The sequence below is a fragment of the Chitiniphilus shinanonensis DSM 23277 genome (genome assembly GCF_000374805.1).
Classification (GTDB): Bacteria; Pseudomonadota; Gammaproteobacteria; order Burkholderiales; family Chitinibacteraceae; genus Chitiniphilus; species Chitiniphilus shinanonensis.
Genome location: NZ_KB895352.1, coordinates 1 through 53,693, shown reverse-complemented (window position 1 = coordinate 53,693; position 53,693 = coordinate 1). Strand labels below are relative to the sequence as shown.

The following is a 53,693-nucleotide window of genomic DNA, read 5'->3' as shown; positions in this document are numbered from 1 at the left end:
GCCACCGGCGCCGCGATGCTGGGCGCGTTCTTCATCGTCACCGACCCCGTCACCGCGCCGACCACGCCGTGGGGGCGGCTGCTGTACGCGGCGCTGGCCGGCGTGCTCACCTACCTGATCCGCGTGTTCGGCAGCTACCCGGACGGCGTGGCGTTCGCCGTGCTGATCATGAACATCGCCACGCCGCTGATCGACCAGTTGACCCAGCCGGCGGTGTTCGGTCGCAAGCGGGGGAAGGCGGCATGAGGCGCGCGGCGGCCAACGGCGTGCGCGGCGCGCTGACCCTGCTGGCGTTCGCGCTGGTATTCACCGCGCTGATGTCGCTCACCTGGTGGATGACGCGCGACATCGTGGCGCGCAACGAACAGGCGTCGCGCGTGGCATTGCTGGCGCAGGTGCTGCCCGCGTTCGACAACGACCTGCTGGCCGACGCCATCGAGCTGCCGCCGGCGCAGGCCGCGGCGCTGGGCGGCGGGCGCGCCTATCCGGCGCGGCAGCGGGGGCGGGTGGTGGCGTTCGCGGTCGAGACCAGCGCGCCCGACGGCTACAGCGGCGAGATCAAGCTGCTGGTCGGCGTGGCGCGCGACGGCCGGGTGCAGGGCGTGCGGGTGATCGCGCACAAGGAGACGCCCGGCCTGGGCGACTACATCGACGCGGCCAAGTCCGCCTGGAGCGCGCAGTTCGCCGGCAAGTCGCTGGACAACCCGCCGCCCGGCGCCTGGGCGGTGAAGAAGGACGGCGGCGCCTTCGACTACATGGCCGGCGCCACCGTCAGCCCGCGCGCCGTGGTCAAGGCGGTAAAGCGCGCGCTGGAGCAGGTGCGCGCCCATCAGGCGCAATGGGCGGCTGACAAGGAGCAGCAATGATGGACCGACACGCGGCACGCGAGATCGCGGCCAACGGGCTGTGGCGGCAGAACGCCGGACTGGTGCAGATCCTGGGCCTGTGCCCGGTGCTGGTCATCTCCAGCAACATCGTCAACGGCGTGTCGCTGGGGCTGGCCACCAGCCTGGTGATGCTGGTGTCGGGCGCGGCGGTGGCCGCGCTACGCCAGTTCGTGCCCAACGAGCTGCGCAGCCCCATCTTCATCCTGATCATCGCCGCGCTGGTGACGGTGGTGGATCTGCTGCTCAACGCCTACGTGCACGGGCTGTATCTGGTGCTGGGCATCTTCATCCCGCTGATCACCACCAACTGCATCGTGCTGGCGCGCGCCGAAGCGTTCGCCTCGCGCAACGGCGTGGCGCAGTCGGCGCTGGACGGGCTGACCATGGGCCTGGGCCTGACGGGGGTGCTGGCGGTGCTGGGCGGGCTGCGCGAGCTGGTCGGGCACGGCACGCTGTTGTCCGGCATCGACCTGGTGTTCGGCCCCGCCGCCCGTGGCTGGGTGATCCACGTGATCCCAGCCGACGCGCATTACCAGTTCCTGCTGGCGATCCTGCCGCCGGGCGCCTTCTTCGGCCTGGCCTTCCTCATCGCCGGCAAGAGCGCGCTGGACCGCCGCGCGGCACGACGCGCCGCGGGTTCAGAGGTCATGGCGGGAACCATGAATTCTGTGAGCAGGTAAACTTCTGCGTTAATAACCTGCGTGGACAGTCGTCCTGGCGAGCGAAGCGAGGCTCCCTCGCGGCGGCGAGGGCGGGGGGAGCGGAATCGAGCAAGGATGAGCCGTGGCTTGCGGATCGCTTATATCGTGCACCCGGCTTTGCCGGGTGCTTGATGCGGCAGGATCTTCCAAATGAAAAAGGCAGTTTCCAAATAGGCTCATGAATAAAGACACCCGCCGCATCTTCTACCAGCGCCTGGCCGAACTGGACCCCAAGCCGACCACCGAGCTGGAATACACCACCCCGTTCGAGCTGCTGACCGCCGTGCTGCTGTCGGCGCAGGCCACTGACGTGGGCGTCAACAAGGCCACCCGCAAGCTGTTCCCGGTGGCCAACACCCCGGCGCAGATCCTGGCGCTGGGCCAGGAAGGGCTGGAGTCGTATATCGCCACCATCGGGCTCTATCGCAGCAAGGCCAAACACCTACTGGAAACCTGTCGCATCCTGATCGAGCGCCACGGCGGCGAGGTGCCGCGCGACCGCGATTCGCTCGAAGCGCTGCCCGGCGTGGGACGCAAGACCGCCAACGTGGTGATGAACACCGCCTTCGGCGAGCCGACCATCGCGGTCGACACGCATATCTTTCGCGTCGCCAACCGCACCGGCCTCGCGCCGGGCAAGGACGTGCGCGCGGTCGAGGACAGACTGCTCAAGGTGACGCCGCCCGAGTTCCGCCACGATGCGCACCACTGGCTGATCCTGCATGGGCGTTACGTCTGCAAGGCGCGCCGCCCGGAGTGCTGGCGCTGCGCGGTGGCCGACGTATGCGACTACCGGCCCAAGGAAATGACGCCGCCCAAGGGCAGGTAGGCGGCCCGCCGGGATCGCGGGCACTATCGGACGGCCTGCCGTTCCTACCGGCACGGCTCTCAGCAGGAGTTTTTCATGTTATTGCGCAAGATCGACTGGCAGCGGGACCACGCCGCCTTGCTGGATTTCGACGCCGGCTACAGCACCGAGCGCATCTACCGGGTGGATAGCGACGGCCTGGGCTTCGCCCTGCGCGAACAGGCGCTGAGCCAGCCGTTCCGCAAGTGCTACGACCTGGAGGAACTGGCCGACGACGTGGTCGACGCCGATTGCGCGTGGCTGGTGGAATCGCCCGCCGGCGGCATCGACGGCTTCGTCACCGCGCATTACGAAGCCTGGAACCGCAGCATGGAACTGACCGGACTGTTCGTGCGCCCCGCCCGGCGTCGGCAGGGGCTGGGCCGGCTGCTGCTGGACAAGGTGGCCGACGTGGCGCTCGGCACGCCGGCGCGGCAGCTGTGGCTGGAAACGCAGAACACCAACCTGCCGGGCATCCGCTTCTACCTGGCGCAAGGCTTCGCGGTGTGCGGGCTGGATACCTCCCTCTACGATCCGAACGAGGTGATGGAGGGCGAGGTGGCGGTGTTCATGGCGCGGCCGCTCGGTTAGGACGGATCGCCCTTCGAGTGCCGCCGCGGAATGAGCGTCGACAGGCGGTTAGAGCGTGGTTTCGGCCATCGCGCAATCGATGCGCTCGATCCGCCCGCCGCTCAGGTGGAAGAACGCGTCCTGCGGCATGTCGCCGCTGAGGATGCCGGCGCGGTCCAGCCCGGCGTAGACCCCGCGCAACAGCCGGCCGAACAGGCCGTGCGACACCACGATCAGCCGCTCGGGCAGGGCGGTGTCGGCAAGGAAGTCGTCGATGCGCGCCAGCACCGCGTCCAGCGATTCGCCATTGGGCGAGCGGAAATGCCAGTCCAGCGCGGTGTCGAGCGACGGGTCGGCGGCCACCAGGTCGGCGCGCAGGCAGGTTTCCCAATCGCCGAATCCCACCTCGATCACCCGTTCGTCGGTGGCGATGGCGCCGGCCGGCAGCCCCAGCGCCTCGGCCACCAGCCGCGCGCTGTGCTGGGCCCGCGGCAGCGGGCTGGCCAGCAGGCGCCAGCCGGCCGCGTCGCCGATGCGGCGGCGCAGCGCCTCGCCCATATTGCGTGCCTGGGCCTGGCCGAGTTCGGTCAACGGCGAATCGCAGCGGCCTTGCAGCCGGCGCAGCGTGTTGTATTCGGTCTGGCCGTGGCGCAGCAGGTAGAACGGGCGGGACATGACGCTTCCTCGGAGAACGGACTGACAAACGGCGAGTATAGCGCCGACGCCCGTTGCGCCGCGCCGACATGCTGCCATTCGGGCCAAGGGGTGCAGTGGGGCGCGTAGCGACCTGATCGGCAAGGTAAAATGGCGCCCGCCCGGCCGGGCTCCCGTCGATCGCTTCCACAGGCCGTCCATGCTCCATACCCTCAATGCCCCGCAACAAGCCGCCGTGCGCTACCTGGACGGCCCGTGCCTCGTGCTGGCCGGCGCCGGCTCGGGCAAGACGCGGGTGATCACGCAGAAGATCGTCTACCTGATCGAGCGCGCCGGCATGGATGCCCGCAACATCGCCGCCATCACCTTCACCAACAAGGCCGCGCGCGAGATGCAGGAGCGCGTCGGCGCGCTGACCGACCCGGCGCGGCTGCGCGGGCTGACCGTGTCCACCTTCCACTCGCTGGGCATGCGCCTGCTGCGCGAAGAGGCGCGGCATCTGGGCTACAAGCCGCAGTTCTCGATCCTGGACGCCGCCGACGCCGGCAAGATCATCTCCGACCTGCTGGCCACCACCGACAAGGCGCTGGTACGCGCCACGGTGTCGCATATCTCGCTGCTGAAGAACGACCGCGTCGCGCCGGAGCAGGCGCTGCTGCGCGCCGACTCCGACGGCGAGCTGCACCTGGCGCGCATCTACCGCGCCTACCAGGACACGCTGCTGGCCTACCAGGCGGTGGATTTCGACGACCTGATCCGCCTGCCGGTGGACCTGTTCGAAAGCAACGAGGAAGTGCTGAAAAAGTGGCAGCAGCGCTTGCGCTACCTGCTGATCGACGAATACCAGGACACCAACACCACCCAGTACCAGATGGTGAAGATGCTGACCGATCTCTCCGGCCAGTTCACTGCCGTAGGCGACGACGACCAGAGCATCTACGCCTGGCGCGGCGCCAACATGGAGAACCTGCGGCTGTTGCAGACCGACTTCCCGAAACTGAAGGTGATCAAGCTGGAGCAGAACTACCGCTCGGTGGCGCGCATCCTCAAGTGCGCCAACGCGGTGATCGCCAACAACCCCAAGCTGTTCGAGAAGACACTGTGGTCCGACCTGGGGGTGGGCGATCCGATTCAAATCATCGAGGCCAAGAACGAGGAGCACGAGGCCGAGCTGATCTGCATGAAGCTCCAGGCGCACAAGTTCGAAGCCGGCACCGGCTTCAAGGACTACGCCATCCTCTACCGCAGCAACTTCCAGGCGCGGGTGATCGAGACGGCGCTGCGCACCCAGCGCATCCCCTACGTGATCTCCGGTGGGCAGAGTTTCTTCGACCGCGCCGAGATCAAGGACCTGCTGGCCTACCTGCGGCTGGTCGCCAACGAGAACGACGACCCGGCGTTCATCCGCGCCGTGACCACGCCCAAGCGCGGCGTCGGCAACGTGACGCTGGAGCGGCTGGGCAGCTATGCCTCGGAGCGGCATGTGTCGCTGTTCGCCGCCGTGTTCGAGGAAGGCTTCATCCACCAGGTGCAGCCGCAGCAGTACGAACCGCTCAAGACCTTCGCCACCTTCATCAACCAGCTGCAATACCGCGCGCGCAGCGAGCCGGCGGGCGCGCTGTTGCAGGATCTGCTCGCCATCATCGACTACGAGACCTGGCTGTACGACAACGACGAGCCGCGCCCGGCCGAGACCAAGTGGAAGAACGTGCAGGACTTCGTCGGCTGGGTGGCCAAGCAGGGCCAGGAAAAGGGCAAGGACCTGATCGAGATCACCCAGACCATCGCCTTGATCACCATGCTGGAAGGGCGCGAGGACGAGGAGGTGGATGCCGTCAAGCTGACCACCCTGCATGCGTCCAAGGGGCTGGAATACCCGCACGTGTTCCTGATCGGCTGCGAGGAGGACATCCTGCCGCACGCCAACTCGATCGAGGGCAACATGGTCGAGGAGGAGCGGCGGCTGATGTACGTCGGCATCACCCGCGCCCAGCGCACGCTGACCATCACCTATTGCGGCAAGCGCCGCCGCGCCGGCGAATGGCAGATCACCCATCCCAGCCGCTTCCTGCACGAGCTGCCGCCCGAGGACATCCGGGTGTCGGGCCGACTGGCTGGCGGCAAATCCGAACCGCTCGTCACCAAACAGGAAGGCCGCGCCATGCTCGCCGGGCTGATGGCCAAGTTGGGGTGATTGCCGGCCCGGGAGCCGGGTTGTAAGCTTACAAGGATCGATTCACCGGGGAATGGGCACCCAACCGGGCGGCAGCGGCCGACCCGAATGTCCGCCCAAACGCGTCTGGAGCGCCAACCCATGCTAGCGCCCTTGCCTGCCAACGAAACCGCGCGCGTCGCCGCCCTGTCGCGGCTGAAGATCCTGCATTCGCCGCCGGACGCGGTGTTCGACGAACTGGTCGGTTATCTGGTCCATGCCCTCAACGCCCACGGCGGCGGCATCTGCCTGGTGGCCAGCGACCGCGCGTGGTTCAAGGCCGCGCAGACGCCGCTGCTGCAATCGGGCGCGCGCGAACTGTCGTTCTGTACCCATCTCATCGCGGCCGAGGAATCGCTGCTGGAGGTGCCGGACACCACGCTCGATCCGCGTTTCGCCCACCATCCGGCCGTACTGGAATCCCATCTGCGCTTCTACGCCGGCGCCGCCATCGTGCTGGAAGGCGGCCTGCGCATCGGCAGCGTGTTCGTGGTCGATACCCGGCCGCGCCGGCTCAGCGGCGAGGAACGGCTGATCCTGCAATCGCTGGCGCAGATCGCCGCCGGCGAGATCTCGCGGCAGTACCCGCCGCTGGGTTAGGGCGGCTCGCCCCGGTGCCGTGACCGAATGCCGACGATCCGCAACCCCAATGAAAAACGCGCTGCCCGACAAGGTGCAGCGCGTTTTGCTGTTGCCGGCGGGGTTCAGGCGGGGACCGGCTCCACCGGGCGGGTCTCGACGAATGCCTGGCGCTCGTTCAGGCGCGCGTACAGCGCCGCCAGATTGGGATAAGTGTCGGCCCACGCGTGCTCGGGGAAGCGGAACTCCAGATAGCCCAGCAGGCAGCCCACGGCGATGTCGGCCAGGCAGTAGCTGTCGCCCATGCACCACTTGCGATCGGCCAGATCGATGCTCAGTTGCTCCAGGCCGCGGTCGATCTTGTCCTGCTGGCGCGCGATCCACTCGCTGGAGCGCTGGCGCGGCGGGCGCTTGCGTTCCTGCACGATGACCGTGGCCGCATCGATGATGCCGTCGGCCAGCGCTTCCCAGCGCTTGGCGCGGATCCCCTGGCGGTGATCGGACGGAATCAGCCGGCCCACCGGCGACACCTGGTCGAGGTAATCGACGATGACGCGCGAATCGTAGACCGGCTTGCCGTCGTCGAGGATCAGCACCGGCACCTTGCCCAGCGGGTTGTACTCGGTGACGATCGTGCCTTCCTCCCAGGGCGACGCGATCATGACCTGGCACTCGATACGCTTCTCGGCCAGAACGATGCTTACTTTTCTTCCGTAAGGACTTGTCAGCGAGGTGATCAGTTTCATGGGAACCTGTCTACGGCGGGTTTTGCTCAATTCTAGAGGGAGGCGGCCTGCGGAGCCAGCGGCGTTGTTCGGGCGCAACAGACGCCCCGGCTCATGATTACGTCATTTTTCTGACCGTTCGCCAATGGATTCTTTTGATAACTTTCCGCTGTCTCCTTTTTTGGTGTAATGGATTTCGGCCCGGGATGCGTGTTACGGCCGAGCTTCGCGCCCGGCGCTAGAAGCGTTTGCGCGCGTTCAGCGTGCCGCGCTGGCTGCTTTCCTCCTCGCCGTCGATGCGGTCGACACGCAGCCCCAGCGACAGGTCGTCCGGCAGCGCCCAGTCCAGCCCCAGGCCGTAGACTTTCTGCGAGCCGGTGGTGGCCGCGCCCTCGACACGACGGACGGCGCCGTCGGGCTGGTCCGCATAGCGCAGCGTCAGGTCGTCGGTATCGCGCAGCCAGTACTGGTATTCCATGCGCAGGCTGGGGGTGAGGCGGCCGGTGTCCAGCAGGATGGGCCGGTCGATGTACATGCCGACGGTGCCGGAGCGCGTCTGCACCGCCTGGCCGCCCACCGCCAGCGCGCCAGGCTGGGCGCCGTCCTCGCGGTAGTCGTCCAGTTGCGAGTGCGTCATGTCGAAGCGGCCGTAGGGGTTCAGGCGCAGCCGGTCCATCCGGTAGTCGTAGCCGAACGCCAGCGACCCGTAGGCCTGGCTGCCGCGCCGCCGAGCCGTGGCGTAGGCGTCGTCCTCGCGCCGCAGCCGGGACGGATCGTTGCGCAGCCAGCCGTAGCCCAGCGCCGCGTCCAGGTAGAACGATGACCACGGGCGGAAGCTGCCGTAGAAGGTGAGCGCCGCGTTGTCCGACTGCTGCGCGCTGTCGTCGCCCACCGCGTTGTCGCCGCGCCCGTAGCCCAGGCTGAGCCCGGCGCTGAACATGGGCGACACCAGGTAGTCCGCGCCCAGGCTCAGCCCGCCGCTGGTGAAATCCACGCCGCTGTCGGTGCCGACGTAGAGCGAGCCGGCGCTCCACAGCGACAGGTCGCCGGGCAGCAGGTCCGACAACCCTTCCACCGCGCGCTGCGACGGCAGCGGCAATGCCTTGCCGTCCAGGTACAGGCCCAGGGAACTGCGCGCACGCGGTGCGTGTTCCTGGTGCAGCTGGGTCAGCCGCGGGTTGACGTTGGCCAGCTGGCTGGTGGCGGCGCGGCGGGCGTAGCCGGTCTGCGCCCAGGCCAGCGCTTCGGCGTCGCTGCCGCTGCCCGGCGCCGCGCGCGGCGCCACGTCCACGGTGAGCGATGCCGGGGTGACGGTGCCGCCGTCGGCGCGCAGCGCGTAGCGGATCACCACCTCGCCGTCGTACCCGCGCGCCGGGGTGAAGCCCAGGCGCAGCACGTCGTCGGCGTGGGTCAGCGTGGCGATCCCCGCCTGTGGCGGCAGCACCGCCACCACGCTGCCGTCGCGGTAGCGGACGCCGTCCTGGTCGAGCGGCAGGTCGAGTTGCAGAGGGGTATCGGCGGCCAGCGCGATCGCGTCGCCGGCACGCGCGGGGGCGGCTGGACCGAAGCACAGCAGGACAAGCAACAGGAACAGGGAACGGGCGACGGCGGGCAAGGCAGCTCCTCGCCGGCTGGCGGCGGCCGTGCGGCCGCGACGCGATGACCGGCATCGACGCCCCCTTGGCCCGGCGCGTGCCGGGCTGCCCCGATTTTCCACGTGGATGGCGGGGCGTGCAAAACAGAGGGACCGCCGTCGCGCCGCCGGGTTGCCGCGTCCATCCGCCCGACCTGGCGGGTGGCGCGATGCGCCCGGCGGCGTGCCGCCTGCGTCCGGCTGGCGATTTGCCTAGTCGGGCGCCGAGGCAGCCGGAGCGTCGTCGTCCTCGAAGCGGTGCCGCAGGTCGTCCGGCAGTTCGCCAGCGGGGTGGTGCCGCCGCAACGCCTGCCAGGCGGCGCGCGCGCCGTCCAGGTCGCCACGGGCCAGCAGCGCGCGCACCCGCGCCAGCGCTTCCGGCAGCGATGCCGGTTCGCTGGCGGCGAACGGCGCCACTTCGTCGGCGTGCGCCTTGGCGGCATGCGATGCGGCTGCCGGTGGCGCGCGCATCGCCTGTGCTTCGCGCTGGCGTTGCAATGGGGCGACGGGCGCCGGTGCGGCCGCCGGGGCTTCGGCGACGGCTTGGGCCGGCGGTGTGTAGTAGAAGTCCATCGATGGCGCCGGTGCGGCGGCCAGGCTGTCCTGTGCGGCCGGTTCCGGCGCGGCAGGCGCCGGAGCTTGGGCGGGAGCTTGCGCGGGCGCTCGGGCGGCAGGCGGTTGCGGCGCTCGTTCGCGCTTGGGGGCGGCTCGCGGTGCGCCGGCGATGGTCTCCTGCTTGGCGGCGGCGTTCGGAATGGCTTCCGCCACGATGGCCGGTTGCTGTTCCGGCTGCGCGGTGGCCGGCGCGGTGTCGGCGGGCGGTTCGCCCTGGATGGCGGTCGGTGCGGGGCGCATGCCTTGCCACAGCTGATAGGCGAAGCCGCCGATCACCAGCGTGGCGCAGACGGCCGCCCAGCCGGGGCCGCCGCCCAGGCGCAGGCGCGCCAGGATGCCGCTACGGCGCGGCTTCACGGCGCGATGCGCGGCGGCGCGGATGGCGGCGTCCAGCCCGGCGGACGGCGCCAGCGGCGGCAACGCGCGGTAGTGCCGGCTGAGCGCTTCGTCGTGCGGCAGATCGTCGTGCTCGCTCACAGCAGTTCTCCCATGCAGGCCTTCAGCTTGGCCAGCGCGTAGCGGACCCGGCTCTTGACGGTTTCCGCGGCGACGCCGGTAAGGCGCGCGATCTCGGCCAGGCCCAGCGCGTGTTCCTCCTTGAGCAGAAAGGCTTCGCGCTGTTCGGGTGGCAGCGTGCCCAGGCAATCGAGCAGCCGCGCGCCGGCCTGGCGGCCGGCGGCGCTGGCCTCGGGGGTCGGGCAACGGTCGGCGATGGCGTCGGCGTCGGTCAGATCGCTGTCCCAGCGGTGGCGCTTTTCCCGGCGGTGCCAGTCGATCAGCCGGCGGTGGGCGGTCTCCAGCAGCCAGGTGCTGAAGCGCGCCCACGGCTGGTAGGCGTGGCGCTGGCGGATCAGCGTGAGCCAGGTTTCCTGGAACAGCTCGTCGCCGGCGGCGACGCTGCCGGTCTCGCGCACCAGGAAGCGGTACAGCCGCACGCGGTGGCGGGCGTACAGCGCGTCGAAGGCGGCGGTGTCGCCGTCGCGCCAGGCCAGCATCAGCGCTTCGTCGCTGTCGGGATCGAGGTCGGTGGGCATGCCGCTACTGTATGCGGTGCCGCCCGCCGCCGCGAGCCGCAGCTCACTCATCGCGCGGCGCGGCCGTGGCCGGGGTCAGCGTGTCGGCCAGCGTGACCAGTTGCTCGAACTGGGCGCGATAGCCGAACGGGTCGGCACCGCGCGCGCCGGCGGCGATGCGACGCACCGCCGCGTAGTCGAGGTCGTCCACGTAGCGCCCGCCGCGCAGCAACTGGCCGAAGCCGGCCACGGCGCTGGCGAAGCGAAAATCGTCGCTGGCGGCGGCGAAGCTGGGCCGTACCTGGCGTTTTTGCAGCGGGATCTCCAGCAAGCGGCTGGCGCCGCCGGCGGGCGGCTGGTAGCGCAGGCGCAGGTGGGCCAGCTCGCCCTTGCTGTTCCCGGCGGCAGCCGGCCTGGCGTAGCGCAGCGGCGCCACCCGCCCGGCGCCGCCGGCCAGGGTCAGCTCGTACAGCGCGGTGACGGTGTGGCCGGCGCCGACGTCCCCGGCGTCCACCTTGTCGTTGTCGAAGTCCTCGCGGCGCAGCGCGCGGTTTTCGTAGCCGATCAGGCGGTACTCGGCGACTTCGGCCGGGTTGAATTCGATCTGGATCTTCACGTCGCGCGCCACCGTCGCCAGGGTGCTGGTCATTTCCTCGACCAGCACTTTGTGGCCTTCGTTGAGGGTGTCGATGTAGTGGTAACTGCCGTTGCCGACGTCGGCCAGCTGCTCCATCAACGCCTCGTGGTAGTTGCCGGTGCCGAAGCCCAGCGTGGTCAGCGACACGCCGCTGGCGCGTTCGCGCGCCACCAGTTGCTTGAGCGTATCCACGTCGGCGACGCCGACGTTGAAGTCGCCGTCGGTGGCGAGCAGCACGCGGTTGATGCCGCCCGCGACATACGCCTGGCGCGCGGTGGCGTAGGCCAGCCGGATGCCCGACTCGCCGGCGGTGCTGCCGCCGGCCTGCAACTGGTCGATGGCGGCCAGCAGCGCGGCGCGGTCGCGGGTAGGGGGCAGCACCACGCCGCTCTGGCCGGCGTAGGTGACCAGCGCCACCGTGTCCTGCGCCCGCAACTGCCGCGCCAGCAGCTTGAGCGATGCCTGCAACAGCGGCAGCTTGTCGCGCGAATGCATCGAGCCGGATACGTCCACCAGGAACACCAGGTTGGCCGGCGGCAGCGCCTGCCGCTGGATCTCCTGCGCCTTGATGCCGATGCGCAGCAGGTGCTTGTCGGTGCCCCACGGCGCCGGGGCGATCTCGGTGTGCACCGCGAACGGCCGGCCGTTGGCGACGGCGGGGTAGTCGTAGGGGAAGTAGTTCACCAGTTCCTCCACCCGCACCGCGTCGGCCGGCGGCAGGCGGCCCTGGTTCAGCAGGCGCCGCACGTTGGCGTAGGCGCCGGTGTCCACGTCGATGGCGAAGGTGGAGACGGGCGCCTCGGCCACCACCTTGACCGCGCTTTCGTCGATGGCGGCGTAGCGCTCGCGCTCCTCGATAACGGGATACGGTTGCGGCGCCGGCATGATCGCCGGGCGGTACAGCATCTGCGCCTCGGCCTGCTTGGCACGGGCAGGTGCCGGCGCGGCGGCCGCGCTGTCCTGGGCGGTGGCGACTTCGGGGGCGGCAAACTCCTGGGCGGCGGCTTCCTGGCGCGGTGCCGGCGCGTCGGCCGGTGCGGCGTTGCGGGCGGTTTCGGTGCTGCCGCAGGCGGCGAGCACCAGGCTGACGGCGATGACGAGCGGACGGGTATTCATGGTCGGGCTCCGGTTGAGGATGACCATGGAACGCAGCCACGTGGAGGATCGGGTTAAGCGTGGAAAAAAAAGTTTCTGCCGGCGTCGCTGCCGTGGCTCCCGGTCACGTGGGAAAAAAAGGGCGCGGCATCATGCCGCGCCCTGCATCGCTACCGGATGACGCTCAGCGATTGCGGATGGCGTTGCGCACGAACTCGCCCGCCGGTTTGAGGTTGCTGGCGCTCCAGTTGCCGCTGGCGCAGGTGTTGCTCTGCCAGACCGCGCCGGAACGGAAGTCGTCCGAGTAGTTCCAGTTGGTCCAGCTGATCTTCTTCTGCGCCAGGAAGTCGAGGTACTTCTGGGTCATGGTGAAGTTGTTGGCGCCGTCGCCGCTGGCGGTCTGCGAGCCCCACTCGGTCACGAACACCGGCAGCTTCTCCGCGCCCTTCTTCAGCTCGTTCAGGTACTGGTCGCCGTGCGACGCCGCGTAGAAGTGGAAGGTGTACATGATGTTGGCGTAGCGCACCGGATCGTTGACGATGTCGTCCACCGAGCGGCCGTCGGACACGCCGAACGAACCCCAGCCGTGGGTGCCGATCAGGATCAGCGAATCCGGGTCGATGGCGCGGATCACCGGGATGATCTGCTCGCCGTATTCGCGGATGCGGGTCCAGCTCACGTTGTTCGGCTCGTTGGCCACGTCGTAGATGATGTTCTTCTGGTTGCCGTACTTCTGCGCGATGTGGGTGAAGAAGGTCTTGGCGCGCGCCAGGTTGTAGTTGGGGTCGCCGGGATCGAGCTGGTGCCAGTCCACCAGCGCGTACATGCCGCGTTCGGTGGCCTCGTCGATCAGCTTGTCCACCTGCGCGGTGAAGCCGGCCGGATTGCTTTCGTAGCCGCCTTCCTGCACGTAGAGCGAGATGCGCAGCACGTCGGCCTTCCAGTCGTTGGCCAGCGCGTCGAGCGAACCTTCGGTCAGGCAACTGCCCCAGCCGTACCACTGGATGCCGTGGGTGCTCATGCCGCGCAGCTGTACCGCCTCGTTGCGCTCGTTGCACAGGTTGAGGTTGTTGGCGCACACCTTGAGCTGGCCGTTGCGCTCGACCGGCGTGCCGCTGGGCGCTGGCGTCGGCACCGGCGTGGGGGCGGGCGTCGGGTTCGGGGTGACCGTCGGGGTCGGCGTCGGATTGGGTGTCGGGGTAGGCACCGGCGTGGTGGCGCCGCAGTTGCCGAGGGATTTCCACACGCCCCATTCGCCGGACTGCGCGGGATTGTCGCCCTGGGTCCACCAGCGGGCTTCGTAATTGACGCCGTTGTGCGTCACACGCTGGCCGCCGGTGTAGACGGCGCCGGCGCTCCACGCCTGGTAGCAGGTGCCGGGCGCGGGGGTCGGCGTGGCGTTGGGCGTCGGCGTGGGCGCGCGGGTCGGGGTCGGTGTCTGGGTGGGCACCGGCGTCGCGGTCGGAGTCGGGACCGGCGTCGGGGTGGGGGTCGGCGTGCCGCTGGCGGGGCCGATGTCCTGCCACAGCGTCGGCGTGGCGGCGGGGTTCCAGTTGGCGCCGGCGAAGGCGGTGTGGGTGACCAGCGCGCGGTAGTCGCGGCCGTTGTAGCTGACCACGGTGCCGGCGCTGTAGGTGGCGCCTTCCTGCCAGGTCGGGGCCGACCAGGCGCCGGGGCTGGCGGCCAGGCCGCCCAGGCCGATCAGCAGGGCGGCGCACAGCTGGCTGGCGCGCACTCGGGGGGATTGCTTCTTCATCGGGGGCTCCTCTCATCCTCTTTTTGGCCCGGCGGCAATAGTTGCCTGCCGGTGGCGCCATCATCGGTAGCGCAGACCGGGCCCCGCAACGGGTATGGCCATACTGTTTCACGGTGATACAGTGAAAACCTATGTTTATCAATTGCTTAGGGTGGTTCGGGGGCGAGGCCGATTTCACGGGCAGCGTTGCGCACCCGCCACGGTGCAACTTGGGAAAATTCCTTGTGAATCATGAATTTGCGCCGGTCCTGCCCAAGGCGCCGGTCGTCGCCGGCTTGCCTTGGCCGCGCCAGCCAAGCTACGCTTGTCGGCCATCCATTTGAACGTAGGACCTGTCTTGATCAATCCCAAAAACAAACCCATCGGGGTGGTGGACGACGACGAAGCGCTGCGCATCGTCTCGGATGCGGTACTCAAGCTTTGGGATACGGTCGACGATCTGTCGCGCTTGCGCCCGGCGCATACCGAGCATTATCACGTCACGATTTTTGGCTCCGCCCGTATCCAGGACCACACGCCGGCCTACCAGTCGGTGAAATACCTGGCCGCCGAGCTGGCCGCCATGGGCTGCCGCATCGTCACCGGCGGCGGTCCCGGCCTGATGCAGGCCGCCAACGAGGGCGCCGCCCAGGCCGCGCCGGACAACCCCGAAGCCTCGGTCGGCATCCGCATCGACCTCGATTTCGAACAGAGCGTGAACGACTTCGTCGGCCGCACCTACGAGCACAAGACGTTCTTCTCGCGCTTGCACCACTTCGTGCAACGCTCCAACGCCTTCATCGTCACTCCCGGCGGGATCGGCACGCTGCTGGAGCTGTCACTGGTGTGGCAGTTGCTCCAGGTGCGCAAGCTGTACGACACTCCGCTGATCCTGGTCGGCGACATGTGGCACGAGCTGCTCGACTGGGCCAAGCGCACCATGGTCGAATCCGGCGCGGCGCTGGCCAGCCCGATCGACATGCAGATTCCCATCGTGGTCGATACCGTCGAGGATGCGGTGCACCTGATCCGCGAGCATCACGCGCGCTGGATCGCCGACGGCAAGGCGCTGGGCTAGGGCGTGTCATCAATTGTGTCGCCGCTCGCAGCTTGCGACACGATTCACCGTAAAGAAGCGGGGCGGCCTTGGCCGCCCCGCTTCATTTCGTCTACGCCATCCAGACCGCGCTCACGGCGCCGGATCGACCTTGACCCACACGGTGTAGCCGCTGCTGCTGGTGCCGCTCGTGCCCTGGTTGCTGCCGGCGCGGGCGATGGTCGACTGGCCCACCGGCAGCCACTCGCCCAGTTGCCCGCGCACTTCGCCGTAGACGCTGTGCTCGCTGATGCTGCCGTCCGGTTCGAAGCGGCTGCTTTCCGGGTACAGGCGCAGCAGCACCTGGTTGTCGCCGACCACGCGCGGCTCGGCCCAGAAGCCGGTGCCGGCGCCGACCCAGGTGCCGCCGGCCAGCACGATGCTGTAGCCGGGACGGTAGCCGAAGCCGATCGAGGGATAGAAGCGCTCGCTGCCCAGGCGCACGAAGGCGTGCTGGCCGTCGAGCACCCGCACGCTCTGGGTGGCGACGCTGTCGCTGCGACTGCCGCCGCCGAACAGGCGGATGCCGATGCCGAAGCCGCGATTGGAAATGCCGATGCCGTCCAGCGCCAGGGTGCGGCCGCTGCGGCTTTCGCCTTCGCGCTGCTCCACGGTCACAGTCAGGTTGCGCGCCGGCTGATCGATGCGGGCCAGCAGGTCCAGCACCTGCTGGTAGGTGGCGGTGTCGGGGCTGCGCACGATGAGCTGGTTGTTCATCGGCTGGAACGACGCCTTGGGGATGGCGCCGCGCAGCACCGGCGCGAGGTCTTCAGCGGTGCGGTGCTGGAGGGGAACCACGTCCAGGCGCTCGGCCAGCGCGAAGCCGGCGACGAGGGCGAACAGGCAACAGGCGAGCAGGCGTTTCATGGCGGCGCTCCGGCTGGGGGCTGGATCATTCCAGCATATGCCCGATGGGCCCCGCGAAATAGCCGGGAGTTCCCGGCGCGCGGCGCGGGCGTGTCCGCTGTCACCGCGGCGGCGGGCGTGGTGCGGAACAGGCGTCAGCGCGGCAGCAGCAGCGCCACCGCCTGGGCTTCCACCGCCTCGGACGCGCCGACCGGCCCCAGTTTCTCGTAGGTCTTGGCCTTGACGTTGACGCAGCCGGGCTCGATGCCCAGGTCGGCCGCCAGGTTGGCGACCATGGCCGGGATATGCGGCGCCATCTTGGGCTGCTGGATCAGGATCGACGCGTCGACGTTGCCGACGCGCCAGCCGGCGTCGTGCACCCGGCGCACCGCCTCGCGCAGCAGCACGCGGCTGTCGGCGCCCTTGAACTCGACGGCGGTGTCCGGGAAGTGCCGGCCGATGTCGCCCAGCCCGGCGCCGCCGAGGATGGCGTCGGTCACTGCGTGCAGCAGCGCGTCGGCGTCCGAGTGCCCGAGCAGGCCGCGCTCGAAGGGAATGGTCACGCCGCCCAGGATCAGCGGGCGTCCTTCCACCAGCCGGTGCACGTCCCAGCCTTGTCCGATTCTCATGCGATGTCCTTGGTGCCGTCCGGCGACGGAATGTTGAGCGGGATGCCGCCGATCAAGCGCGCGACGGCTTCCAGGTGCGCGGCATCCACCGCGTCGAAGGCGGCGGGCAGGTGATGGTCCACGTCGAGTACGCCGGTCACCCGGCCGGTGGCGTCGCGCAGCGGCACCACGATCTCGGAGCGCGCCGCCGACGAACACGCGATATGGCCGGGGAACGCATCCACGTCCGGCACCACCACGGTGGCGTTGCGCGCCCAGGCGGCGCCGCACACGCCCTTGCCGTGGCCGATGCGGGTGCAGGCGATGGGGCCTTGGAACGGGCCGAGTACCAGTTCGTCGCCGATCACGCGGTAACAGCCCACCCACAGCCAGCCGAAGGTGGCCGCCAGCGCGGCGGCGGCGTTGGCCATGCGCGCGATCGGGTCGGGCTCGCCGGCCAGCAGCGCTTCCAGCTGCGGCAACAGCGCGCGGTAGCGTTCGTCCTTGTCGCCTGCGGCGATGTGCAGGTGTTCAGCCATTTGAGTCGGGGTGTTCAGTCCTGCTGTTCCGCGTGCGCGGCCAGCACCAGCGTGGCCAGGCGCAGGTCCTGCGGATAGGTGACCTTGAGGTTCCACGGGCTGCCCATCACCAGTACTGGCGAATGGCCCAGCCGCTCCAGCGCGCTGGCTTCGTCGGTGATGTCGGCGCCGGTGCCGCCGGCCAGCGCGTCGGCCAGCGCGTGCAGACGGAACATCTGCGGCGTCTGCGCCTGCCACAGGCCGGTACGCGGCTGGGTGTGGGCGATGCGCTCGCCGGGCCGCGCCAGTTTCAGCGTGTCGGCCACCGGCACCGCGAGGATGCCGCCGACCGGGTCGTGTTGCAGCCGGGCGATCATGCCGGACACCAGCGCCGGGTCGATGCAAGGCCGCGCGGCGTCGTGCACCAGCACCCAGGGGCCGTCCTGCGACAGTTCGGGTTGCGGTGTCGCTTCGCGTGGGAATACGTCGAGGCTGATGCTGATCGAGACCCGCTCCAGCTTGCGCGCGGGGGCGGGCGCCGGGGCGGAGGCGGCGGGATATTCGGCGCGCAGCGCCTCCAGGCCGTTGAGCACGCTCTGCGCGCGGGTGTCGCCGCCGACGCGCAGCACTTGCAGCCGGTCGAAGGCGGACCAGTCGTGGCTGTCCCAGACCTGGTCGTCCGGCGAGATCACCACCACCACGCGTTCCAGCTCGGGCACGGCGTGCAGCGCGCTCAGCGTGTGCCAGATCAGCGGCTGTCCGGCCAGCGGCAGGTATTGCTTGGGCTGGGCGCTGCCCATGCGGCTGCCGCTGCCGGCGGCGGGCACCAGGGCGATGGCGGTCATGCGGCTTCGGCTTCCGTCACGGGCTTGGGCTCGTAACTGCGCCACAGGCAGTCGCCCTTGACGATCTTGTCGAGTTCATCGAGGTAGGCGGCGTGCTCGGCGGCCTCCTCGGCATTGGGTCGGGTGACGATACGCGGCTTGCGCGCGGCGCGGCGGGCGGCGTCGGCCACCGGATCGCCGCTGCCGCCGTCGGCCAGGAAGTCGATCAGCAGGCTGTCCTGGCCGCGGGTCATCGCCAGGTAGACCTCGGACAGTAGTTCGCAGTCGATCAGCGCGCCGTGCAGGGTCCGGCCGCTGCGGTCGATCTCGTAGCGGTCGCACAGCGCGTCCAGGCTGTTGCGCTTGCCGGGGAAGTTGTCCTTGGCCATCTTCAGCGTGTCCACCACGCCGGCCACGTAATCGCCGATGCGGCCACGGCCGAGCCGGCCCAGTTCCTCGTCGAGGAAGCCCACGTCGAACGGCGCGTTGTGGATGATCAGCTCGGCGCCGGCGACGAATTGCAGGAACTCGTCGACGATGTCGGCGAACTTGGGCTTGTCTGCCAGGAATTCGGTGGTCAGCCCGTGCACGTTCAGCGCGCCTTCCTCGCTGTCGCGTTCCGGGTTGATGTAGCGGTGCAGGTGGCGTTCGGGGGCGGACAGCTTGCGGTCGATCATCTCGACGGCGGCGATTTCCAGGATGCGGTTGCCGTCTTCGACCCTGAGGCCGGTGGTTTCGGTATCGAGAATGATCTGGCGCATGGGGGGACTCCGGTGGTGCGGGACAACGGCGGCAAGTTTAACCTGCCGTGACGGCTCAGGGCAGGGTGTGAGGCAGCGGATGACGCCGGAAATGGACGACCGCCATCAGCAGGGCCAATGCCTGCAAGCCGGCGCTGAGGAAGAAGGTGGCGCCGATGCGCCAATCGCCCGACGGCAGGTGGCTGACCCTGGCCAGCAGCGGCGATGCCAGCAACGGCGCCACCACCAGCATCAGGCTGCTGATCGAGCTGAGCGAGCCCATCGCCACGCCCTGGTGCTCCGGCGACACCGCCTTGGAAATCTGCGCCTGCAACGCCGGGGCGGCGGCGAACGACAGCAGGTTGGCGAAGATGATGCAGTACATCATCCAGCCCTCGGTGGCGAGGCCATAGGCCACGTAGGCGATGGCGCCGGACGCGAAGCCGATGTACACCAGCCGGCGTTCGCCCCAGTGCCGCATCAGGCGGCCGAGCAGCACACCCTGCACCACCGCGCCGACCAGGCCGACGATGAACAGCGAGATGCCGTTCTCGCGTGGGGTCCAGTCGAAGCGGAAGGTGGTGTACAGCACCCAGGTGGCGTGCAACACGAACTGCGCCAGCATGAACAGCGTGTAGACGGCGATCAGGCTGCCGACGCCGCGCAACTGCGCCAGCGACCACAGCGCGGAGAACGGATTGGCCCGGGCGAAGGAGAACGCCACGCGCTTGGCGACCGGGTGCGATTCGGGCAGCACGAACAGGCCATACGCGGCGTTGAGCAACGATAATCCGGCGGCGACGTAGAACGGCAGGCGCACATCGGTGGCGCCGAGCAGGCCGCCCAGCATCGGCCCGACGATGAAGCCCAGGCCGAACGCCGCGCCCAGCGCGCCGAAGCCGCGGCCGCGTTGTTCCGGCGGAGTGACGTCGGCGATGTAGGCGTTGGCGACCGAGAAATTGGCGCCGGTGGCGCCGCCCAGCAGCCGCGCCAGCAACAGCACCCACAGGTTGGGCGCCAGCGCCATCAGCAGGAAGTCGCAACCCAGGCCGAAGATCGACAGCAGCAGCACCGGGCGGCGGCCGAAGCGATCGCTCAACGCGCCCAGCAGCGGCGCGCAGCCGAACTGCATCAGGCCATAGGCGGCGGTGAGCGCGCCGAACCAGTACGCCTGCTGGTCGCGCGAGGCGGTGAAGTCGCCGATCAGCCCCGGCAGTACCGGGATGATCAGGCCGAAGCCGATCACGTCGAGGAAGACGGTGACCAGGATGAACGGGACGGCGGGCTGGCGGGCGGTCATGGGTTGGCGGGTGGCAGGGCGAATCGACAGGCCGCGCAGTGTGTCACGCGCCGAGCACGCCTTCCACGCCGCGGTTGGCCAACTGATCGGCGCGCTCGTTGAAGGTGTGGCCGGCGTGTCCCTTGACCCAGCGCCAGGTCACCTGGTGCTTGTGGACTTCGCTGTCCAGCCGTTGCCACAGGTCGGCGTTCTTCACCGGCTTCTTGTCGGCGGTCTTCCAGCCGTTCTTCTTCCAGTTGTGGATCCAGGTCTCGATGCCGTTCTTCACGTACTGCGAGTCGGTATACAGCGTCAGCGCGCACGGGCGCTTGAGGGCGGCCAGCGCCTCGATCACCGCCATCAGCTCCATGCGGTTGTTGGTGGTCTGCGATTCGCCGCCGAACAGTTCCTTTTCCTGCACCTGGCCGTCGGACAGGTAGCGCATCAGCGCGCCCCAGCCACCCGGCCCAGGGTTGCCCTTGCAGGCGCCGTCGGTATAGATCTCTAGTGTTGCCATGTGTTTCCTGATGCCGGGGTGGTGCTGTTCGGGCGTGCAGTATATCGGGCTTGCCGATGGCCTGCCCGCCGGCAAGAACCCGGTGGCGGGAAGCGGGTCGCAACAGAAGGATGCCTCGCCGGCCGAGTGTGTCCGAGTACCTTCTTCAAGGAGCGTATCGTATGACCAAAACCTGGATTCTGGCGGCCGATGCCAGCCGCGCGCGCATCTTCGAAGTGGACGGGCGTACCCGCCTGCGCGAGATCGAGTCCTTCGCCCACCCGGAAGGCCGGGCGCAGAACCGCGACATCAATTCCGACGCCGAGGGCCGTTACGCCAGCGGGGTCGCGCCGCAGGGGCACTCCGGTCAGCCGCGCCTGGATGCCGCGCAGCACGAGGCGGAGCGTTTCTCGCGCAGTCTCGGCGGATACCTGGAGCAGGCACGGGTGGAGCATCGCTACGAACGGCTCTGCCTGATCGCGCCACCCCGCTTCCTGGGGCTGATGCGCAGCCAGCTCAGCAAGGAAGCGCTGCGCATGGTGCAGGAGGAGGTGCCCAAGGATATCTCGCAACTGGCGGTGCACGAGATCACTGACTACCTGAAACGCCACGGCACGCTGCACTGAGCGCCAACGACAAAACGCCCCGCTTGTGGGGCGTTTTTCGTTTCCGCTTCGTGGTGCAAAGCGGGGGAGAAGCGAAATCGAGGGGGAAACGCGGTGCTCGCTCGCCACGCTCACCGGAGCGACCCCACGCCGGTCGGAACATACGACACTGTTTTTCCCTTCCGGCAGGCAAGTTCACTACGACAAGCTCCCTCGCGGCGGCGAGGGCGGGGGGAGTGGAATCAAGCAGGGAAGGGCCGTAGCCGGAATACCGCTCGCGGTTCGCGCCCGGCTTTGCCGGGGGCTTGTCAGTGCATCACTTTCAGCTTCCGGCAAACTCGATTCACAGGCCCTTACAACGGTCTTTAGACGCCTGCAGCCGCATCTTCTCCACCACCGCGGCGGAGGTCGGCGAAGCGGTCGGCACCCGGCGCCACTGCGGTTCGATGATGCGCATGCCGACCACGCGCTTGACCACTTCCAGGCAGTACACGCCGCCGGCCGCCGGCCACCAGCGGTCGCCGGCGTCCTCCAGGAAACGGGTGCGCTCCAGCCAGCCGTTGCGCTGGATCGGCGGGCGATAGCAGACGAACTCGCCGCGCCGCGTCTCCAGCCCCAGCAGGGCCAGCCAGTCCTTCAGGCGCGGCAACGCCAGGAAGTGCCCTTGCCACGGCAGTTCGGTACGGCGGTGCAGCCGCTTCAGGCCCCACAGGCTCCACGGGTTGAAGCCGGTGATCAGCAGGCGGCCTTCCGGCAGCAACACCCGCTCGGCCTCGCGCAGCACCTGGTGCGGATCGGCGCAGAAATCGAGTACATGGGGCAGGGCGATCAGGTCGAGCGTCTGGTTGGCGAACGGCAGTTGCTCGGGGGTGCAGGCGATCTGGCAGCCGGCCGAGCGTCCGGCCAGCGCACGCCACGGCATGCGGTTGGACTTGAGGCAGTCGATGACCGGCAGTTCCAGTTGCAGCGCCTTGTAGCCGAACAGGTCGGCGGCGGTGCGCTCGAACCAGCCGCTTTCCTCGGCCGCCACGTAGCTGCCTAGCGGCGTGTCGAGCCACGCTGCAAAATACTGGAACGAATTGGCGTCGCCGTTGCCGGCGTTGCCGCTGGAGGATGTCATGCTGTCGCTCGAAGCCTTGCCGATACTGGAAGACAATTATATCTGGGTTTTGCACGACGGCCGGGCGGCGCTGGCGGTGGATCCCGGCGACGCGGCGCCGTTGTCCGCCTGGCTGCGCCGGCATGAGCTGGCGCTGCGGGCGGTGCTGGTCACCCATCATCACTCCGACCACGTCGGCGGCCTGCCGGTTCTCGCCGCCGATTGGCCGGAACTGGCCGTCCATGGCCCCCGGCGCGTGGCGGGCGTCACCCACCCGGTGGGCGAGGGCGACCGCGTCGAGGCGCTGGGCACGGTGTTCGAGGTGCTGGCGGTGCCGGGCCACACGCTGGACCACCTGGCCTACCTGGCGGCGCCGTGGCTGTTCTGCGGCGATACGCTGTTCGGCGGCGGTTGCGGCCGGCTGTTCGAAGGATCGCCGGCCCAGATGTTCGATTCGCTGGCGCGGCTGGCCGCGCTGCCCGCCGACACCCTGGTGTGCTGCACCCACGAATACACGCTGACCAACCTGCGCTTCGCACGCGAACTGGAGCCCGGCCATCCGGCGCTGGAAGAGCGCTGGCGTCGGGACAGCGCGCGGCGCGAGCGCGACGAGTCGACGTTGCCGTCCAGCATCGCGCTGGAGCGCGCCACCAACCCGTTCCTGCGCGCCGGCGAGCCTGCCCTGATGGCGCTGACCGGCACGGCGACGCCGCTGGCGTGCTTCACCGAGCTGCGGCGGCGGCGCAACGGGTTTCGCTGACCCTGGCGCGACGGCTGGCCGGCGTTGACAGTGCCCGGTCGGCCCCCGCACCATTCGGCAATTGTTTCAAAGCAGTGCGTCCGATGAAGTATTGCCTGATCGCCGCCATCCTGGCGTGCGCCGCCGTGGCGCACGCCGCGCCCAAGCCGGCGGCACCTTCCCCCGCTCCCCTTGCCGTCGAACCGGTCGATCCCATGGTCGCCGAGTTGCTGTTCGGCGACTACAACCGCGCGTTGTACGACGACCTGTGGGGCCGCGTGCGCGCCGGTTTCGCCATGAACGACCTGGACAGCCCGCTGGTCGAGAAATGGGAGAACTACTACGCCAGCCGGCCCGACTACCTGCGGCGCATCGTAGAGCGCGGCGGCCGCTACCTGTACTACGTGGTGGCCGAGGTGGAAAAGCGCGGCATGCCGATGGAGATCGCGCTGCTGCCGATGATCGAGTCGGCGTACAACCCCAAGGCCGAGTCGCACGCGCTGGCCGGCGGCATGTGGCAGTTCGTCCCCGCCACCGGCAAGCAATATGGCCTGGAGCGCACCTGGTGGTACGACGGCCGGCGCGACGTGGTGGCCTCGACCAATGCCGCGCTCGACTACCTGCAGATGCTGTACGGCATGTTCGGCGACTGGCAGCTGGCGCTGGCGAGCTACAACTGGGGCGAGGGCGCGGTGGGCCGCGCGCTGGCGCGCAACCGCGAGGCCGGGCTGCCGCTGACCTACGCCGACATCCGCAAGCCGGTGGAAACCGAGAACTACGTGCCCAAGCTGCTGGCGGTGCGCAACATCATCGCCGACCCCGAGGCGTTCGGCATCGACCTGGGCCCGTTGGCCAACGATCCGTATTTCGCCGCGATCACCACCGGCAAGCACATGGACGTGCAGGTGGCCGCCGAGCTGGCGCAGGTGCCGGTGGACGAGCTGCTCAAGCTCAATCCCGGCTTCATCCGCCCGGTGATCGCCTACAAGGACGACCGCACCCTGGTGCTGCCGATCGACAAGGTCGATCTGTTCAAGCGCAATCTGGCCGCGTATTCGCAGCCGCTGCTCAACTGGCAGCCCTACGTGACGCGCCCCGGTGAAAGCTTCGACGAGCTGGCGCGCAGCTACGGCATCGCGCCGTCCGAGCTGCGCGAGATCAACGATATCTCCGGCCGCGAGCAGGTGGCACGCGGCCAGACCATCCTGGTGCCGCTGGCGCCGGGCGTGGACGTGCAGGAGCGGGTGGCGCTGAACGCGCTGGCGGTGAACAAGGTGTCCGATCCGGTGGATACCGGCGAGCAGGACAAGCCGCGCGAAGTGCCGAAGAAGTCCGGCCGCTATCGGGTCGGCCGCGGCGATACGCTGTTCAGCATCGCCCAGCGTTTCGACATGAGCGTCGAGGAACTGAAGGCGCTCAACGGCATCCGCGGCAACCAGATTCGCGCCGGCCAGCAGCTCAAGGTGGACGGCAAGGCCGCGCCGGCCCGCGCCGAGAACGGCAGGAACGGCCGCGACAAGGCGCGCACCTACGTGGTCAAGCGCGGCGACACGCTGTCGGAGATCGCGGAGCGCTACAAGGTGGCGCTGGCCGACCTGAAGCGCTGGAACCCGCGCCCGCTGCGCCCCGGCATGAAGGTCTACGTGGAAAAACCCTGAGCGATCCCCGCGCCCTGACGAAAAACCCATCGGCGACGATGGGTTTTTTGTTGCCCGTTGCCGCGATGCGCCCACCGCCCACCGCCCACCGCCCACCGCCCACCGCATACCGCATACCGCACCACACACCACACACCACACACCACACACCACACACCACACACCACACACCACACACCACACACCACACACCACACACCACACACCACACACCACACACCGCCGCCGGGAAACCCCGCATGGCCCGGCTTGGACGAGCACGTTAGAATTCATCCAATCATTGGATGATTGGATGGATGCCATGCTGGAAAAGCCATCGCTGGTCGATCTCGCCGTGCTGGCGCTGCGCGAGCGCATCGCGCAGGGCGCCTACCCGCTGGGCAGCCGCATCCCGGTGGAGCCGGAGCTGGCGGCGTCGCTGGGCGTCAGCCGTAACACGGTGCGCGAGGCGGTGCGGGTGCTGGCGTTCTGCGGTGTGCTCGACGTGCGCCAGGGCGACGGCACCTACGTGGCCAGTCGCACCGATCCGGTCGCCGCCATCGGCGCGCTGTCGCGCGCCTCGCCGCGCGAGCACCTGGAGGCGCGGGCGCTGCTGGAGATGAGCGCGGCGCGGCTGGCGGCGTTGCGCCGCACCGACACCGACCTGGCGGCGCTGCGCGCGGCGCTGGTCGAGCGCGGCGAACTGGGCGACCACGACGATGCGGCCGATTTCGCGCGGCGCGACCTCGCCTTCCATCGCGCCACGGTCGCCGCCGCGCACAACCCGGTGCTGACCGCGCTTTACGACTTCTTTTCCGACGCGATCCGCGAGGGCGTGCTCAATTCGGTGCTCGACGAGACGCTGAGCGATCCCGACCTGGCCAGCCACGTGGTGGTGTACGACGCCATCGCCGCCGGTGACGGCGAAGCGGCAGCCGAGGCCGCCCGCCTGGTGATCCAGCCGCTGCTGGACGACCTGGCCGGCCGGTAGGCCCGAAGCCAGCCCACTCGTTTCCCCGCGTTCGCCACCGCCGTGGTGGCCGCCTCTTCGTTTTCAGGAGTTTTTGCAGTGACCCAGCCGTTGCACGATCTGCCCCAGCCCATCGTCGATGCCGAGATCGACGACGTTCCGCCACCGCGCCCGCCCGCCTTCAATCCGGTCATGCTGGTGATCGGCATGATCCTGGTCGGGCTCAACCTGCGTCCCGCGTTGTCCAGCGTGGCGCCGGTGCTGGGGGCGCTGCGCGGCGATACGGGGCTGGGCGCCAGCGCCGCCGGCCTGCTGACCACCCTGCCGGTGCTGTGCCTGGGCCTGTTCGCGCCGCTGGCGCCGCGGCTGGCCCGACGCTGGGGGGCGGAGCGCACCGCGTTCGCCATCCTGCTGCTGCTGGCGGCGGGACTGGTGCTGCGCGCGTTGCTGGGGCCGGTGGCGCTGTTCGTCGGCACCGCCATCGCCGGCGCCAGCATCGGCATCATCGGTGTGCTGCTGCCGGGCATCGTCAAGCGCGATTTCCCGCACCATCCCGGCACCATGACCGGCCTGTACACCATGGCGCTGTGCCTGGGCGCGGCGGTGGCGGCCGGCGCCACCGAACCGCTGCGGCTGGCGTTCGACGGGCACTGGCAGCCGGCGCTGGCGTTCTGGGCGTTGCCCGCGGTGCTCGCCGCCGCGCTCTGGCTGCCGCAGTTGCGCCGCGCCGACCAGGGCCATCATCGGCAGGGCTTCGACGTGGTCGGGCTGTGGCGCTGCCCGCTGGCGTGGCAGGTCACGTTCTACATGGGTTTGCAGTCGTCGCTGGCCTACTGCGTGTTCGGCTGGCTGCCCAGCATCCTGGTCGACCGCGGCCTGACGCCGGTGGCGGCCGGTTGGGTGATGTCGGTGTCGGTGCTGGTGCAACTGGTGACCGCGCTGGGTGGGCCGTGGGCGGCGACCCGCGCGCGCGACCAGCGGCTGGTGATCGCGGTGATGCTGGTGCTGACGTGGGCCGGCTTGCTGGGCTGCCTGTTCGCGCCGTTGTCGCAGCTGTGGCCATGGGCCATCGTGCTGGGGCTGGGGCAGGGCGGTACCTTCAGCGTCGCGCTGACGCTGATCGTGCTGCGCGCCCGCGATCCGCACGTGGCGGCGCACCTGTCGGGCATGGCGCAGGGCGTGGGCTACACGCTGGCGGCGCTGGGCCCGTTCGCGGTCGGGGTCATCCACGACGTCAGCGGCAGCTGGACGCCGCTGGGCGTGTTCTTCACCGTGTTGAGCGTGGCCGCGCTGGTCGCCGGCCTGGGCGCGGGGCGCAATCGCTACGTGGCGGCGCGTACCGTGGAGCGTGCGGGCTGACCGGTCACAGCCCCGACAATTGCTCGACTTCGGGACAATCGGTGACCATCTCGCCGAGGAAATCGAGCAGCCGGCGCACCGCCGGCACCAGGCCGCGCCGCGACGGGAACACCGCGTGTACCACGCCGGGCGGCGGCTCCCACGCCGGCAGCAGCGGCAGCAGCCGGCCATCGGCCAGTTCCTCGTTGCACATGTAGTCAGGCAGCCAGGCGATGCCGATGCCGGCGAGCGCCGCCAGCTTCAGCGTCAGCAGATCGTCCGCGACATAGCGCGGGTGGTGCACGAAAGTGTATTCGGCGCCGCCCGGCCCGCGCAGCAGCAGGCTGGCGCGGCCGTCCTGTGCCGACATCGCCAGGGTGTCCATCCACGACAGTTCTTCCGGCCGCGTCGGCTGGCCCTGGCGCGCCAACTGGGCCGGGCTGACCACCAGCACCGCCCGCGTCAGCCCCAGTTGCTTGACCACCAGACTGCCGCTGTCCGACAACGTCTGCCGCACCCGCAACGCCACGTCCACGCCTTCCTCCACCAGGTCGACCACGCGGTTGGTGACGCGCATGTCCACCTTCACCTGCGGGTTCTGCGCCAGGAACAGCGGGATCAGGTGGCCGAGCATGGTCTGCGCCAGGGTGATCGGCACGGCCAGGCGCACCGTGCCGCGCGGCTCGGCCTGGACCCGCGCCACGGTCTCGGCGGCGGCGCCGGCCTCGTCGCGCACCGCGGCGCAATGGCGGTAATACAGCTCGCCCACCTCGGTCAGCGACAGCTTGCGCGTGGTGCGATGAAGCAGGCGCACGCCGAGCCGGGTTTCCAGCTCGGCCACGCGGCGCGATAGCCGCGATTTGGGAATCCCCAGCACGCGGCTGGCGGCGGCGAAGCCGCCGCGCTCGACCACCTCGGCGAAATACAGCATGTCGTTCAGATCCTGCATGGGCGCTCCCGGCGGATTGTCCTGCTGGTGGGACAATCAATTGCAATTTGGCGATCTTATCAGCCAATCGCCTCATGGGCAGAATCCATCTCACCAAAACGAACGGCCCCGCGCCCCAGGAGAACTCTCATGAAACTGCTGCACATCGATTCCAGCGTCCTTGCCGACAACTCCGTGTCCCGCCTGCTGACCGCGCGCATCGCGGCCGAGTGGCAAGCACTGAACCCCGGCGCCGAAGTCGAGTACCTGGATCTGGCGATCGATACCCCGGCCCACCTGTCCGGCGAGATCCTGGGCGCCCGCTTCACCCCGGCCGAGGCGCACAGCGCCCTGCAAAAGGCCGAGACCGAGCGCACCGAAGCCTATCTGGCGCAATTCCTGTCCGCCGACGTGATCGTGGTGGGCGCGCCGATGTACAACTTCTCGATCCCCAGCCAGCTCAAGGCGTGGATCGACCGCGTGGCCCAGGCCGGGCGCACCTTCAAGTACACCGAGACCGGCCCGGTCGGCCTGGCCGGCGGCAAGACGGTGATCGTCGCGTCGTCGCGCGGTGGTGTCTACTCCGCCAGCGAAGCGCTGCGCGCACTGGACCACCAGGAGGCGTACCTGAAGACGGTGTTCGGCTTCTTCGGCATCACCGACGTGCGTTTCGTGCGCGCCGAGGGCGTCAACCTGGGCGAACAGAAGAAGGCCGAGGCACTGGCCGCCGCCGAGAAGGACATCGCCGTCGTCACCGCGTAACGCGACGACCGCTTCGGGCCGGCGGCGCGATCCGCCGTCCGGCTCGCAAGGCAATGCCCGGCCACCGCCGGGCATTGTCGTCTGGAGGAACCCTGATGGAACTGGGCGAACTGTTGTATCTGCTGGAAGGCGCCGGCGCGTCGTACCCGCTGGGCCAGGGCGAGCGGCTGGAGCCGGGCGACGCGGCGCTGCTGGCGCGCGGCGGCGCCACGCTGGCGGCGTGCCACGGCCTGGTGCTGCCGGGCTATCGCGGCTCGGACCAGCGGCGCTGCAAGTGCCAGATCCCGGTGGCGCTCGGCCCGGGCTGGCGGGCGCGGGTGGTTGCCGGCGAATTGGATGGCGTGACCGGGCCGCTGCCCTGGCCGCGACTGCTGGTCGACGTGTTCCTGGAGCCGCTGGCGACGCTGGCCCTGCCGGCCGGGATCGAACTGCGTGTGCTGGAAGGCGAGGTGGCGCGCGAGGACGGCGGCCTGCGGGCGCTGACCCGCGCGCATCTGCTGGCTTGGCAGGTCGCGGCCGCCTCGTGTTGAGCGGCGCGACGCGGGCGTGCCACATCCTGGACGGTACCAATGGGACGATGGGCGCGTCGATGCTAGAGTGGCGGCATTTCCAGCCAGCTGTGTCTTCATGAAAGCCGACCTCGCGATCCGCGCCGCCACGCCCGACGACTTCGACGCCATCTGGCCCATCTTTCATCAGGTGGTGGCGGCGGGCGACACCTACGCCTACGCGCCCGACACCCCGCGCGACGAGGCGGAGCGGCTGTGGATGCGGCTGCCGCTGAAGACCTTCGTCGCCGAGCTGGACGGCGCGGTGGTCGGCACCTATTACCTCAAGCCCAATCAGGTCGGCCTGGGCGACCATGTGGCCAACGCCGGCTACATGGTGGCCGAAGCTGCGCGCGGCCGGGGCGTGGCGTCGGCGATGTGCATCCATTCGCTGGATACCGCCCGCGCGCTGGGCTTTACCGCGATGCAGTTCAACTTCGTGGTCGGCACCAACCAGGGTGCGATCCGGCTGTGGGAGCGCCACGGCTTCCAGATCGTCGGCCGCATGCCCGACGCCTATCGCCACGCCAGGCTGGGCAAGGTGCCGGCGCTGGTGATGCACCGTCTGCTGTGACCTCCATGCCGCGCACCTGGATCGTGATGGGGGTATCGGGCAGCGGCAAATCCAGCGTCGGCGCGGCGCTGGCGCGCGCACTCGATGCCAAGTTCCTCGACGGCGACGACCTGCATCCGCGCGCCAACCTGCTGAAGATGGCGGCGGGTACGCCGCTGGACGACGCCGACCGCGCGCCGTGGCTGGAACGGATCAACGATGCCGCATTCAGCCTGGCGCTCAAGCACGAGGCGGGGGTGATCGTGTGCTCGGCGCTCAAGCGCCGCTATCGCGATGCGATCCGCCGCGACAATCCGCAGCTGGCGTTCCTGTTTCTGGACGGCGACTACGCCACCATCGCGGCGCGCCTGCGCGCGCGCCACGGCCATTACCAGAAGGAAGTCATGCTGCGCAGCCAGTTCGAGGCGCTGGAGCCACCGGGCGACGACGAGCCGGACGTGCTGCGCATCGTCATCGACGGCACGCCGGACCAAGTGCTGGCGCGCGCGCTGGCGGCGGTGCGCGGTTACGCGGCCGCGATGCCCGGCCAGGGGTGATGTGCCAGCGTGCACAGTGTCTGTCCGGCCGCCGTCACCTGTAGATAGCCGCCGTGTCCGGCGTGCCAGTCCGGCAGCACCCAGCGCGTGCCTTCGGCCTCCGCGTGGCGTGCCGGGCGGTGGGTGTGGCCGTGGATCAGCACCCGTGCCCCGGCTTGCCGCATCGCCTGCGCCACTGCGCCGACGTTGACGTCCATGATGTACGCGGCCTTGTCGCGATTGCTGGCGCTGGAGCGCGCGCGGATCTGTGCCGCCTCGCGGTTGCGCCAGGAATAGGGCAGGCGGCGCCACAGCCACTGCACCAGCGGGTTGCGCACGATGCGGCGAAAGCGCTGGTAGGCCGCGTCGTCGGTGCACAGGCTGTCGCCGTGCATCAGCAGCAACGGCGCGCCGAACGGCGCGATCACCGTGGGATCGGGCAGCAGGGTCAGCCCGGCCGCGCGGGCGAAGCGCGTACCGCACAGGAAGTCGCGGTTGCCGGCCATGAAATGCACCGCCACGCCGGAGGCGGCCAGCCCGGCCAGTTGGCGGGCGATCCGGGCGTAGAACGGATCGTCGAGCTGGTCGTCGCCGATCCACACCTCGAACAGGTCACCCAGCAGGTACAGTGCCTGCGCCTGCCGTGCCGGGCCCGCGACGAAGACCTCGAACGCGGCGACGGTGGCCGGGTCGGCGGGAGAAAGATGCAGGTCGGAGATCAGCAGGACAGGACGGGACATCGCGGCGGGCTTGGGCGGGATGGCGTCATGTTAATGAAAAACGCGGCTGCACGAGCCGCGTTTTTTGGAGTGAAACCGAGCTTATTGCTGGACTACCTCGGCCTTTTGCAGCACCACATCCTCCACCGGCACATCCTGGTGGAAACCGCGGCTGCCGGTTTTCACGCCCTTGATCGCGTCGACCACTTCCTTGCCCTGGCTGACCTTGCCGAACACGGCGTAGCCGAAACCCTGCGGGGTGGGCATCTGGAAGTTGAGGAAGTCGTTGTTGGCGACGTTGATGAAGAACTGCGCCGACGCCGAGTGCGGATCCGGCGTGCGGGCCATGGCGACGGTGTAGGCGTCGTTCTTCAGGCCGTTGGCGGCTTCGTTCTCGATGGTGGCGCGGGTGGGCTTCTGGTTCATGCCCGGCTCGAAACCGCCGCCCTGGATCATGAAGCCGTTGATCACGCGGTGGAACACGGTGCCGTCGTAGTGGCCGTCGTTCACGTACTGGACGAAGTTGGCGACGGTCTTGGGGGCCTTGGCCTCGTCCAGTTCCAGTTCGATCTCGCCCAGGCTGGTGGTCAGTTTCACGGTGGTCGTCATCGCATACTCCTTGGGTGTTTACTTGGCTTTGGCGGGCTTGGCCGCCTTGGTCTCGTTCTTCGCCGGCAGCTCGCGGGCGCTCTGGATCACGATCGGCTCGGCCGGCGCGTCGCCCGGCATGGTCTGCACCTTGGCGATCTCGTCCACCACGTTCATGCCCGAGACCACCTTGCCGAATACGGTATAGCCCCAGCCGTCGAACGACGGCCAATTGAGCGAATCGTTGTTCTTCAGGTTGACGTAGAACTGGCTGGTGGCAGAGTGCGGATCACCGGTGCGGGCCATCGCCACCGTGCCGCGGTCGTTCTTCAGCCCGGCCTCGACGGTGGCCTTGGCTTCGTTCTTGATCGGCGCGCGGGTGGGCTTCTGCTCGCCGTTGGCGGTATAGCCGCCGCCCTGGATCACGAAGTCGCGCACCACGCGATGGAACACGGTGCCGTCGTAGTGCTTGTCCTTCACGTATTGCAGGAAGTTGGCGACGCTGGCGGGCGCCTTCTCCGGATACAGTTCCAGCACGATCTTGCCCTTGCTGGTCACCAGTTCGACCTGGGGGTCGGCCGCCAGTGCGGAGCCGGCAAAGCACAGCAGCACGGCGCAAAGCAGGGATTTCATAGGTTGTCACCGATAGGTAAAAATCGGGCCAATCATAGCACGGTGCCGGTGTAGAATCCCCGGCTCCAACCGGGGGAAATCCATGCTCAAGCTGCCCGCCCTAGACACGCTCATCAACGAATTCGACCTCGTGCTGCGCACCCTGGCCGCGCCGGCCGTCAGCGCCCGCGCGCACCCGGACGCCCATGTCGAGGAAACGGAGATGGACGATGCCCAGCGCCGCCATGCGGCAGGGTTGATGCGGGTGAACCATTGCGGCGAAGTCTGCGCCCAGGCGCTGTACCAGGGACAGTCGCTGACCGCGCGCGATCCGGCCGCGCGCGAAGCGCTGCGCGCCGCTGCGCACGAAGAAGTGGAACACCTGGCCTGGACCGAGCGTCGCATCGACGAGCTGGGCGGGCACAAGAGCCTGCTCAACCCGCTGTGGTACGCGGGTAGCCTGGCGATCGGCGTCACCGCCGGCCTGATCGGCGACAAGTGGAACCTCGGCTTCCTGGCCGAGACCGAGCGTCAGGTGGGCGCGCACCTGGCCGGCCACCTGCGCCAGCTGCCGCCGCAGGATGCCCGTAGCCGCGCCATCGTCGAGCAGATGCACATCGACGAGACCCACCACGCTGAGTTGGCCGATCAACTGGGCGCCGCGCCGCTGCCGGCGCCGGTGAAGGCACTGATGGGCGCCACCTCCAAGGTCATGACCACGCTGGCCTACCGCCTCTGACCCACCCGCCGGGCGCACGCGGATGGTGCAGCGACACGCCCGCCGTTGATGCCTGTCAATCCTCCCTCCGACCTATAAGCGCAAGCTCGCGCTGTTTGCCACCTGGGATCCCCGAGCAATTCGGGCGGACCGGCTGGCCTGCGGCGCCGGTCTGATCCGCTTTGCAATCTGGCCGCGCCCGGCCCAGTTCCTCCGTTCCACGACTCGTACCCGAAGGCGGCAGCGGTTCCGAAGAGAGAAGGGGAGTTGGAATGAAGGTCAAGAACAGGTGGTTGATTGCCGCATCGGGGGTGGGTATCCACATCTCGATCGGCTCGGTTTACGCGTGGAGCGTGTTCTCCAAGCCATTGATGGCCCAGATGGGATGGAGCCTGAAGGAAGTGGGCTTCGCCTTCGGCCTGGCCATCTTCATGCTGGGCATGTCCGCCGCGGTGATGGGGCACGTGGTGGAAAAGCGCGGCCCGCGCTTCTCGGGCATCCTGTCCGCCATTTTCTGGTCGGTGGGCTTGCTGGGTGCAGGTGTGGCGGTGTCGATCGGCAACCTGTGGCTGCTGTACCTGTGCTACGGCGTGATCGGCGGCATTGGTCTCGGTACCGGCTACGTGACGCCGGTGTCCACGCTGATGAAGTGGTTCCCGGACCGTCGCGGTCTGGCCACCGGCCTGGCGATCATGGGCTTCGGCTTCGCGTCCTTCCTCGGCGCGCCGCTGATGGCCGAACTGATCCAGACCGTGGGCATTGCCAGCACCTTCTTCATCCTGGGCGGTATCTATGCCGTGGTGATGCTGGCTTCGGCCGTGTACCTGGAGCCGCCGCCCGCCGGCTGGCATCCGGACGGCTTCGCCGAAGCGCTGGCCGATGGCCGCAAGAAGCCGCAGATGGACCTGATGCCGATGACGGCCAACGAGGCGGTCAAGACCAAGCCGTTCTACGGCCTGTGGCTGATGATGTTCATCAACATCACCTGCGGCATCGCGGTGATCTCGGTGGCGTCGCCGATGGCGCAGGAAGTGACCGGCATGAGCGCGCTGGCGGCCGGCGCGGTGGTGGGGATGATCGGCCTGTTCAACGGCGGCGGCCGGCTGGGCTGGGCCTCGCTGTCCGACCTGCTGGGGCGTCCCAATACCTACATCGCCTTCTTCGTCATCGAAGTGCTTGCCTTCTATCTGCTGCCTTCGCTGACCCAGGTAGTGATGTTCCAGGTGGTGCTGTATCTCATCATGACGTGCTACGGCGGCGGCTTCTCGACCCTGCCGGCGTATATCGGCGACCTGTTCGGCACCAAGCAGGTCAGTGCCATCCACGGCTATGTGCTGACCGCGTGGGCGATGGCCGGTCTGGTGGGTTCGTCCTTCGCGTCGTTCCTGCGCGAAGCCACCGGCAGCTATGCCGCGATGACCACCGTGTTCGCCGGGATCTTCCTGCTGGCGCTGTCGGTGTCGGTGGCGATGAAGATCTTTGTCCAGCGTGAACTGGCCCGGCGTCATGCCATTCAGTTGAACCTGGCTGCGGAAAGCGACGCCGCCTGATTCTGGCGCATCGCGACGGGGAGAGAGGCCGGCGGCCTCTTTCCCTTTTGCCTTGATGAAGGCCGGCCAGATGCTTGATCAAACCCCTTGGCCCGCAACTTGTACCAATGGGTTTTATGAAGCGTTTCGCCGCGGACTGTGCGGTATACGCTTGGCATATTTGTTTCTCTAGTGGACCGATCCATGGCTCAGATCCTGACGCCTTCCTACCTCGTCAACTACATCAACGACGCCGCGCGCCACAAGGCGGAGCTGCGCCCACCGCGCCTGCTGGTGATGTCCGGCCTCGGCGGCATCTACATCGCGCTGGGCGGCCTGCTGGCGCTGGTGGTGGCCGGCGGCGCCACCGGGCTGCTGGCGAACAATCCGGGGCTCGACAAGCTGCTGTTCGGCGCCGCGTTCCCGGTAGGCTTCATCGCGGTGGTGCTGACCGGGGCCGATCTGTTCACGTCCAATTGCGCGATGCAGATGGTGCCGTGGTTCCGGCGTCAGATCCGGCTGGGCGAGGTGGTGCGGGTCTGGTGTCTTTCCTATCTGGGCAATCTCATCGGGGCCCTGATCGCGGCCTGGGCCTTCGCTTACCTGACCGGCATGCTCGATCCCGGCCAGCCGTGGACGCCGTACCTGCTGAATCTGGCCGAGCACAAGGTGCACCAGCCGTTCATGGTGGTGTTCCTCAAGGGCATTCTCGCCAACATGCTGGTGTGCCTCGCGGCGTGGCAGGGCTATTCGGCCAAGGACACGCTGGGGCGCATGGTCGGCATCTGGGTGCCGGTGATGACCTTCGTCGCGCTCGGCATGGAGCACAGCATCGCCAACCTGTTCTTCGTTCCGGCCGCCATGCTGGCCGGCCTGGATGTCTCGGTCTCCGAGTTCGTGTTCCAGAACCTGATCCCCGCCACCCTGGGCAATGTGGTCGGCGGCGCGCTGCTGGTCGGGCTGCCCTATGCCTGGCTGTACAGCGAAACCGACGGCAAGGTGGAGAACCCGACGGAGATCGACCTGCCATGAGTCGCTCCGCCACGCCCGCCCGCTATCACCCGCTGTCGGTGCTGATGCACTGGGCGACGGCGTTGCTGGCGCTGGTGACGTTGGGCTGCATCCTGGTGGCGACCCAGTTCCACCCGGCTCCGGCCACGCGGGAAACGCTGCTGATGGTGCACATGGTCAGCGGGCAGACGATGTTCCTGTTGCAACTGCTGCAATTGCTGTTGTTCAGCGCCTTCGGCACTCCGGTGCCAGACGGCATGGATGCGCAGCAGGTGCATGTGGCGCGCTGTCTGCATGCGCTGCTCTACGGCACGGTGGGTTTCCTGGCATGCAGCGGGACGCTGCTCGCGGTTTCACAGGCGGCGGGCACCGAGGTGCTGGGCTGGCGCGTTCCATTGATGCTCACCGGGCAAGGGTTGCTGGCACTGCGCGAGGTGCACGCCATGGCGGGCATGGGCTTCGTGGTGTTCTGCGGCGTCCATGCGTTGCTGGCCATCGGCATGCATTATTTCGGCCGGCGCGCCACGCTGGGCAAGATGGCGGTGGAAGGGGAATTGGTGGATTACCTTGCCGCGCCGCAGACGGATGGCGGCTATGCCCGGATCGACCGCCCCGATCTGAACGGCTCGGCCTGAGGACGGCCGATGCAGCTCACGGTAAACCAGCGTCTGGTGGCCATCATCATTGGCGCGTTGATCGCGCTGCTGGTGACCGGGCTGATCGCCTTCTTCAGCTCGCAGAAACTGTCCGAGGAACTGCGCCAGACCGACCAGATGGTGATCCACAGCCTGTCGACGCTATCGAGCATCGAGCGCAATTTCCTGCTGATCCGGGTCAACGCGCTGTACCACCTCTCCTACGACAAGCCCGAACTCAAGGCCCCGCACGAACAGGTGATCCGCCGCAACATCGGCGAGATCGAGAAACAGTTGAAGGAGTACGAATCCGGCCTGGCTGCGAACCGGCGCGACAGCGAACTGTTGCACCAGGATCGCCGCCTGTTCGACGCCTACCTCGCCGCGCTGGAGAAAGTACTGGCGGCGTCCAACGCGCTGGACCGCGAAACCGCCATCGTGGTGGTCGAGAACGAGTGGAAACCGGCCGGCGAGCGCCTCACCCAGGCGCTGTCCGAGCATGCGCGCTACAAGGAGCGGCTGGTGGACCAGGTGGTGCAGCAGTCGCTGCAATCGGGCCAGCGCAACACGCTGGTGGCGACCGTGGCGACCATTGCCGGCGCGGTGCTGGTGGTCGCCGCCGGCCTGCTGTTCAAGCGCAGCCTCGGCTGAGGGCGGGCCGCCGGATCAGGCGGCCTCGACGATCTCGAAGCCGTGGGTGATTTCGGCCGTCTTGGCCAGCATGATCGACGCCGAGCAGTATTTCTCCGCCGACAGCTTGATCGCGCGTTCCACCTGTTCGGGCTTCAGGGCCCGGCCGGTGACGACGAACTGCAGGTGGATGCGCGTGAACACCTTCGGATCCTCCGTGGCGCGTTCGGCATCGACGTTCACCACGCAGTCGCGGACATCGGCCCGTCCCTTCTTCAGGATGTGGATCACATCGTAGGTGGCGCAGCCGGCTGTCCCCATCAGGACCATTTCCATCGGCCGGGGTCCCAGGTTGCGTCCCCCACCCTCGGGCGGGCCGTCCATCAGGACCGCGTGACCGGATTCGGATTGGGCCAGGAAGCTCACTTCCTCCACCCACTTGAGACGCACCTTCATAGCTTTCTTCCCTGACCTGATAACCCATAAGAATCACGCATTCTAAACGTGGCGCTGCCCGGAAGGGGCGAAAAGTGCACGATCCGGACACCGTCATGCGGCTGAAACCATGGAAGGATAAGGGTTTATTCCTATGTTGCATTGCACAAGTAGCGCTTGCTAATGACGCCGGCTTCACATAGACTGGAGTTGCAACGTCGGGGCTTGCCTCGATGTTGCCTCCTCCATCCTCCTTCTTTGGTGGAATTCAGCGCAATCCGTCAGGGTTGCGTTTTTTTTGCCTGTATTTCACGTCGTCACCCACAGATGGGCCGGAAAAGCGTTTGACACGGCCTTTCCCAAGGGTCTAAAATCCGCGACTTTCTCGAATTCTGAATAATTGGAACGAGCAGTATGAAAACCTTTTCTGCCAAGCCCCACGAGGTGAAGCGCGAGTGGCTCGTTGTGGACGCCACTGACAAAGTGCTGGGCCGTCTCGCCGCCGAGATCGCCAAGCGTCTGCGTGGCAAACACAAAGCCGAATACACTCCGCACGTCGATACCGGCGATTACATCGTTGTGGTGAACGCAGACAAGCTGCGCGTGACCGGCGACAAGGCCACCTCGAAGAAGTACTACCGCCACTCCGGCCACCCGGGCGGCATCTACGAGCGCACCTTCACCGAGCTGCAAAACAAGTTCCCGGGCCGCGTGCTCGAAACCGCGGTCAAGGGCATGCTCCCGAAGGGCCCGCTCGGCTACGCCATGATCAAGAAGATGAAGGTGTATGCCGGTAGCGAACATCCGCATGCCGCGCAACAGCCTAAAACTCTCGATATCTAAGGGATAGTCACCCATGGTAGGTAAATACTATTACGGTACCGGCCGTCGCAAGAGCTCCGTCGCTCGTGTGTTCCTGGCCAAGGGTTCCGGCAACATCGTGGTCAACGGCAAGCCGCTCGACCAATACTTCGCTCGCGAAACCGGCCGCATGGTCGTCCGCCAGCCGCTGGAACTGACCCAGAGCCTGGAATCGTTCGACATCCTGGTGAACGTCAACGGTGGTGGCGAAACCGGCCAGGCCGGCGCCGTGCGCCATGGCATCACCCGTGCCCTGATCGACTTCAACGCCGAACTCAAGGGCGCGCTGAAGGCCGCTGGCCTGGTGACCCGCGATGCACGTGAAGTCGAACGTAAGAAGGTCGGTCTGCACAAGGCCCGCCGTCGCAAGCAGTTCTCCAAGCGTTAAGCTGGATTGCCTTGCCCAAAAAAGCCGCACGAAAGTGCGGCTTTTTTGTTGTCCGTTATCGATGAGCTGGTCATTGCGGGCGACAGCACGGTCGCATCAGTAAGGAAACAGCTGCTAGAATCGAGCGCTATTTCTGCGTGCGGCATAGGAGAACAGCATGATCAAGGTGGGCATCGTCGGCGGGACCGGCTATACGGGCGTGGAGCTGTTGCGCCTGTTGTCGCGCCATCAGGAGGTGACGATCCAGGCCGTGACCTCGCGCAAGGAAGCCGGCATGAAGGTGTCCGAGATGTTCCCCAGCCTGCGTGGTTTCGTCGATGTCGCGTTCTCCACCCCCGAGGATGCCGATCTCAAATCCTGCGACGTGGTGTTCTTTGCCACGCCGCACGGCGTAGCCATGGCCCAGGCCCCCGAATTGCTGGCCGCCGGGGTCAAGGTGATCGACCTGGCCGCCGATTTCCGCCTCAAGGATCCGGCCGAGTTCCAGAAGTGGTATGCCATGGAACATACGTGCCCCGAACTGCTGGCCGAGGCCGTGTACGGCCTGGCCGAAGTCAACCGGGAGGCCATCGCCAGTGCACGGCTGATCGGCATGGCGGGTTGCTATCCGACATCGGTCCAACTGGGCCTGTTGCCGGTGCTCGAAGGCGGCAGGCAACTGGTCGAGACCGACACCCTGATCGCCGACTGCAAATCCGGCGTATCCGGTGCCGGCCGCAAGGCCGAGGTCGGCACCCTGTTCGCCGAGGCCGGCGACAATTTCAAGGCGTATGGCGTCAAGGGCCATCGCCATTCCCCCGAGATCAACCAGGGCCTGAGCGCCATCCACGGCGCGCCGGTGTCGCTGACCTTCGTGCCGCACCTCACGCCGCTGATCCGGGGCATCCATTCCACGATCTATGCCCGTATCAAGCCTGAGGGGCGCGATACCGATTTCCAGAAACTGTTCGAGGAGCGTTTCGCCGGCGAGGCTTTCGTCGATGTGATGCCGGCAGGCTCGACCCCCGAAACGCGCTCGGTACGCGGCTCCAACATGGTCCGCATCGCTGTGCATCGCCCCGGCAACGGTGACCTGCTGATCATCCTGGTGGTCGAGGACAACCTGGTGAAGGGCGCCTCGGGCCAGGCGGTGCAGGTGATGAACCTGATGTTCGGCCTGCCCGAGCGGCAGGGCCTGGACGTGGTGCCGCTGCTGCCGTAACGATGCCACTCGCCCGCTTTTACCGCCTGCGCCGCGCAAGGCTGGCCGCCGCACCGATGGTGTTGCAGCCCGCCCTGGGCTGGAAGGGGCTCGCCAGCCGCTGGCTCTGCCTGTTGGTGGTGGTGGCACTGTTCGGTGTCGCCGCGGCGTATTGGGGCTACCAGCATGGCCGGCGTGATGTCACTGGCGGCGTGACCCAACTGGAAGGCCAGGTCGCCCGGGTACGCGAAGACCTGGCCGCGAGCCGCGAGCGTGAATCGATGCTGCGCCAGCAGTTGCGGGTGGCCGAATCGGCGCGCGTGGCGCTCGAAGAAACGTTGACCGAGGCGCAGGCCGAGACGGCCCAGGCCCGCGAGGCGCTGGCCTTCTTCGATTCGCTGCTGACCAGCAACGACCGGGCGCGCCCGGTGCGTTTCGCCGCCTGCGAGTTCGACTTCGCCGGCCCGCAGCGCTGGCGCTATCGCATCCTGCTGGTGCAGGGCGTCGATCGCACCGCCGACCTCGCGGGCAATCTCGAAATCTCCGTACAACTGAAGAACGCGGCGCGTCAGACGCAGCGCCTCGACGCATCGCGCCAGGCGATCAGCGTGCGCCACTACCGGCGCGTCGAGGGCGAGATCGTCCTGCCCGAGGGCGCCAAGCCGACACAAATGGATGCGCGACTGATGGTGTCCGGCGATGCCAAGCCGATCGCGCAATGTGAAAAGAAGACGGGAGGTGTGTGATGTTCAAGAACAAGAAGGGCAGCCAGCGTATCGACAGCCTGATCGGCAACGGCACCACGGTGAGCGGGGACATCCAGTTCGTCGGTGGCCTGCGGGTGGACGGTTCGGTGGTCGGCAACGTCACCGCGCAGGACGAGAAGAACGGCACGCTGGTGGTGTCGGAAAAGGCCCAGGTGCGCGGTAAGGTCAATTGCAGCCACCTGATCCTGAACGGCGAGATCAACGGCCCGATCGAAGTCACCCAGTACGTCGAATTGCAGCCCAAGGCGCGTGTCCTGGGCGACCTCACCTACAAGGTGCTGGAAATGCATCCCGGCGCGTTGATCGAAGGGCGCCTGGTGCCGCTGGCGGGCGCGCGCATGGTGACCGTCACGCCAGAAGTGCCGGCTGAGGAAGCCTGAGCCGCATTGACCGGAACCTGTGGCCTGCGAGATAATCCTAGTTAATTAGTCAACTATTCTGTGGAGCGCCTCGATGAATATGGCCACCGACATGCCCATCCCCTTTGTCTTCACCGACAATGCCGCGTCCAAGGTCAAGGAACTGATCGACGAGGAAGGCAATCCCGACCTGAAGCTGCGCGTGTTCGTCACGGGCGGCGGTTGCTCCGGCTTCCAGTACGGTTTTACCTTCGACGAGATCGTCAATGACGACGACACCGCCGTGGACAAGGGCGGCGTGACGTTGCTGATCGACCCGATGAGCTACCAGTACCTGGTCGGCGCCGAGATCGACTACGTGGAAAGCCTGGAAGGCTCGCAGTTCACCATCAAGAACCCGAACGCCGTCTCCACCTGTGGTTGCGGTTCCTCGTTCTCGGTCTGATCCGCAGTCCGCACCGCCCGAAAAGGAAGCCGCTCCGGCTTCCTTTTTTATTGCCCGTTCGCCGCAGATAATGGAAACCTGACAAGACAGGGAGCAGCGCAATGTTCGAATCGGCGGAACTGGGTCACGAAATCGACAAGGCCAGCTATCGGGAGGAAGCACTGCGCTTGCGCGAAGCGCTGCTGACCGCGCAGCTCGACCTCAAGCAGCGCGGCGATTTTCCGGTGGTGATCATCCTGGCGGGCGTTCCGGCCGCGGGCAAGGGCGAGACCGCCAACATGCTCACTGAATGGATGGACCCGCGTCACATCGCCACCCACGCCTTCGGCCAGGCTAACGACGAAGAAAGCGCGCGCGCGCCGTTCTGGCGGTTCTGGCGGGTGCTGCCGGAGAAAGGCACCATCGGCATCATGTTCGGCGGCTGGTACGCCGATCCGCTGTGGCACTGGGACGACTGGGACGAGCCGCGACTGGCGCGCCGCATCGAGCGCATCGTCCGCCTGGAGAAGATGCTGGCCGACGAAGGCGCGCTGGTGCTGAAGTTCTGGCTGCATCTGTCGCGCGACAAGTTGCGCCAGCGGCTGAAGACGCTGGAGGGCGACACCCGCACCGCCTGGCGCGTCACCCGCGAGGACAAGCGCTTCCTCAAGGAATACGACCAGCGCATCGCCCAGTGCCGCGCGCTGCTCACTCGCACCAACCTGGCCGACGCTCCGTGGCGCGTCATCGAAGGCTGGGATGCCAACTACCGCGACCTGTCGGTGGCCCGACAGGTGCACGACGCTATCGTCCACCAGCTCGAACGCGAGAACGTCAGCCAGAACCACGTCGATGCGCCACCGCTGGTGCATTCCATCGACGGGGTGCGCCTGCTCGACACCTTGCAACTGGACCACACGCTGACCAAGGCCAAGTTCAAGGATCGGCTGGAGCTGGCGCAGGGGCGGCTCAACGGCCTGATGCGCGAGGTGGCGCAGCGCAGGATCGCCGTGGTGGCGGTGTTCGAAGGCATGGACGCGGCGGGCAAGGGCGGCGCCATCCGCCGCGTGACCGCCGCGCTCGACGCCCGGCAGTACCGTGTGGTGCCGATCGCCGCGCCCACCGACGAGGAAAAGGCCCAGCCCTACCTGTGGCGTTTCTGGCGGCATCTGCCGCCACATGGTCGCCTCGCGGTGTTCGATCGTTCCTGGTACGGCCGGGTGCTGGTCGAGCGCATCGAAGGCTTCGCCACTTATGCCGAGTGGATGCGCGCCTACAACGAGATCAACGACTTCGAGGCGCAACTGGTGGATGCCGGCACCGTGGTCATCAAATTCTGGCTGGCCATCGACAAGGACGAACAACTGCGGCGCTTCAAGGAGCGCGAGGCCACTGGCTACAAGCGCTTCAAGATCACCGACGAGGATTGGCGCAACCGCGACAAGTGGGACGACTACGTGGAGGCCGCCAGCGACATGATCGAAAGAACCAATACACCTTACGCGCCTTGGCATCAGATCGGCGCCAACAACAAGTATCATGCGCGTATTGCTGTGTTGGACGCGCTGTGCGATGCCATCGAGCAACGACTGAAACAAGAGGACTGACCATGCCGCTGCCGCTCGACGCCACCGCGCTCGATCAACTGTTCCGCGAAGCCCGCACCTACAACCGCTGGCTGCCGCGCGAAGTGGACGACGCCACCCTGCGCACATTGTACGAGCTGTTGCGCAATGGCCCGACCGCGGCCAACAGCTCGCCGGCACGCGTGGTATTCGTCAAGTCGGCCGAGGCCAAGGCCAGGCTCAAGCCCTGCCTGGACGCGGGCAACGTCGACAAGACCATGGCCGCGCCGGTGACCGCCATCGTGGCCTACGACCTGGCATTCTACGAACAGCTCGGCACTCTGTTCGCTCACAATCCCGGCGCGCGGGGCTGGTTCGAAGGCAAGGACAACACCGCCCACCTGCTGCGCAACGGCAGCCTGCAAGGCGCCTATCTCATCGTGGCGGCCCGCGCCCTGGGCCTGGATTGCGGCCCGATGTCGGGCTTCGACGCCGCCGCCGTCGATGCGGCGTTCTTCTCCGGCAGCCGTTGGCGCGCCAACTTCCTGGTCAACCTGGGCTACGGCGACGCCACCGACATGCGCCCGCGCAATCCGCGCCTGTCGTTCGAGGACGCATGCCGCATCGAGTAAGCGATAGCGCAGGCGACCAAAACCCGGCACGCAGTGGGGGAGGAACATGACCGGGAAGAGCAGGGCAGGGGGCCGCAGCGAGTGGACGCTGTGGCGCGCACTGGAGGAATGGCGGGCCAAGAAGCGCGAACTGGAGCCGATGTTCGCCGCGGCGGGGCTGGGGGACGAGCAGGAAACCCTGGCCAACCGCGCCATGGTGGATCTCAAGCGCGCTCCGCCCACGCCACCGCTGGTGTCGGGCGATACCCAGCGCGACATCGAAGAAGCCAGACGCTACCGCGAGGCGTACTACCGCCATTTCGACGAAAGCCTGTACAAGATCGAAGCCCTGTTGCGCCTGCCGTGGGTGCCGGAGATGGAACCACTGGCCGAGGCGATCCGGGGCGAGATCGCCATGCTGCGCGAATGGATGACCGAGCACCCGGGCAGCCGTCCCGATTTCGGGCGGCTGGAGGCGCTGGTGCAGCACTACGTCAAGCTGGATCACCCCGAGCTGCCATTGCCCGAAGGACTGCTGGAAGGGCGCCGCCGGGCGTTGATGGATATCGCCGGCTACCCGCTGCTGGTGCAGCACGCGCTGAAGGACCCGTTCAACGAGGCGGTGCCGCCGCTGACCAGCGACGCTTTCCGTACCGAGTTCGACGCACGGGTGCAGACCTACCTGGATACCGCCTGGCTGCATTCCAAGGTAGTGACGCACTGGTACGCCACGCTGGCGCTGGACGCCGCGCTGGCGCGCAAGAAGCGCGACTCCACCGACCGCGCGCGCCTGGCCAGCCTGCTGCGCCGGCGCTGGCCCACACTCTCGGTGCTGTTGCCCGGCTTCGAGCAGGCCGACCAGTTGTGGTACCTGGTCCTCAGCGGTCTGACTTTCTTTGCCCTGTTCGCCGAGTGGTGGATTCCCGCCGGCTTGCTGGTGGTGTGGCTGTCGGCATCCATCGGCGCGCATCGCCGCGAAAAGAAAGAGATGGAAGCGCGCCAGGCCTACCTCTCCACCCAGGTCGCCACCATGAAGCGGATGCGCGACCGCTTCGTCTCCGGCGTCACCCAGCCGGACAAGCTGGCGTTCCAGTTGCGGCAGATCGACGAGGGCGGCGAATACGTCGACGACATCCTGTACCGCCTGCTCAATCTGCACACCTACGACACCGAGGAATAATGGCCGGGCCGCGATCGCCCGCCCGGGCGCTCAGGCCGGCGTCGGGTGCGGCATGCCGTCGACGAAGCACAGCAGCTCGCCGCTGCGCATCTGTTGCCACGCCTCGTTGTCGGTCAACGGTCGTGTGGCGATCACCGCCACCCGGTCGCGCGGCGTGGTGACGCGGGCGAAATCGATGCTGACGTCGGCATCGGAAAGATGGGCGGTGGAGAACGGCGATTCGCGCACCACGTAGAACAGGTCGGTGCTGCAATGTGCGAACAGTGCACGGCCGTCGGACAACAGGAAGTTGAAGGTGCCCGAGCGCGACAGGCTGCCGGCGAACTCGGCCACCGCCTGATGCAGCTGCGCCAGGCCAGGCGGTTCGCTGTAGCGCTGGCTCAGCTCGTTGAGCAGGGCGCAGAACGCGTGCTCGCTGTCGGTGCTGCCCACCGGGGTGAAGCGCCCGCCATCCAGCCCGGGGCGCTCGGCCAGGTTGCCGTTGTGCGCGAACAGCCAGTAACGACCCCACAATTCGCGCTGGAACGGGTGGGTATTAGCCAGCGACACCGTGCCCTGCGTGGCCTTGCGGATGTGCGCGATCACGTTGCGGCTCTGGATCGGATAGTTCTTCACCAGATCCGCCACCGGCGAAATGCTGGATGGCAGATAGTCGAGGAACACCCGGCAGCCGCCGTCCTCGAAGAACGCGATGCCCCAGCCGTCGGCGTGCTCGTCGGTCTCGCCGCCGCGGCGGCGGAAGCCCTCGAACGAGAACACGATGTCGGTGGGAACGTTGCAGTTCATGCCCAGCAACTGGCACATCGCGGCAGGTCTCCAGTGAGGTGATGATGCGAATGCATCGTGTTGACACCTTACAACAAAAACGCCCGGTCGCGACCGGGCGTTTCGTCGGGAGAAGGAAGGATCAGCCTTCCAGCGCCCCGGCGCCGATGTTGTAGCCCGCATCCACGTGGACCACGTTGCCGGTCATGCCGGAAGACAGCGGCGACAGCAGGAACGCGGCCACGTTGCCGACTTCTTCCTGGCTCACGTTGCGCTTGAGCGGCGTGGCATCGGCGGCGGCCTTGAGCAGCTTGCCGAAGTTGGCGATGCCGGCGGCGGCCAGCGTCTTGATCGGACCGGCGGAGATCCCGAACACCCGGATACCCTTGTCCGGGCCGAGCGCGGCGGCCATGTAGCGCACATTGGCTTCCAGGCTGGCCTTGGCCAGGCCCATCACGTTGTAGTTGGGGATGGCGCGCTCGGCGCCCAGGTAGGACAGCGTCACCAGCGAGGCGCCTTCGGTCAGCATCGGGCGCGCGCCCTTGGCCAGCGCGGCAAAGCTGTAGGAACTGATGTCGTGGGCGATGTGGAAGGCTTCGCGGCTGACCGCGTCCAGGTAATCGCCCTTGAGCGCGTCGCGCGGAGCGAAGGCGATCGAGTGCACCAGGCCGTCCAGGCTGTCCCAATGTTGCTTCAGCGACACGAACAGCGCGTCGATCTGCTCGTCGCTCGACACATCGCACGGCAGAACCAGCGTGGAATCGAAATCCGCGGCCAGTTTGGCCACGCGTTCCTTCATGTCCTCGTTCACGTAGGTGAAGGCCAGCTCTGCGCCCTCGCGGCGACAGGCCGTGGCGATGCCATAGGCGATGGAGCGGTCGGACAACAGTCCACAAATGAGGATCTTCTTGCCGGCTAGAAAGCCCATGTTTCATCCTTGCTGATCGAACAATCGCGCGATTATAACGAACCGCGCAGCAAAATCCCGGCCTTGGCCGGGATTTTCGTTGCGAAAGCCGCACGAGATGTGCCCCCTGGCGCGCGCCGGACTACTGCGCCGGGGTTTCCAGCGGATAGGGCGCCGGCAGCAGCGTCAGCGCCGGGCCGTCCGGCGCGTGCAGATGCAGGCCGTGCTCCAGCGAGCTGGTCTGCACCACCACCAGCGCTTCGTAGCCGCCGTCCGGCGCGGGGGCGGCCTGCACCACCTTGCCCGACGCCTGGCCGTTCATCTCGGGGCTGTAGACCTCCTGCCCGGCCGCCGGCTCCACCTCGCTGCGCGCCAGCAGCGCGCGGCGCTTGAGCTTGCCCAGGTACTGGGTGCGGGCGACGATCTCCTGCCCCGGATAGCAGCCCTTGGTGAAGCTCACCGCACCGATCAGTTCCATGTTGGCCATCTGCGGCACGAATTCCTCCTGCGTCGCCGCCGTCACCCAGGGAATGCCGGCGCGGATCTCGGTCAGCCGCCACACCGCCTCGCCCGCCGGCTGCGCGCCATGCTCGACCAGCTTCTGCCACAGCGCGCCGGCCACCTCCGGCCGGGCCAGGATCTCGAAGCGCTCGCCCGGCAGGCGCACCACCTTGAGCGATTCGCCGACCAGTACGGTCAGCGGCGCCTCGGGCACGCTGCCCGCCACGTCGGCGACCAGCGATGCCGCGCGCGGGCCGGCCACGCCCAGCCGCAACAATTCGCCGCCGGCGTCGCTGGCGCGGGTCTTGCTGCGCAGCACGTACATCGATAGCCGTTTCTGGATGGCCGGCTGCAATTCCGCCGCCACCTGCAACAGGTAATCGTCACCGTCGCGCAGCACCAGGAAACTCGCCAGCATCCGCCCCTTGGGCGTGGAATAGCTGGAGTACTGCGCCGCGGTTTCGCCCAGGGCGCGCACGTCGCTGGACAACTGGCCGTTCAGGAACAGCGTGCTGTCCTCGCCGCTGAAGCGGATCAGCCCGAACTGGGTCAGCGGCGACACCACGACGCCCTGTTGCAAGGCGGCCAGCTCGGCCGGCGGATTGCCGAAATCGCGCACGCGGCCGGCCGCGTCGAAGTGCGCGCCGGCGGCGGTGAGGGTGGCGGTCAGGGGCATGTCGGACTCCGGGGAAAATCGCAGAGCGATATAGATGGCGTTGCCGGCCCGAAAATGCAATGCCCCGCGTGAGCGGGGCATGGCGAACCGACGGTAATCCCGTTTCGTTACGGCTCGGGCGTCGGCGTGGGCGCCGTATCTTCCTGCCGCGGGCGATACGCCGCACCGGTGCGGAACTCCGGCGTCGCCAGTTCACCGGCGATGCGGATCTGGTTGCTGACCGAGATCGGTCCGCTGGCCAGTCGTGCCTGCACCGCGCCATCCAGCTTCTTGCCGTCGCGGATGGCGAGATAGCCGCTGGCGGAGAACTTGCCGCCGTCGACCTTGGCATTGGAAAACTGCACCAGCGTGTCGCGGATCGCCACCTTGGCCGACGCCGCGTCGAAGCGGGTCTGGCCGCCGCGCGAGTAGGTCACCGGCGTGGACGACTTCAGCGGCGTCACCAGATCGAAGTTGTGCAGCATGCCGTCGCGCACCAGCACGGTGGCGTCCACGCCCGGGTGGTCGAACAGGTTGTGGTAGTCGGTACCCTGGTAGACGAAGCGGGCTTCCGATTCCAGGCGGCCGGTGGCGTAGGTGGTCGGGCTGAACACCTTGGAGAACGGCTCGGCCTGGATGCCGCTGCCGCGCACGTCGCCGCTCAGTTGCCAGCCTTGCTCGCCCCACGCCAGCTTGGCGCTGCCGGTGACCACGCCGCCGTACAGGTCGCCGCGGATCTCGGTCACGTCCAGCCCCTGGTCGCCGGCGACGCCCTTCAGACGCAGGAAGTCGAACTTCACCGGATGGCCCAGCGGCAGCTCCCAGCCGGTGGCATTGAGCTGCATCGCGAACTGGCCGGGCGCGCTGCCCGGTTGCACCTGCAATTCCAGCTGGCCGCTGTTGTCGGTGACATACAGCTCGGTCAGCTCGCCCGAGGCGCCGAAGCGCAGCTCGCCGTTCACCGGACCGATCTCTTCCTTGCCGCGGATCAGACTGGTGCGTTCCAGGGTCAACGCGGCCAGACGCGGCGCGCCCGGCTCGGGCTTGAGGCGCTGGTGCAGGTGGGTGGCGAAGTCGGTGCTGAAGCGGCCGCCTTCGATGCGCAGCCCTTGCAGCGACTCGCCCCAGGCCATGACGTTGCGCAGGTTGGCCGGAACGACCAGCCGTTCGATCTCGGCGCCCTCCTTGGCCAGCGTGACGTTTTCCAGCACCAGGGCCGGAGCGGGGTAGTACTCGATGCGCACGTTCTGCGCCTCGAATTGACCATGGGTAATGCGCTTGCCCAAATCCAGCACCGGCTGGGCGAACAGGTTCACCGGCACCAGGAATGGCAACGCCAGAATCAGCAGAATCAAAAACAGCAATAAAAACAGGGTGATCTTAAGTTTACCCATATGGTCCTCCGCAATTTATCGTTTTTTCTTCGTGGATCGTGTTGACACGTCCCTGAGGGGCAACTATTATACGCACCTCATCGCTTCCCCGATAGCTCAGTCGGTAGAGCAACGGACTGTTAATCCGTGTGTCCCTGGTTCGAGCCCAGGTCGGGGAGCCAGCTTCAAAGAAAGCCGCCATCGCAAGATGGCGGCTTTTCTTTTGCCCCTGCGAATTCCGCCGTAGCGTAGGGGCGCGGCGATCAACTTACAAGCCCGCCTGGCTGCGGCGGGTGGCGGATGCCCGGCGAGGGCCGCCCGGAGTGGTGTCATGGCGTGACAGCGCGGTGACCCGGTCCCGCTTCGAGCCCGGTTTCTCATCGCGGCCAGCCCGGTCGCCGAGCGCGTGGAATCAGCCGTCGGTTTGCGGCAGGTAGACGTCGAAGCGGGTGCTGTCGCCCTCGTAGGCATACGCGGGCGCCTGGTTCGCCAGCCATGGCGCGTGGCGCGGGCGCTTGACCACCACGCGGCGGGTCGCCAGCCGGCGCGCCGGGGCCAACAGCGCATCGGCGTCGGGGTCGCCACCGATCAGCGTCTGGAACGCGGCCATATCCTTCTTCGATTTGGCGCGCTTGCCCGGCTCGGGAAACATCGGATCCAGATAGACCACGTCCCAGCGGCCATCGCTGTCGCGCAACCATTGCAGCGCGTCGGCGTGGATCAACTGCATGCGTGCGGCGATGGCGGCGATCTCGGCGTCGGCCTGGGCGCGTGCCAGCCCGTCGGCGACCAGCGCGCAGGCCACCGGCGAGCGTTCCAGCAACGTGACGGAGCAACCCAGGCTGGCCAGCACGAAGGCGTCGCGCGCCAGGCCGGCGGTGGCGTCGAGCACGCTGGGCCGGTAGTCGGGCTTGAGGCCGACGGCACGGGCCACCGGCTGCCCGCGCCCGCCGCCGAACTTGCGGCGGTGCCCCTGCGCGCCGCCGACGAAATCGACCACCACCCGCGCCTTGTCGCCCACCTCGGCCAGCGCCAGCGCGCCGTCCGCCACCAGCAGGTAGTGGCCGGCGTCGGGCGCCTGTTGCAACAGCGGCAGGCCGAAGCGTCCGGCCAGTTCGAGGTCGCCGTCGCGGCCGGGCAGCAGGCCGGTCATGCGTCGTAGCCCAGCGGCGCCGGCGTCGGCCAGATCGGGCCGAACTCGACCGGCTCGTAGGCCGGGCGATAGCGCACGCGCGGCAGCCGCAGCAGCGGGTCCTGTTTGTAGAACTGCTTCAATTGCTCGTACACCGCCGGGTAGTGGTCGGCGACCGCGTGCGGCGTTTCAAAGAAGTATTCCGAAAACACGGCGAAGCACTCGGCCGGCGTCTCGGCCGCGTACAGGTCGATGGGGCTGTAGCGGCCGCTGTCGGCCAGGCGGTTGAGATGGTGATAGGCGTCGGAGAACACGCGTTTCCAGGCAGCGGCGTCCATGCCCTTGTGCAGGGGCGGACGGCCGTTGGCGTGCCCGGCCGAATCGCGCATGTCCAGCTTGTGCGCCAGTTCGTGGATGACCACGTTCCAGCCGTCCAGCCACGCCGATTCGGCCACGTCCAGCCACGACAGCAGGATCGGACCTTCGGGCCGCGCCTGCCCGGCCAGCACCTGTTCGCCTTCGTGGACCACGCCGATGGGATCGGTATAGCGGTCGCGGCTGACGAACTGCGCCGGGTACAACACCACCTCGTGCCAGTCGTCGTAGGCGTCGAAGCCCAGGTTGAGGATGGGCAGCACCGCCTGCGCGGCCAGGATCACCTTGGCCTGATCGTCGATCTCCAGCCCCTGCAACGGGGTGATGGTTTTCTCGTGCAGGAACCACGCGGCCTGTTCGCGCAGGCGGCGGCGCTCGTCATCGTTCAGCCCGATGAACAGCGGCAGCCGCTCGGCCTCGCGCCACAGCGCGTCGGGTATGGGATTGGCGGCAAGATGCTTTTCGCGCCGGCGGGCGCGCAGGAAACCGAACATGGCCATCCTCCGGGAGGGACGGCCCTGGCCGGGCCATCGTCTTGTTGTCCCGAGGATATGGGCGCTGCGTGGCGGGATTCAAGGTTTGGGGCTGGGGAGGCGAAACCCTAAGTCTTGAACCACAGAGGGCACAGAGAACACAGAGATTCACGGAGAAAAGCAAGATCAAGCAAAACCGCAAAGCAGTGGTGTGACAGGTCTTGATACCTTCCTCCCGTTTTTCTCCGTGTTCTCTGTGCCCTCTGTGGTTCAAGACGTGGGGTTCAAGCCATCAACCCCTACCCCTGCTGCGCCGCCAACTGCAATTCCGCCTGGGCCGACGGGGTGAACGGGTGCAGGTGGCCGAGGAACTGCTGGCTGGCGGCGGCCCAGGAGAAGCGTTCGGCGTACTGGCGCACGGCGACGCGGTCGATGTTCAGCGCGTCCAGGCAGGCGCGTTGCAGGTCTTGGTTCAGCGCGCCGGGGCCGTCGCTGCCGATCACGTCGATCGGGCCGGTCACCGGGTAGGCGGCCACCGGGCAGCCGCAGGCCATCGCCTCCAGCAGCACCAGGCCGAAGGTATCGGTGCGCGACGGGAACACGAACACGTCGGCGGCGTTGTAGACCTCGGCCAGCTCGCGCTGGTCCAGCACGCCCAGCCAGTTCACATCGGGATACTTGGCGCGCAGCGTCGCGGCGGCGGGGCCGTCGCCGCATACCCATTTCGAGCCGGGCAGGTCCAGTTCCAGGAAGGCTTCCACGTTTTTCTCCACCGCCACGCGGCCCACGTAGACGAAGATCGGCCGGCGCGTGCTCAGGCGCTCGCGCGGGCCCGGTTTGAACAATTCGAGATCGACGCCGCGGCTCCAGGTCACCACCTTGGTGAAGCCACGGGCGCGCAGGTCGTCCACCACCACCTGCGTCGGCGCCATGGTGGCGACCGCGGCGTTGTGAAAGCGTGCCAGCCAGGCGTAGGTCCACGACACCGGAATACCGAAACGCAGGTTCACGTATTCCGGAAAGCGCGAGTGATAGGCGGTGGTGAACGGAATCCGCTTGCGCTGGCAGTAGCGTCGCGCCGCCAGGCCCAGCGGGCCTTCGGTGGCAATATGGATGGCGTCGGGCGCGAACTCCTCGATACGGCGCGCCACCTGGGCCGCCGGCCGCCACGACAGGCGGATCTCGGGATAGGTGGGGCAGGGAAAGGTGCGGAATTCCTGCGGGGTGATCAGCTCGACGCGGTGGCCCAGTTGGATGAGTTCGTGGCGGGTCTGCTTCAGCGTGCGCACCACGCCGTTCACTTGCGGTTCCCACGCGTCGGTAACGATCAGGATGTTCATGCGGGTGTGACTCCTTGGAAAACCGGGGATGGCGTGACCAGCTCGGCGATCTGCGCGGCCTGCTCGGCGTAGTACTTCTGCCAGGTGACGATCTTCAGCTCGCCATTGGCCAGTTCCACCAGCGCGGTCAGGCTTTCCACCCAGTCGCCGTCGTTGCAGTAGACGACGCCACCGATCTCGCGCATCTCCGCCTTGTGGATATGGCCGCAGATCACGCCATCCACCCCGCGGGCGCGCGCCTCGGCGGCGACGGCCTCTTCGAAGTCGCTGACGAAGTTCACCGCCGTCTTCACCTTGTGCTTCAGATACTGCGACAGCGACCAATAACCCAGGCCCAGCCGCGCCCGGGCGCGGTTGAACCAGTGGTTGAGCCGCAGCGTGATGCCGTAGAGCCGGTCGCCGACGATGGCCAGCCAGCGCGCGCACTGCACCACGCCGTCGAAGCGGTCGCCGTGCAGCACCAGGAAGCGGCGGCCGTCGGCCGTGGTGTGGATCACCTCGTCGGCGATGCGGATATCGCCGAACATCAGCCCCAGGAACTGGCGCGCGCCTTCGTCGTGGTTGCCGGGGATATAGGTCACCTGGGTACCCTTGCGCGCCTTGCGCAGCACCTTCTGGATCACGTCGTTGTGGCTCTGGTTCCAGAACCACGAGCGCTTGAGCGCCCAGCCGTCGATGATGTCGCCGACCAGGTACAGGTGGTCCGCATCGACGTGCTTGAGGAAGTCGAGCAGGTAATCCGCCTGGCAGCCGGCGGTGCCCAGATGGATGTCGGAAATCCAGATACTGCGGAACTTAAGCGGCGTATCGGACATGGTGGGGCACTCGACGTGTCATGCCCGGCATCATGCCGCTGAAATATGACGGTCGCGCGACGTTTGCGTGACGGCAGGATGAAGCGTGCGCCGTGATGTCTTTTGTGCGATGAATGGCCGCAAGCCAATGATCTCAATGGAATTTATGGCTGTATCACCGGCCGTGGCCCCGCGCCAGACCCGCGTTGACAGCGGGGTGACCACAGCGCGATAGTGGCCGGCCTTGCCCGCCTTTCCGCCTCCGATGCCCCATCCCACCCGCCCCGACTCCCCCTGCGTCGCCCTGTGTTCCACCGCCCTGGGCGACGAGATCTGCATGGGGTGCGGGCGCACCTTCTTCGAAGTGGCCAACTGGGTGTTCCTCACCGACGAGGAAAAGGAAGCGGTGTGGCAGCGGCTGGAGGCGCACTGGGCGGTAAGGGGGTTGCCGCCGCCGTGGCTGGGGCGGTCTTGAGGGCAGGCCGCTCCTGTCGACGTGCTGCAGCCACACGCCGTCTTGGCCGCTTGCGCCGCAGATTCAGCCCTTCCTCGCAGTCAATCCGGTAGGTCTTCTTGTGATTGATCAGCCAGCCCTCGCGCCGTAGCAGCACATGAATGCGCCGGGCGCCATAGCGGATGCGCGTGGCGGCAATCTCCCGGATCCGCTGGCGCTCAGCGCGATCATCACGTGGCCGTGGCCGATAAAAATAGGTGGCTTGGCGCAGCTGCATCACCGCCGTGGCGCGGCGAATGCTGACGCGGTAGGCGCCGATCAGGAAATTCGCCAGCTCGCGTTTGCGAGCCGGCTTCACAGCTTTTTTTGGATGACCTCCTGCAGCATCTGCTTGTCCAGGCTCAGGCTAGCCACCATGCGCTTGAGACGGGCGTTTTCTTCTTCCAGCTGCTTCAACCTGCGCAGCTCGGTCACGCCGAGGCCGCCGTATTTCTTCTTCCAGTTGTAGAAGGTCGCTTCCGATACACCCATCTTGCGGCAGACCTCTATCACCGTCGTGCCCGACTCGGCCTGGCGCAGTGCAAATGCGATCTGCGCTTCGGTGCACTTCGATTTTTTCATGACAAATCTCCTGCCCGGATGGGCTCAAATTTGCCAGAAATCTCTACTTTTGAACGCTACGGTTTT

General features: G+C 67.6%; 60 protein-coding genes, 1 tRNA gene and 1 pseudogene (1 of these 62 running past the window's edge). 33 read left to right on the top strand and 29 right to left on the bottom strand.

Annotated elements, in window-relative coordinates; translation table 11 throughout:
- From C556_RS0115895 to C556_RS0115875, 5 genes are all read left to right on the top strand, one after another.
- Positions 1–246, top strand: the final stretch of a protein-coding gene (locus C556_RS0115895) for an RnfABCDGE type electron transport complex subunit D (protein WP_018749243.1). The gene continues 786 nt to the left of window position 1, outside the view; only the last 246 of its 1,032 coding nucleotides appear in the window; its start codon lies beyond the left edge, outside the window; its stop codon occupies positions 244–246.
- On the top strand, positions 243–866 hold the full coding sequence (rsxG, locus tag C556_RS0115890) for an electron transport complex subunit RsxG (RefSeq protein ID WP_018749242.1): 624 nt from the start codon (positions 243–245) through the stop codon (positions 864–866). The genes C556_RS0115895 and rsxG overlap by 4 nt, the downstream gene beginning before the upstream one ends.
- Entirely contained in the window at positions 863–1,567 is a 705-nt protein-coding gene (locus C556_RS0115885) for an electron transport complex subunit E (protein ID WP_040431301.1), read from the top strand. Before rsxG ends, C556_RS0115885 begins: the two co-directional genes overlap by 4 nt.
- Before the next feature lie 199 nt (positions 1,568–1,766).
- Positions 1,767–2,417, top strand: a complete 651-nt coding sequence (nth, locus tag C556_RS0115880; RefSeq protein WP_018749240.1) for an endonuclease III — start codon at positions 1,767–1,769, stop codon at positions 2,415–2,417.
- Between the two features lie 75 nt (positions 2,418–2,492).
- Complete coding sequence (locus C556_RS0115875; RefSeq protein ID WP_018749239.1) at positions 2,493–3,026, top strand: GNAT family N-acetyltransferase; 534 nt, start codon at positions 2,493–2,495, stop codon at positions 3,024–3,026.
- A 48-nt stretch (positions 3,027–3,074) separates the two neighbouring features.
- Here the strand turns inward: C556_RS0115875 and C556_RS0115870 are convergent, their stop codons facing one another.
- A complete protein-coding gene (locus C556_RS0115870; protein ID WP_018749238.1) occupies positions 3,075–3,680 on the bottom strand; it encodes a histidine phosphatase family protein in 606 nt (201 codons plus the stop codon).
- A gap of 178 nt (positions 3,681–3,858) precedes the next feature.
- Between C556_RS0115870 and C556_RS0115865 the strand changes: the two genes are divergently transcribed.
- Together C556_RS0115865 and C556_RS20715 are read left to right on the top strand one after the other, a co-directional pair.
- Positions 3,859–5,853 (top strand): UvrD-helicase domain-containing protein, encoded by a 1,995-nt coding sequence (locus tag C556_RS0115865; protein WP_018749237.1) that lies wholly within the window; start codon positions 3,859–3,861, stop codon positions 5,851–5,853.
- A 120-nt stretch (positions 5,854–5,973) separates the two neighbouring features.
- Positions 5,974–6,471 (top strand): GAF domain-containing protein, encoded by a 498-nt coding sequence (locus C556_RS20715; protein ID WP_157236208.1) that lies wholly within the window; start codon positions 5,974–5,976, stop codon positions 6,469–6,471.
- A 104-nt stretch (positions 6,472–6,575) separates the two neighbouring features.
- Here the strand turns inward: C556_RS20715 and C556_RS0115855 are convergent, their stop codons facing one another.
- The 6 genes from C556_RS0115855 to C556_RS0115830 all read right to left on the bottom strand — a co-directional run bounded on the left by C556_RS0115855 (position 6,576) and on the right by C556_RS0115830 (position 13,924).
- Entirely contained in the window at positions 6,576–7,196 is a 621-nt protein-coding gene (locus C556_RS0115855; protein ID WP_026263147.1) for a glutathione S-transferase, read from the bottom strand.
- Between the two features lie 217 nt (positions 7,197–7,413).
- Positions 7,414–8,790: an autotransporter outer membrane beta-barrel domain-containing protein gene (locus C556_RS0115850; RefSeq protein WP_018749234.1), complete on the bottom strand. Its 1,377-nt coding sequence runs from the start codon at positions 8,788–8,790 to the stop codon at positions 7,414–7,416.
- A gap of 231 nt (positions 8,791–9,021) precedes the next feature.
- Positions 9,022–9,900 carry a hypothetical protein gene (locus tag C556_RS21830; protein WP_018749233.1) on the bottom strand — a complete coding sequence of 293 codons (879 nt, stop codon included), beginning with the start codon at positions 9,898–9,900 and terminating at the stop codon, positions 9,022–9,024.
- On the bottom strand, positions 9,897–10,457 hold the full coding sequence (locus C556_RS0115840; protein WP_018749232.1) for an RNA polymerase sigma factor: 561 nt from the start codon (positions 10,455–10,457) through the stop codon (positions 9,897–9,899). Before C556_RS0115840 ends, C556_RS21830 begins: the two co-directional genes overlap by 4 nt.
- A gap of 43 nt (positions 10,458–10,500) precedes the next feature.
- Positions 10,501–12,189: a vWA domain-containing protein gene (locus tag C556_RS0115835; protein WP_018749231.1), complete on the bottom strand. Its 1,689-nt coding sequence runs from the start codon at positions 12,187–12,189 to the stop codon at positions 10,501–10,503.
- A gap of 163 nt (positions 12,190–12,352) precedes the next feature.
- Positions 12,353–13,924 (bottom strand): cellulase family glycosylhydrolase, encoded by a 1,572-nt coding sequence (locus C556_RS0115830; protein ID WP_018749230.1) that lies wholly within the window; start codon positions 13,922–13,924, stop codon positions 12,353–12,355.
- Between the two features lie 337 nt (positions 13,925–14,261).
- Here C556_RS0115830 and C556_RS0115825 point away from each other — a divergent pair, with 337 nt between their 5' ends.
- Entirely contained in the window at positions 14,262–14,981 is a 720-nt protein-coding gene (locus C556_RS0115825; RefSeq protein WP_018749229.1) for an LOG family protein, read from the top strand.
- A gap of 111 nt (positions 14,982–15,092) precedes the next feature.
- Here C556_RS0115825 and C556_RS0115820 read toward each other — a convergent pair whose 3' ends face one another.
- The 7 genes from C556_RS0115820 to rnhA all read right to left on the bottom strand — a co-directional run bounded on the left by C556_RS0115820 (position 15,093) and on the right by rnhA (position 20,331).
- Positions 15,093–15,866: a secretin N-terminal domain-containing protein gene (locus C556_RS0115820; RefSeq protein WP_018749228.1), complete on the bottom strand. Its 774-nt coding sequence runs from the start codon at positions 15,864–15,866 to the stop codon at positions 15,093–15,095.
- A 134-nt stretch (positions 15,867–16,000) separates the two neighbouring features.
- On the bottom strand, positions 16,001–16,474 hold the full coding sequence (gene ispF, locus C556_RS0115815) for a 2-C-methyl-D-erythritol 2,4-cyclodiphosphate synthase (protein WP_040431298.1): 474 nt from the start codon (positions 16,472–16,474) through the stop codon (positions 16,001–16,003).
- Positions 16,471–16,992, bottom strand: coding sequence for a free L-methionine (R)-S-oxide reductase MsrC (gene msrC / locus C556_RS0115810; protein ID WP_018749226.1), 522 nt, complete (start codon positions 16,990–16,992; stop codon positions 16,471–16,473). The genes ispF and msrC overlap by 4 nt, the downstream gene beginning before the upstream one ends.
- Positions 16,993–17,006: 14 nt before the next feature.
- Entirely contained in the window at positions 17,007–17,816 is an 810-nt protein-coding gene (locus C556_RS0115805) for an IspD/TarI family cytidylyltransferase (RefSeq protein ID WP_018749225.1), read from the bottom strand.
- A complete protein-coding gene (gene dnaQ, locus C556_RS0115800) occupies positions 17,813–18,556 on the bottom strand; it encodes a DNA polymerase III subunit epsilon (RefSeq protein ID WP_018749224.1) in 744 nt (247 codons plus the stop codon). The genes C556_RS0115805 and dnaQ overlap by 4 nt, the downstream gene beginning before the upstream one ends.
- Positions 18,557–18,611: 55 nt before the next feature.
- Positions 18,612–19,835 (bottom strand): TCR/Tet family MFS transporter, encoded by a 1,224-nt coding sequence (locus C556_RS0115795; protein WP_018749223.1) that lies wholly within the window; start codon positions 19,833–19,835, stop codon positions 18,612–18,614.
- A 43-nt stretch (positions 19,836–19,878) separates the two neighbouring features.
- Complete coding sequence (rnhA, locus tag C556_RS0115790) at positions 19,879–20,331, bottom strand: ribonuclease HI (RefSeq protein ID WP_018749222.1); 453 nt, start codon at positions 20,329–20,331, stop codon at positions 19,879–19,881.
- Positions 20,332–20,492: 161 nt separating this feature from the next.
- Here rnhA and C556_RS0115785 point away from each other — a divergent pair, with 161 nt between their 5' ends.
- Positions 20,493–20,936, top strand: a complete 444-nt coding sequence (locus C556_RS0115785; RefSeq protein WP_018749221.1) for a host attachment protein — start codon at positions 20,493–20,495, stop codon at positions 20,934–20,936.
- A gap of 322 nt (positions 20,937–21,258) precedes the next feature.
- Here C556_RS0115785 and C556_RS20705 read toward each other — a convergent pair whose 3' ends face one another.
- A complete protein-coding gene (locus C556_RS20705; protein ID WP_018749220.1) occupies positions 21,259–22,035 on the bottom strand; it encodes a class I SAM-dependent methyltransferase in 777 nt (258 codons plus the stop codon).
- Between C556_RS20705 and gloB the strand changes: the two genes are divergently transcribed.
- The 4 genes from gloB to C556_RS0115760 all read left to right on the top strand — a co-directional run bounded on the left by gloB (position 22,034) and on the right by C556_RS0115760 (position 26,719).
- On the top strand, positions 22,034–22,774 hold the full coding sequence (gloB, locus tag C556_RS0115775) for a hydroxyacylglutathione hydrolase (protein ID WP_018749219.1): 741 nt from the start codon (positions 22,034–22,036) through the stop codon (positions 22,772–22,774). The genes C556_RS20705 and gloB overlap by 2 nt on opposite strands.
- 83 nt (positions 22,775–22,857) lie before the next feature.
- Entirely contained in the window at positions 22,858–24,411 is a 1,554-nt protein-coding gene (locus tag C556_RS20700) for a lytic transglycosylase (RefSeq protein WP_018749218.1), read from the top strand.
- A 292-nt stretch (positions 24,412–24,703) separates the two neighbouring features.
- Complete coding sequence (locus C556_RS0115765) at positions 24,704–25,381, top strand: FadR/GntR family transcriptional regulator (protein ID WP_018749217.1); 678 nt, start codon at positions 24,704–24,706, stop codon at positions 25,379–25,381.
- 78 nt (positions 25,382–25,459) lie between these two features.
- Positions 25,460–26,719, top strand: a complete 1,260-nt coding sequence (locus C556_RS0115760) for a CynX/NimT family MFS transporter (protein ID WP_018749216.1) — start codon at positions 25,460–25,462, stop codon at positions 26,717–26,719.
- Positions 26,720–26,723: 4 nt separating this feature from the next.
- Here the strand turns inward: C556_RS0115760 and C556_RS0115755 are convergent, their stop codons facing one another.
- Positions 26,724–27,647 carry a LysR substrate-binding domain-containing protein gene (locus C556_RS0115755; RefSeq protein ID WP_018749215.1) on the bottom strand — a complete coding sequence of 308 codons (924 nt, stop codon included), beginning with the start codon at positions 27,645–27,647 and terminating at the stop codon, positions 26,724–26,726.
- A 129-nt stretch (positions 27,648–27,776) separates the two neighbouring features.
- Between C556_RS0115755 and C556_RS0115750 the strand changes: the two genes are divergently transcribed.
- The 4 genes from C556_RS0115750 to C556_RS0115735 all read left to right on the top strand — a co-directional run bounded on the left by C556_RS0115750 (position 27,777) and on the right by C556_RS0115735 (position 30,046).
- On the top strand, positions 27,777–28,388 hold the full coding sequence (locus C556_RS0115750; RefSeq protein WP_018749214.1) for an FMN-dependent NADH-azoreductase: 612 nt from the start codon (positions 27,777–27,779) through the stop codon (positions 28,386–28,388).
- Positions 28,389–28,483: 95 nt separating this feature from the next.
- On the top strand, positions 28,484–28,918 hold the full coding sequence (locus C556_RS0115745) for a pirin family protein (RefSeq protein WP_018749213.1): 435 nt from the start codon (positions 28,484–28,486) through the stop codon (positions 28,916–28,918).
- Between the two features lie 97 nt (positions 28,919–29,015).
- The gene (locus C556_RS0115740) at positions 29,016–29,510 is read left to right on the top strand and encodes a GNAT family N-acetyltransferase (protein WP_018749212.1); all 495 of its coding nucleotides are present in this window, start codon (positions 29,016–29,018) and stop codon (positions 29,508–29,510) included.
- A 5-nt stretch (positions 29,511–29,515) separates the two neighbouring features.
- Positions 29,516–30,046, top strand: coding sequence for a gluconokinase (locus C556_RS0115735; RefSeq protein ID WP_040431296.1), 531 nt, complete (start codon positions 29,516–29,518; stop codon positions 30,044–30,046).
- Here the strand turns inward: C556_RS0115735 and C556_RS20695 are convergent.
- From C556_RS20695 to C556_RS0115720, 3 genes are all read right to left on the bottom strand, one after another.
- On the bottom strand, positions 30,016–30,765 hold the full coding sequence (locus C556_RS20695; protein ID WP_018749210.1) for a UDP-2,3-diacylglucosamine diphosphatase: 750 nt from the start codon (positions 30,763–30,765) through the stop codon (positions 30,016–30,018). The two genes, C556_RS0115735 and C556_RS20695, sit on opposite strands and share 31 nt — an antisense overlap.
- An 81-nt stretch (positions 30,766–30,846) precedes the next feature.
- Positions 30,847–31,353, bottom strand: coding sequence for a peptidylprolyl isomerase (locus tag C556_RS0115725; RefSeq protein WP_018749209.1), 507 nt, complete (start codon positions 31,351–31,353; stop codon positions 30,847–30,849).
- An 18-nt stretch (positions 31,354–31,371) separates the two neighbouring features.
- Positions 31,372–31,965 carry a peptidylprolyl isomerase gene (locus C556_RS0115720; protein ID WP_018749208.1) on the bottom strand — a complete coding sequence of 198 codons (594 nt, stop codon included), beginning with the start codon at positions 31,963–31,965 and terminating at the stop codon, positions 31,372–31,374.
- Positions 31,966–32,047: 82 nt separating this feature from the next.
- Here C556_RS0115720 and coq7 point away from each other — a divergent pair, with 82 nt between their 5' ends.
- The 5 genes from coq7 (at position 32,048) to C556_RS0115695 (ending at position 36,488) form a co-directional block, all read left to right on the top strand.
- Positions 32,048–32,683, top strand: coding sequence for a 2-polyprenyl-3-methyl-6-methoxy-1,4-benzoquinone monooxygenase (gene coq7, locus C556_RS0115715; RefSeq protein WP_018749207.1), 636 nt, complete (start codon positions 32,048–32,050; stop codon positions 32,681–32,683).
- Positions 32,684–32,934: 251 nt separating this feature from the next.
- A complete protein-coding gene (locus C556_RS0115710) occupies positions 32,935–34,212 on the top strand; it encodes an L-lactate MFS transporter (protein ID WP_018749206.1) in 1,278 nt (425 codons plus the stop codon).
- 183 nt (positions 34,213–34,395) lie between these two features.
- Positions 34,396–35,223 (top strand): formate/nitrite transporter family protein, encoded by an 828-nt coding sequence (locus C556_RS20690; RefSeq protein ID WP_018749205.1) that lies wholly within the window; start codon positions 34,396–34,398, stop codon positions 35,221–35,223.
- Positions 35,220–35,837 (top strand): cytochrome b, encoded by a 618-nt coding sequence (locus C556_RS0115700; RefSeq protein ID WP_018749204.1) that lies wholly within the window; start codon positions 35,220–35,222, stop codon positions 35,835–35,837. Before C556_RS20690 ends, C556_RS0115700 begins: the two co-directional genes overlap by 4 nt.
- A 9-nt stretch (positions 35,838–35,846) precedes the next feature.
- The gene (locus C556_RS0115695; RefSeq protein ID WP_018749203.1) at positions 35,847–36,488 is read left to right on the top strand and encodes an MCP four helix bundle domain-containing protein; all 642 of its coding nucleotides are present in this window, start codon (positions 35,847–35,849) and stop codon (positions 36,486–36,488) included.
- Between the two features lie 15 nt (positions 36,489–36,503).
- On the opposite strand, the gene C556_RS0115690 is transcribed toward C556_RS0115695, so the two are convergent.
- Positions 36,504–36,923 carry an OsmC family protein gene (locus C556_RS0115690; protein WP_018749202.1) on the bottom strand — a complete coding sequence of 140 codons (420 nt, stop codon included), beginning with the start codon at positions 36,921–36,923 and terminating at the stop codon, positions 36,504–36,506.
- 393 nt (positions 36,924–37,316) lie between these two features.
- Here C556_RS0115690 and rplM point away from each other — a divergent pair, with 393 nt between their 5' ends.
- The 9 genes from rplM (at position 37,317) to C556_RS0115645 (ending at position 44,237) form a co-directional block, all read left to right on the top strand.
- Positions 37,317–37,745 (top strand): 50S ribosomal protein L13, encoded by a 429-nt coding sequence (gene rplM / locus C556_RS0115685; protein ID WP_018749201.1) that lies wholly within the window; start codon positions 37,317–37,319, stop codon positions 37,743–37,745.
- Positions 37,746–37,758: 13 nt separating this feature from the next.
- The gene (gene rpsI / locus C556_RS0115680) at positions 37,759–38,151 is read left to right on the top strand and encodes a 30S ribosomal protein S9 (protein ID WP_026263146.1); all 393 of its coding nucleotides are present in this window, start codon (positions 37,759–37,761) and stop codon (positions 38,149–38,151) included.
- 157 nt (positions 38,152–38,308) lie between these two features.
- Positions 38,309–39,352 (top strand): N-acetyl-gamma-glutamyl-phosphate reductase, encoded by a 1,044-nt coding sequence (gene argC / locus C556_RS0115675; RefSeq protein ID WP_018749199.1) that lies wholly within the window; start codon positions 38,309–38,311, stop codon positions 39,350–39,352.
- 2 nt (positions 39,353–39,354) lie between these two features.
- Entirely contained in the window at positions 39,355–40,077 is a 723-nt protein-coding gene (locus C556_RS0115670) for a DUF6776 family protein (protein WP_040431293.1), read from the top strand.
- A complete protein-coding gene (locus C556_RS20685) occupies positions 40,077–40,478 on the top strand; it encodes a bactofilin family protein (RefSeq protein ID WP_018749197.1) in 402 nt (133 codons plus the stop codon). Before C556_RS0115670 ends, C556_RS20685 begins: the two co-directional genes overlap by 1 nt.
- 73 nt (positions 40,479–40,551) lie before the next feature.
- Entirely contained in the window at positions 40,552–40,902 is a 351-nt protein-coding gene (erpA, locus tag C556_RS0115660) for an iron-sulfur cluster insertion protein ErpA (RefSeq protein ID WP_018749196.1), read from the top strand.
- 101 nt (positions 40,903–41,003) lie between these two features.
- Positions 41,004–42,488: a polyphosphate:AMP phosphotransferase gene (gene pap, locus C556_RS0115655; protein WP_018749195.1), complete on the top strand. Its 1,485-nt coding sequence runs from the start codon at positions 41,004–41,006 to the stop codon at positions 42,486–42,488.
- Between the two features lie 2 nt (positions 42,489–42,490).
- Entirely contained in the window at positions 42,491–43,078 is a 588-nt protein-coding gene (locus tag C556_RS0115650) for a malonic semialdehyde reductase (protein ID WP_018749194.1), read from the top strand.
- A 46-nt stretch (positions 43,079–43,124) separates the two neighbouring features.
- Entirely contained in the window at positions 43,125–44,237 is a 1,113-nt protein-coding gene (locus C556_RS0115645; RefSeq protein WP_018749193.1) for a hypothetical protein, read from the top strand.
- A 30-nt stretch (positions 44,238–44,267) separates the two neighbouring features.
- Here the strand turns inward: C556_RS0115645 and C556_RS0115640 are convergent, their stop codons facing one another.
- The 4 genes from C556_RS0115640 to C556_RS0115625 form a co-directional block, all read right to left on the bottom strand.
- Positions 44,268–45,041, bottom strand: a complete 774-nt coding sequence (locus C556_RS0115640; RefSeq protein WP_018749192.1) for a class II glutamine amidotransferase — start codon at positions 45,039–45,041, stop codon at positions 44,268–44,270.
- A 103-nt stretch (positions 45,042–45,144) separates the two neighbouring features.
- Positions 45,145–45,930, bottom strand: a complete 786-nt coding sequence (locus C556_RS0115635) for an enoyl-ACP reductase FabI (protein WP_018749191.1) — start codon at positions 45,928–45,930, stop codon at positions 45,145–45,147.
- 121 nt (positions 45,931–46,051) lie between these two features.
- Positions 46,052–47,086 carry a CAF17-like 4Fe-4S cluster assembly/insertion protein YgfZ gene (gene ygfZ, locus C556_RS0115630; RefSeq protein ID WP_018749190.1) on the bottom strand — a complete coding sequence of 345 codons (1,035 nt, stop codon included), beginning with the start codon at positions 47,084–47,086 and terminating at the stop codon, positions 46,052–46,054.
- Positions 47,087–47,193: 107 nt separating this feature from the next.
- On the bottom strand, positions 47,194–48,459 hold the full coding sequence (locus tag C556_RS0115625; RefSeq protein WP_018749189.1) for a hypothetical protein: 1,266 nt from the start codon (positions 48,457–48,459) through the stop codon (positions 47,194–47,196).
- Between the two features lie 85 nt (positions 48,460–48,544).
- Between C556_RS0115625 and C556_RS0115620 the strand changes: the two genes are divergently transcribed.
- A tRNA-Asn gene (locus C556_RS0115620) sits at positions 48,545–48,620 on the top strand.
- Positions 48,621–48,850: 230 nt separating this feature from the next.
- Here C556_RS0115620 and C556_RS0115615 read toward each other — a convergent pair.
- The 4 genes from C556_RS0115615 to C556_RS0115600 all read right to left on the bottom strand — a co-directional run bounded on the left by C556_RS0115615 (position 48,851) and on the right by C556_RS0115600 (position 52,573).
- Complete coding sequence (locus C556_RS0115615; RefSeq protein WP_018749188.1) at positions 48,851–49,591, bottom strand: class I SAM-dependent methyltransferase; 741 nt, start codon at positions 49,589–49,591, stop codon at positions 48,851–48,853.
- Positions 49,588–50,439: a M90 family metallopeptidase gene (locus C556_RS20680; protein ID WP_018749187.1), complete on the bottom strand. Its 852-nt coding sequence runs from the start codon at positions 50,437–50,439 to the stop codon at positions 49,588–49,590. The genes C556_RS0115615 and C556_RS20680 overlap by 4 nt, the downstream gene beginning before the upstream one ends.
- A gap of 278 nt (positions 50,440–50,717) precedes the next feature.
- A complete protein-coding gene (locus tag C556_RS20675) occupies positions 50,718–51,758 on the bottom strand; it encodes a glycosyltransferase family 4 protein (protein ID WP_018749186.1) in 1,041 nt (346 codons plus the stop codon).
- Positions 51,755–52,573 (bottom strand): UDP-2,3-diacylglucosamine diphosphatase, encoded by an 819-nt coding sequence (locus C556_RS0115600; RefSeq protein ID WP_018749185.1) that lies wholly within the window; start codon positions 52,571–52,573, stop codon positions 51,755–51,757. The genes C556_RS20675 and C556_RS0115600 overlap by 4 nt, the downstream gene beginning before the upstream one ends.
- 244 nt (positions 52,574–52,817) lie before the next feature.
- Here C556_RS0115600 and C556_RS0115595 point away from each other — a divergent pair, with 244 nt between their 5' ends.
- Positions 52,818–53,027: a DUF1289 domain-containing protein gene (locus tag C556_RS0115595; protein WP_026263144.1), complete on the top strand. Its 210-nt coding sequence runs from the start codon at positions 52,818–52,820 to the stop codon at positions 53,025–53,027.
- Positions 53,028–53,031: 4 nt separating this feature from the next.
- Here C556_RS0115595 and C556_RS23940 read toward each other — a convergent pair.
- Positions 53,032–53,627 (bottom strand): annotated as a pseudogene (locus C556_RS23940) (transposase); the annotation flags it as partial.
- Positions 53,628–53,693: the final 66 nt, after the last annotated feature.

Coding starts and splice junctions, on each gene's coding strand:
- rsxG (WP_018749242.1), top strand. CDS start 243: ATGAGGCGCGCGGCGGCCAACGGCGTGCGCGGCGCGCTGACCCTGCTG.
- C556_RS0115885 (WP_040431301.1), top strand. CDS start 863: ATGATGGACCGACACGCGGCACGCGAGATCGCGGCCAACGGGCTGTGG.
- nth (WP_018749240.1), top strand. CDS start 1,767: ATGAATAAAGACACCCGCCGCATCTTCTACCAGCGCCTGGCCGAACTG.
- C556_RS0115875 (WP_018749239.1), top strand. CDS start 2,493: ATGTTATTGCGCAAGATCGACTGGCAGCGGGACCACGCCGCCTTGCTG.
- C556_RS0115870 (WP_018749238.1), bottom strand. CDS start 3,680: ATGTCCCGCCCGTTCTACCTGCTGCGCCACGGCCAGACCGAATACAAC.
- C556_RS0115865 (WP_018749237.1), top strand. CDS start 3,859: ATGCTCCATACCCTCAATGCCCCGCAACAAGCCGCCGTGCGCTACCTG.
- C556_RS20715 (WP_157236208.1), top strand. CDS start 5,974: ATGCTAGCGCCCTTGCCTGCCAACGAAACCGCGCGCGTCGCCGCCCTG.
- C556_RS0115855 (WP_026263147.1), bottom strand. CDS start 7,196: ATGAAACTGATCACCTCGCTGACAAGTCCTTACGGAAGAAAAGTAAGC.
- C556_RS0115840 (WP_018749232.1), bottom strand. CDS start 10,457: ATGCCCACCGACCTCGATCCCGACAGCGACGAAGCGCTGATGCTGGCC.
- C556_RS0115835 (WP_018749231.1), bottom strand. CDS start 12,189: ATGAATACCCGTCCGCTCGTCATCGCCGTCAGCCTGGTGCTCGCCGCC.
- C556_RS0115830 (WP_018749230.1), bottom strand. CDS start 13,924: ATGAAGAAGCAATCCCCCCGAGTGCGCGCCAGCCAGCTGTGCGCCGCC.
- C556_RS0115820 (WP_018749228.1), bottom strand. CDS start 15,866: ATGAAACGCCTGCTCGCCTGTTGCCTGTTCGCCCTCGTCGCCGGCTTC.
- ispF (WP_040431298.1), bottom strand. CDS start 16,474: ATGAGAATCGGACAAGGCTGGGACGTGCACCGGCTGGTGGAAGGACGC.
- msrC (WP_018749226.1), bottom strand. CDS start 16,992: ATGGCTGAACACCTGCACATCGCCGCAGGCGACAAGGACGAACGCTAC.
- C556_RS0115805 (WP_018749225.1), bottom strand. CDS start 17,816: ATGACCGCCATCGCCCTGGTGCCCGCCGCCGGCAGCGGCAGCCGCATG.
- dnaQ (WP_018749224.1), bottom strand. CDS start 18,556: ATGCGCCAGATCATTCTCGATACCGAAACCACCGGCCTCAGGGTCGAA.
- C556_RS0115795 (WP_018749223.1), bottom strand. CDS start 19,835: ATGACCGCCCGCCAGCCCGCCGTCCCGTTCATCCTGGTCACCGTCTTC.
- rnhA (WP_018749222.1), bottom strand. CDS start 20,331: ATGGCAACACTAGAGATCTATACCGACGGCGCCTGCAAGGGCAACCCT.
- C556_RS0115785 (WP_018749221.1), top strand. CDS start 20,493: ATGACCAAAACCTGGATTCTGGCGGCCGATGCCAGCCGCGCGCGCATC.
- gloB (WP_018749219.1), top strand. CDS start 22,034: ATGCTGTCGCTCGAAGCCTTGCCGATACTGGAAGACAATTATATCTGG.
- C556_RS20705 (WP_018749220.1), bottom strand. CDS start 22,035: ATGACATCCTCCAGCGGCAACGCCGGCAACGGCGACGCCAATTCGTTC.
- C556_RS20700 (WP_018749218.1), top strand. CDS start 22,858: ATGAAGTATTGCCTGATCGCCGCCATCCTGGCGTGCGCCGCCGTGGCG.
- C556_RS0115765 (WP_018749217.1), top strand. CDS start 24,704: ATGGATGCCATGCTGGAAAAGCCATCGCTGGTCGATCTCGCCGTGCTG.
- C556_RS0115755 (WP_018749215.1), bottom strand. CDS start 27,647: ATGCAGGATCTGAACGACATGCTGTATTTCGCCGAGGTGGTCGAGCGC.
- C556_RS0115750 (WP_018749214.1), top strand. CDS start 27,777: ATGAAACTGCTGCACATCGATTCCAGCGTCCTTGCCGACAACTCCGTG.
- C556_RS0115745 (WP_018749213.1), top strand. CDS start 28,484: ATGGAACTGGGCGAACTGTTGTATCTGCTGGAAGGCGCCGGCGCGTCG.
- C556_RS0115740 (WP_018749212.1), top strand. CDS start 29,016: ATGAAAGCCGACCTCGCGATCCGCGCCGCCACGCCCGACGACTTCGAC.
- C556_RS0115735 (WP_040431296.1), top strand. CDS start 29,516: ATGCCGCGCACCTGGATCGTGATGGGGGTATCGGGCAGCGGCAAATCC.
- C556_RS20695 (WP_018749210.1), bottom strand. CDS start 30,765: ATGTCCCGTCCTGTCCTGCTGATCTCCGACCTGCATCTTTCTCCCGCC.
- C556_RS0115725 (WP_018749209.1), bottom strand. CDS start 31,353: ATGACGACCACCGTGAAACTGACCACCAGCCTGGGCGAGATCGAACTG.
- C556_RS0115720 (WP_018749208.1), bottom strand. CDS start 31,965: ATGAAATCCCTGCTTTGCGCCGTGCTGCTGTGCTTTGCCGGCTCCGCA.
- coq7 (WP_018749207.1), top strand. CDS start 32,048: ATGCTCAAGCTGCCCGCCCTAGACACGCTCATCAACGAATTCGACCTC.
- C556_RS0115710 (WP_018749206.1), top strand. CDS start 32,935: ATGAAGGTCAAGAACAGGTGGTTGATTGCCGCATCGGGGGTGGGTATC.
- C556_RS20690 (WP_018749205.1), top strand. CDS start 34,396: ATGGCTCAGATCCTGACGCCTTCCTACCTCGTCAACTACATCAACGAC.
- C556_RS0115700 (WP_018749204.1), top strand. CDS start 35,220: ATGAGTCGCTCCGCCACGCCCGCCCGCTATCACCCGCTGTCGGTGCTG.
- C556_RS0115695 (WP_018749203.1), top strand. CDS start 35,847: ATGCAGCTCACGGTAAACCAGCGTCTGGTGGCCATCATCATTGGCGCG.
- C556_RS0115690 (WP_018749202.1), bottom strand. CDS start 36,923: ATGAAGGTGCGTCTCAAGTGGGTGGAGGAAGTGAGCTTCCTGGCCCAA.
- rplM (WP_018749201.1), top strand. CDS start 37,317: ATGAAAACCTTTTCTGCCAAGCCCCACGAGGTGAAGCGCGAGTGGCTC.
- rpsI (WP_026263146.1), top strand. CDS start 37,759: ATGGTAGGTAAATACTATTACGGTACCGGCCGTCGCAAGAGCTCCGTC.
- argC (WP_018749199.1), top strand. CDS start 38,309: ATGATCAAGGTGGGCATCGTCGGCGGGACCGGCTATACGGGCGTGGAG.
- C556_RS0115670 (WP_040431293.1), top strand. CDS start 39,355: ATGCCACTCGCCCGCTTTTACCGCCTGCGCCGCGCAAGGCTGGCCGCC.
- C556_RS20685 (WP_018749197.1), top strand. CDS start 40,077: ATGTTCAAGAACAAGAAGGGCAGCCAGCGTATCGACAGCCTGATCGGC.
- erpA (WP_018749196.1), top strand. CDS start 40,552: ATGAATATGGCCACCGACATGCCCATCCCCTTTGTCTTCACCGACAAT.
- pap (WP_018749195.1), top strand. CDS start 41,004: ATGTTCGAATCGGCGGAACTGGGTCACGAAATCGACAAGGCCAGCTAT.
- C556_RS0115650 (WP_018749194.1), top strand. CDS start 42,491: ATGCCGCTGCCGCTCGACGCCACCGCGCTCGATCAACTGTTCCGCGAA.
- C556_RS0115645 (WP_018749193.1), top strand. CDS start 43,125: ATGACCGGGAAGAGCAGGGCAGGGGGCCGCAGCGAGTGGACGCTGTGG.
- C556_RS0115640 (WP_018749192.1), bottom strand. CDS start 45,041: ATGTGCCAGTTGCTGGGCATGAACTGCAACGTTCCCACCGACATCGTG.
- C556_RS0115635 (WP_018749191.1), bottom strand. CDS start 45,930: ATGGGCTTTCTAGCCGGCAAGAAGATCCTCATTTGTGGACTGTTGTCC.
- ygfZ (WP_018749190.1), bottom strand. CDS start 47,086: ATGCCCCTGACCGCCACCCTCACCGCCGCCGGCGCGCACTTCGACGCG.
- C556_RS0115625 (WP_018749189.1), bottom strand. CDS start 48,459: ATGGGTAAACTTAAGATCACCCTGTTTTTATTGCTGTTTTTGATTCTG.
- C556_RS0115615 (WP_018749188.1), bottom strand. CDS start 49,591: ATGACCGGCCTGCTGCCCGGCCGCGACGGCGACCTCGAACTGGCCGGA.
- C556_RS20680 (WP_018749187.1), bottom strand. CDS start 50,439: ATGTTCGGTTTCCTGCGCGCCCGCCGGCGCGAAAAGCATCTTGCCGCC.
- C556_RS20675 (WP_018749186.1), bottom strand. CDS start 51,758: ATGAACATCCTGATCGTTACCGACGCGTGGGAACCGCAAGTGAACGGC.
- C556_RS0115600 (WP_018749185.1), bottom strand. CDS start 52,573: ATGTCCGATACGCCGCTTAAGTTCCGCAGTATCTGGATTTCCGACATC.
- C556_RS0115595 (WP_026263144.1), top strand. CDS start 52,818: ATGCCCCATCCCACCCGCCCCGACTCCCCCTGCGTCGCCCTGTGTTCC.